56 protein-coding genes, 3 tRNA genes and 1 pseudogene (2 of these 60 only partly in view) are annotated in these 56132 nt (G+C 66.1%); 38 read left to right on the top strand and 22 right to left on the bottom strand.

The features are described 5' to 3' along the window. Window positions 1–98: the final stretch of a CoA-acylating methylmalonate-semialdehyde dehydrogenase gene (locus J7I92_RS09000; RefSeq protein WP_214839617.1), read on the top strand. The gene continues 1387 nt to the left of window position 1, outside the view; 98 of the gene's 1485 nt are visible here — the last part of the coding sequence; its start codon lies beyond the left edge, outside the window; the stop codon is at window positions 96–98. Between the two features lie 100 nt (window positions 99–198). On the opposite strand, the gene J7I92_RS08995 is transcribed toward J7I92_RS09000, so the two are convergent. The 3 genes from J7I92_RS08995 to J7I92_RS08985 form a co-directional block, all read right to left on the bottom strand. Further along, complete coding sequence (locus J7I92_RS08995; protein WP_214839615.1) at window positions 199–771, bottom strand: hypothetical protein; 573 nt, start codon at window positions 769–771, stop codon at window positions 199–201. 101 nt (window positions 772–872) lie between these two features. Next, entirely contained in the window at window positions 873–2021 is a 1149-nt protein-coding gene (locus J7I92_RS08990; RefSeq protein ID WP_214839613.1) for a winged helix DNA-binding domain-containing protein, read from the bottom strand. Window positions 2022–2026: 5 nt separating this feature from the next. Continuing rightward, window positions 2027–2818, bottom strand: coding sequence for an SGNH/GDSL hydrolase family protein (locus J7I92_RS08985; protein ID WP_251039725.1), 792 nt, complete (start codon window positions 2816–2818; stop codon window positions 2027–2029). A 148-nt stretch (window positions 2819–2966) separates the two neighbouring features. Between J7I92_RS08985 and J7I92_RS08980 the strand changes: the two genes are divergently transcribed. Further along, window positions 2967–3617, top strand: a complete 651-nt coding sequence (locus J7I92_RS08980; RefSeq protein ID WP_214839609.1) for an alpha/beta hydrolase — start codon at window positions 2967–2969, stop codon at window positions 3615–3617. Window positions 3618–3638: 21 nt separating this feature from the next. On the opposite strand, the gene J7I92_RS08975 is transcribed toward J7I92_RS08980, so the two are convergent. Further along, window positions 3639–3872, bottom strand: coding sequence for an RNA-binding S4 domain-containing protein (locus J7I92_RS08975; protein WP_214839607.1), 234 nt, complete (start codon window positions 3870–3872; stop codon window positions 3639–3641). A gap of 32 nt (window positions 3873–3904) precedes the next feature. Here J7I92_RS08975 and J7I92_RS08970 point away from each other — a divergent pair, with 32 nt between their 5' ends. The 3 genes from J7I92_RS08970 to J7I92_RS08960 all read left to right on the top strand — a co-directional run bounded on the left by J7I92_RS08970 (window position 3905) and on the right by J7I92_RS08960 (window position 7437). Continuing rightward, on the top strand, window positions 3905–4891 hold the full coding sequence (locus J7I92_RS08970; protein WP_214839605.1) for a DMT family transporter: 987 nt from the start codon (window positions 3905–3907) through the stop codon (window positions 4889–4891). A 153-nt stretch (window positions 4892–5044) separates the two neighbouring features. After that, window positions 5045–6430, top strand: coding sequence for a glycine--tRNA ligase (locus tag J7I92_RS08965; protein ID WP_214839603.1), 1386 nt, complete (start codon window positions 5045–5047; stop codon window positions 6428–6430). 2 nt (window positions 6431–6432) lie between these two features. After that, complete coding sequence (locus J7I92_RS08960) at window positions 6433–7437, top strand: GNAT family N-acetyltransferase (protein WP_214839601.1); 1005 nt, start codon at window positions 6433–6435, stop codon at window positions 7435–7437. A 65-nt stretch (window positions 7438–7502) separates the two neighbouring features. Here the strand turns inward: J7I92_RS08960 and J7I92_RS08955 are convergent, their stop codons facing one another. The 3 genes from J7I92_RS08955 to J7I92_RS08945 are packed head-to-tail and all read right to left on the bottom strand — an operon-like array spanning window position 7503 to window position 9536. Beyond that, entirely contained in the window at window positions 7503–8348 is an 846-nt protein-coding gene (locus J7I92_RS08955; protein ID WP_311380221.1) for a lysophospholipid acyltransferase family protein, read from the bottom strand. A gap of 4 nt (window positions 8349–8352) precedes the next feature. Next, window positions 8353–8802, bottom strand: coding sequence for a DUF1295 domain-containing protein (locus J7I92_RS08950; protein WP_214839599.1), 450 nt, complete (start codon window positions 8800–8802; stop codon window positions 8353–8355). 2 nt (window positions 8803–8804) lie between these two features. Continuing rightward, entirely contained in the window at window positions 8805–9536 is a 732-nt protein-coding gene (locus J7I92_RS08945; RefSeq protein ID WP_214839597.1) for an alpha/beta hydrolase, read from the bottom strand. A gap of 147 nt (window positions 9537–9683) precedes the next feature. On the opposite strand from J7I92_RS08945, the pseudogene J7I92_RS24555 reads away from it, so the two are divergent. The 8 genes and pseudogenes from J7I92_RS24555 to J7I92_RS08910 all read left to right on the top strand — a co-directional run. Then, window positions 9684–10339 (top strand): annotated as a pseudogene (locus tag J7I92_RS24555) (FAD-binding oxidoreductase); the annotation flags it as partial. A gap of 75 nt (window positions 10340–10414) precedes the next feature. Further along, window positions 10415–11203: a BBE domain-containing protein gene (locus J7I92_RS23810; RefSeq protein WP_311380220.1), complete on the top strand. Its 789-nt coding sequence runs from the start codon at window positions 10415–10417 to the stop codon at window positions 11201–11203. Between the two features lie 26 nt (window positions 11204–11229). Next, window positions 11230–12735, top strand: a complete 1506-nt coding sequence (locus J7I92_RS08935) for a YibE/F family protein (RefSeq protein WP_214839595.1) — start codon at window positions 11230–11232, stop codon at window positions 12733–12735. Window positions 12736–12819: 84 nt separating this feature from the next. Continuing rightward, complete coding sequence (gene dusB, locus J7I92_RS08930) at window positions 12820–14001, top strand: tRNA dihydrouridine synthase DusB (RefSeq protein WP_214839593.1); 1182 nt, start codon at window positions 12820–12822, stop codon at window positions 13999–14001. Continuing rightward, a complete protein-coding gene (locus tag J7I92_RS08925; protein ID WP_214839591.1) occupies window positions 13994–15283 on the top strand; it encodes a deoxyguanosinetriphosphate triphosphohydrolase in 1290 nt (429 codons plus the stop codon). Before dusB ends, J7I92_RS08925 begins: the two co-directional genes overlap by 8 nt. A 16-nt stretch (window positions 15284–15299) precedes the next feature. Continuing rightward, complete coding sequence (gene dnaG / locus J7I92_RS08920) at window positions 15300–17294, top strand: DNA primase (protein ID WP_214839589.1); 1995 nt, start codon at window positions 15300–15302, stop codon at window positions 17292–17294. A 55-nt stretch (window positions 17295–17349) separates the two neighbouring features. Continuing rightward, window positions 17350–17422 (top strand) — tRNA-Asn (locus J7I92_RS08915). A 126-nt stretch (window positions 17423–17548) separates the two neighbouring features. Next, window positions 17549–17621: transfer RNA gene (locus J7I92_RS08910), tRNA-Asn, on the top strand. 68 nt (window positions 17622–17689) lie between these two features. Here the strand turns inward: J7I92_RS08910 and J7I92_RS08905 are convergent. The 3 genes from J7I92_RS08905 to J7I92_RS08895 all read right to left on the bottom strand — a co-directional run bounded on the left by J7I92_RS08905 (window position 17690) and on the right by J7I92_RS08895 (window position 19670). After that, window positions 17690–18097 carry a hypothetical protein gene (locus J7I92_RS08905; RefSeq protein WP_214839587.1) on the bottom strand — a complete coding sequence of 136 codons (408 nt, stop codon included), beginning with the start codon at window positions 18095–18097 and terminating at the stop codon, window positions 17690–17692. 111 nt (window positions 18098–18208) lie between these two features. Further along, window positions 18209–18388: a complement resistance protein TraT gene (locus J7I92_RS08900; protein ID WP_214839585.1), complete on the bottom strand. Its 180-nt coding sequence runs from the start codon at window positions 18386–18388 to the stop codon at window positions 18209–18211. Window positions 18389–18446: 58 nt separating this feature from the next. Next, window positions 18447–19670 carry a multidrug effflux MFS transporter gene (locus tag J7I92_RS08895; protein ID WP_214839583.1) on the bottom strand — a complete coding sequence of 408 codons (1224 nt, stop codon included), beginning with the start codon at window positions 19668–19670 and terminating at the stop codon, window positions 18447–18449. Window positions 19671–19854: 184 nt separating this feature from the next. Here J7I92_RS08895 and J7I92_RS08890 point away from each other — a divergent pair, with 184 nt between their 5' ends. The 6 genes from J7I92_RS08890 (at window position 19855) to J7I92_RS08865 (ending at window position 25163) form a co-directional block, all read left to right on the top strand. After that, window positions 19855–20712 (top strand): phage holin family protein, encoded by an 858-nt coding sequence (locus J7I92_RS08890; RefSeq protein ID WP_214839581.1) that lies wholly within the window; start codon window positions 19855–19857, stop codon window positions 20710–20712. A gap of 50 nt (window positions 20713–20762) precedes the next feature. Continuing rightward, window positions 20763–21386: a CDP-alcohol phosphatidyltransferase family protein gene (locus J7I92_RS08885; RefSeq protein ID WP_214839579.1), complete on the top strand. Its 624-nt coding sequence runs from the start codon at window positions 20763–20765 to the stop codon at window positions 21384–21386. Next, entirely contained in the window at window positions 21386–22291 is a 906-nt protein-coding gene (locus tag J7I92_RS08880; protein ID WP_214839577.1) for a DMT family transporter, read from the top strand. The genes J7I92_RS08885 and J7I92_RS08880 overlap by 1 nt, the downstream gene beginning before the upstream one ends. Before the next feature lie 108 nt (window positions 22292–22399). After that, window positions 22400–23596, top strand: a complete 1197-nt coding sequence (locus tag J7I92_RS08875) for a glycosyltransferase (protein WP_214839575.1) — start codon at window positions 22400–22402, stop codon at window positions 23594–23596. Between the two features lie 99 nt (window positions 23597–23695). Then, window positions 23696–23769 (top strand) — tRNA-Ile (locus tag J7I92_RS08870). Window positions 23770–23972: 203 nt separating this feature from the next. Then, window positions 23973–25163 carry an acyl-CoA dehydrogenase family protein gene (locus tag J7I92_RS08865; RefSeq protein WP_214839573.1) on the top strand — a complete coding sequence of 397 codons (1191 nt, stop codon included), beginning with the start codon at window positions 23973–23975 and terminating at the stop codon, window positions 25161–25163. A gap of 21 nt (window positions 25164–25184) precedes the next feature. Here the strand turns inward: J7I92_RS08865 and J7I92_RS08860 are convergent, their stop codons facing one another. Next, window positions 25185–25739: a M23 family metallopeptidase gene (locus J7I92_RS08860; RefSeq protein WP_214839571.1), complete on the bottom strand. Its 555-nt coding sequence runs from the start codon at window positions 25737–25739 to the stop codon at window positions 25185–25187. Between the two features lie 465 nt (window positions 25740–26204). Here J7I92_RS08860 and rpsB point away from each other — a divergent pair, with 465 nt between their 5' ends. The 6 genes from rpsB to J7I92_RS08830 all read left to right on the top strand — a co-directional run bounded on the left by rpsB (window position 26205) and on the right by J7I92_RS08830 (window position 31262). Continuing rightward, the gene (rpsB, locus tag J7I92_RS08855; protein WP_214839569.1) at window positions 26205–27110 is read left to right on the top strand and encodes a 30S ribosomal protein S2; all 906 of its coding nucleotides are present in this window, start codon (window positions 26205–26207) and stop codon (window positions 27108–27110) included. Between the two features lie 135 nt (window positions 27111–27245). Then, the gene (gene tsf, locus J7I92_RS08850) at window positions 27246–28082 is read left to right on the top strand and encodes a translation elongation factor Ts (RefSeq protein ID WP_214839568.1); all 837 of its coding nucleotides are present in this window, start codon (window positions 27246–27248) and stop codon (window positions 28080–28082) included. Window positions 28083–28230: 148 nt separating this feature from the next. Next, window positions 28231–28968: a UMP kinase gene (gene pyrH / locus J7I92_RS08845; RefSeq protein WP_214839567.1), complete on the top strand. Its 738-nt coding sequence runs from the start codon at window positions 28231–28233 to the stop codon at window positions 28966–28968. Window positions 28969–29080: 112 nt separating this feature from the next. After that, window positions 29081–29638, top strand: coding sequence for a ribosome recycling factor (gene frr, locus J7I92_RS08840; RefSeq protein ID WP_214839566.1), 558 nt, complete (start codon window positions 29081–29083; stop codon window positions 29636–29638). Next, on the top strand, window positions 29638–30555 hold the full coding sequence (locus tag J7I92_RS08835) for a phosphatidate cytidylyltransferase (RefSeq protein ID WP_214839565.1): 918 nt from the start codon (window positions 29638–29640) through the stop codon (window positions 30553–30555). Before frr ends, J7I92_RS08835 begins: the two co-directional genes overlap by 1 nt. A gap of 122 nt (window positions 30556–30677) precedes the next feature. After that, on the top strand, window positions 30678–31262 hold the full coding sequence (locus J7I92_RS08830) for a DivIVA domain-containing protein (protein ID WP_214839564.1): 585 nt from the start codon (window positions 30678–30680) through the stop codon (window positions 31260–31262). 42 nt (window positions 31263–31304) lie between these two features. Here the strand turns inward: J7I92_RS08830 and J7I92_RS08825 are convergent, their stop codons facing one another. Genes J7I92_RS08825 through J7I92_RS08810 form a run of 4 tightly spaced genes read right to left on the bottom strand, consistent with a single transcriptional unit; the run spans window position 31305 to window position 35113 of the window. After that, entirely contained in the window at window positions 31305–32783 is a 1479-nt protein-coding gene (locus J7I92_RS08825; RefSeq protein WP_214839563.1) for a cation acetate symporter, read from the bottom strand. A 7-nt stretch (window positions 32784–32790) separates the two neighbouring features. After that, complete coding sequence (locus J7I92_RS08820) at window positions 32791–33141, bottom strand: DUF485 domain-containing protein (RefSeq protein WP_214839561.1); 351 nt, start codon at window positions 33139–33141, stop codon at window positions 32791–32793. Further along, entirely contained in the window at window positions 33138–33857 is a 720-nt protein-coding gene (locus J7I92_RS08815; RefSeq protein ID WP_214839559.1) for a LytTR family DNA-binding domain-containing protein, read from the bottom strand. The genes J7I92_RS08820 and J7I92_RS08815 overlap by 4 nt, the downstream gene beginning before the upstream one ends. 38 nt (window positions 33858–33895) lie before the next feature. Then, window positions 33896–35113, bottom strand: a complete 1218-nt coding sequence (locus tag J7I92_RS08810; RefSeq protein ID WP_214840147.1) for a sensor histidine kinase — start codon at window positions 35111–35113, stop codon at window positions 33896–33898. Window positions 35114–35296: 183 nt separating this feature from the next. Between J7I92_RS08810 and J7I92_RS08805 the strand changes: the two genes are divergently transcribed. After that, window positions 35297–35677: a DUF485 domain-containing protein gene (locus J7I92_RS08805; protein WP_214839557.1), complete on the top strand. Its 381-nt coding sequence runs from the start codon at window positions 35297–35299 to the stop codon at window positions 35675–35677. After that, a complete protein-coding gene (locus tag J7I92_RS08800; RefSeq protein WP_214839555.1) occupies window positions 35674–37290 on the top strand; it encodes a cation acetate symporter in 1617 nt (538 codons plus the stop codon). The genes J7I92_RS08805 and J7I92_RS08800 overlap by 4 nt, the downstream gene beginning before the upstream one ends. A 56-nt stretch (window positions 37291–37346) precedes the next feature. Here the strand turns inward: J7I92_RS08800 and J7I92_RS08795 are convergent, their stop codons facing one another. Then, entirely contained in the window at window positions 37347–37823 is a 477-nt protein-coding gene (locus J7I92_RS08795; protein WP_214839553.1) for a hypothetical protein, read from the bottom strand. Window positions 37824–37925: 102 nt separating this feature from the next. Further along, complete coding sequence (locus J7I92_RS08790) at window positions 37926–38399, bottom strand: Lrp/AsnC family transcriptional regulator (protein ID WP_214839551.1); 474 nt, start codon at window positions 38397–38399, stop codon at window positions 37926–37928. Window positions 38400–38595: 196 nt separating this feature from the next. On the opposite strand from J7I92_RS08790, the gene pdhA reads away from it, so the two are divergent. From pdhA to J7I92_RS08775, 3 genes are read left to right on the top strand one after another with little or no spacing between them, the layout of a single operon-like run. Beyond that, window positions 38596–39774, top strand: a complete 1179-nt coding sequence (gene pdhA / locus J7I92_RS08785; RefSeq protein ID WP_214839549.1) for a pyruvate dehydrogenase (acetyl-transferring) E1 component subunit alpha — start codon at window positions 38596–38598, stop codon at window positions 39772–39774. Further along, the gene (locus tag J7I92_RS08780) at window positions 39774–40784 is read left to right on the top strand and encodes an alpha-ketoacid dehydrogenase subunit beta (RefSeq protein ID WP_214839547.1); all 1011 of its coding nucleotides are present in this window, start codon (window positions 39774–39776) and stop codon (window positions 40782–40784) included. The genes pdhA and J7I92_RS08780 overlap by 1 nt, the downstream gene beginning before the upstream one ends. After that, window positions 40781–42154: a dihydrolipoamide acetyltransferase family protein gene (locus tag J7I92_RS08775; protein ID WP_214839539.1), complete on the top strand. Its 1374-nt coding sequence runs from the start codon at window positions 40781–40783 to the stop codon at window positions 42152–42154. Before J7I92_RS08780 ends, J7I92_RS08775 begins: the two co-directional genes overlap by 4 nt. 178 nt (window positions 42155–42332) lie before the next feature. On the opposite strand, the gene J7I92_RS08770 is transcribed toward J7I92_RS08775, so the two are convergent. Next, a complete protein-coding gene (locus tag J7I92_RS08770) occupies window positions 42333–43028 on the bottom strand; it encodes a TetR/AcrR family transcriptional regulator (protein WP_311380217.1) in 696 nt (231 codons plus the stop codon). 145 nt (window positions 43029–43173) lie between these two features. On the opposite strand from J7I92_RS08770, the gene J7I92_RS08765 reads away from it, so the two are divergent. Genes J7I92_RS08765 through J7I92_RS08735 form a run of 7 tightly spaced genes read left to right on the top strand, consistent with a single transcriptional unit; the run spans window position 43174 to window position 51202 of the window. Continuing rightward, the gene (locus tag J7I92_RS08765) at window positions 43174–44781 is read left to right on the top strand and encodes a carboxyl transferase domain-containing protein (protein ID WP_214839537.1); all 1608 of its coding nucleotides are present in this window, start codon (window positions 43174–43176) and stop codon (window positions 44779–44781) included. Between the two features lie 7 nt (window positions 44782–44788). Continuing rightward, window positions 44789–46966, top strand: coding sequence for a biotin carboxylase N-terminal domain-containing protein (locus J7I92_RS08760; RefSeq protein WP_214839535.1), 2178 nt, complete (start codon window positions 44789–44791; stop codon window positions 46964–46966). A gap of 31 nt (window positions 46967–46997) precedes the next feature. Next, complete coding sequence (locus J7I92_RS08755) at window positions 46998–48173, top strand: acyl-CoA dehydrogenase family protein (protein ID WP_214839533.1); 1176 nt, start codon at window positions 46998–47000, stop codon at window positions 48171–48173. A 32-nt stretch (window positions 48174–48205) separates the two neighbouring features. After that, complete coding sequence (locus J7I92_RS08750; protein WP_214839531.1) at window positions 48206–49030, top strand: CoA transferase subunit A; 825 nt, start codon at window positions 48206–48208, stop codon at window positions 49028–49030. 2 nt (window positions 49031–49032) lie between these two features. Next, window positions 49033–49800: a CoA transferase subunit B gene (locus J7I92_RS08745; protein WP_311380216.1), complete on the top strand. Its 768-nt coding sequence runs from the start codon at window positions 49033–49035 to the stop codon at window positions 49798–49800. Further along, a complete protein-coding gene (locus tag J7I92_RS08740) occupies window positions 49797–50327 on the top strand; it encodes a MaoC family dehydratase (protein ID WP_214839529.1) in 531 nt (176 codons plus the stop codon). Before J7I92_RS08745 ends, J7I92_RS08740 begins: the two co-directional genes overlap by 4 nt. Before the next feature lie 41 nt (window positions 50328–50368). Further along, on the top strand, window positions 50369–51202 hold the full coding sequence (locus J7I92_RS08735; protein ID WP_214839527.1) for a CoA ester lyase: 834 nt from the start codon (window positions 50369–50371) through the stop codon (window positions 51200–51202). Window positions 51203–51322: 120 nt separating this feature from the next. Here J7I92_RS08735 and J7I92_RS08730 read toward each other — a convergent pair whose 3' ends face one another. From J7I92_RS08730 to J7I92_RS08715, 4 genes are read right to left on the bottom strand one after another with little or no spacing between them, the layout of a single operon-like run. Continuing rightward, on the bottom strand, window positions 51323–51712 hold the full coding sequence (locus tag J7I92_RS08730; RefSeq protein WP_214839525.1) for a universal stress protein: 390 nt from the start codon (window positions 51710–51712) through the stop codon (window positions 51323–51325). A gap of 57 nt (window positions 51713–51769) precedes the next feature. Then, window positions 51770–53383, bottom strand: a complete 1614-nt coding sequence (locus tag J7I92_RS08725) for a tripartite tricarboxylate transporter permease (RefSeq protein WP_214839523.1) — start codon at window positions 53381–53383, stop codon at window positions 51770–51772. Continuing rightward, window positions 53383–53886 (bottom strand): tripartite tricarboxylate transporter TctB family protein, encoded by a 504-nt coding sequence (locus J7I92_RS08720; protein ID WP_214839521.1) that lies wholly within the window; start codon window positions 53884–53886, stop codon window positions 53383–53385. The genes J7I92_RS08725 and J7I92_RS08720 overlap by 1 nt, the downstream gene beginning before the upstream one ends. After that, entirely contained in the window at window positions 53883–54890 is a 1008-nt protein-coding gene (locus J7I92_RS08715; RefSeq protein ID WP_214839519.1) for a tripartite tricarboxylate transporter substrate binding protein, read from the bottom strand. Before J7I92_RS08715 ends, J7I92_RS08720 begins: the two co-directional genes overlap by 4 nt. 311 nt (window positions 54891–55201) lie before the next feature. On the opposite strand from J7I92_RS08715, the gene J7I92_RS08710 reads away from it, so the two are divergent. Next, a protein-coding gene (locus J7I92_RS08710) for a sensor histidine kinase (protein ID WP_214840141.1) crosses the window boundary here: on the top strand, window positions 55202–56132 show its 5' portion. Its footprint extends 677 nt past the window's final position; only the first 931 of its 1608 coding nucleotides appear in the window; it begins with the start codon at window positions 55202–55204; its stop codon lies off the right edge, out of view.

Below are 56132 nucleotides of genomic sequence, written 5' to 3'. Positions count from 1 at the left end.
ACAGCATCCGCTTCTATACCCGCGGCAAGGTAGTGACCACCCGCTGGCCCGATCCCTCCACGTCAGTGATCGACCTCGGCTTCCCGCAGGTCGACTGACCCTCAGGCTGACGGAACAGCCCGTGCCCCCGCGGCCGAAGCAGCGGGGGCACGGGCCAAATCAAGGCCATTATGTGACAGAGATGCCTGAGGGGAGTTGCTAGCCCTTCATGATTTCGTCACGCTTGGCCATGTATTCCTCCATGGCGATTTCGCCGTTGCTGAACTGCTGGTCAAGCTCAGCCAGTTTGCGGGCGCGGAACCCCTGGGGCGTCGACGGCGGCGGGGGAGTCGCCGGGGCAGCCGGTTGCTGCGGTTCATGCTGCGACCTGTTGGCCGGATACTCAGGGCTGTCCTCATACGGCACCTGTGCGGGACCGCCAGGAGCTGGATATCCTGTGGCCGGATATCCTGTGGCCGGGAATTCCGGACTCTGATAACCGGGATTCTGATAGCCGGAGTTCTGATAGCCCGGGTTCTGGTAGGGCTGGTCCAGCGGAGGCTGCTGCCCGCCGCCCAGCTGCCGGAAACCGCCGCTGAAGTAATCCTGCTGGGTGTAGCCGTCCCGCGGCTGGTTGTTGGGGCGGCCCGGCTGCTGCCCGGGAAACTGGCCCGGATACTGCCCGTTGAAATCCTGGTTCTGGTTCCTGCCCCGGACCGACTTCCGGTACATGCGCATGGCGAAGGGAATCAGGAACGACAGGACAATGATCCAGAAGAACACGTTGCTCACGGTGGAGGGCCTCTCAGAAGTGTCCCTTCAGTTTAACCCCCGGCAGCCAGCTCGTTCCTTCCAAGCCGCAGGCCCGACTCTTCAGTGCGCCGGCCCCTGCCCTATTTCCGCGTGGTGGGCATTCCCAGGAACCTGCCATACGCAGCCACAGCGTCGTCGATAGCGGGATCGGCGGCGGAGTCCAGGCCGGTGCGGATGTCCAGTTCGCAGCGTCCGCGAGCCAGGACATGGCGCCAGGACCCGACCATTCGGCCGCCCTGGAGCACCACGTGCGGGGGAGTGTCGCGCTGCGGAACAGCCGGCGCGATGCCGCCCAAGAAGTGCCGCGTCCGGGAATAGCCCATGACATATTCGTCGTAGCACTGGATGAGGTCGATCCGGGTCCGTCCTTGCAGTTCTGCTTCAGAAGTCCCTGCATCAGAAGTCCCGGTATCAGAAGTCTCCCCCTCAGGACCGGAAGCGTCCGGACTGAGGTAAAACTCCACACCGTCCAGCACCGCGGCCCGCAGCGCTCCGGGTTCCGCTTCGAGCATCAGGCGGAGGCCGAGCCGGACGTCCGTGACCGTGAGCCCGGACCAGTCGGCACAGTCCTTGACCGTTGCCGGTCCGCGGCTGGTGAAATAGCGGCGGACGAGTTCAGTCAGTGCCGCAGGACGGTCCACCGGAGCGTCGGGGAACTGCGGAACACGTTCATCGAAGAGTGCGTACGTCTGCCTCAGCGCTCCACCCGCGCTGCGGACGGGCGTTCCGCTAACCAGGACGCCGCTGATTTCGGCATGCATGATCAGGTACGCAAGTTCCAGGCCCTTGGCGGTGAAACCGTGGCGCTGCAGTTCGGCAGCGAGCTGGTCACGGGTTTTGTGGGCGCCGCCCGCAACTGCGCCGGCCAGCACCCGGGCGCTCCGGGAAGCCGCTGCCGCGTCGATGCCTGTCTGCCGGTAGGTGCGGGCGTTCGCCTGCTGCAGCCGTGGTGCGGACAGCATCGTCAGCCAGCGAAGGTCGTCGCGGTGCACACAATGCCACGTAGGCCGCAGGATGTGCGTCCGGAGGATCCGGCCGTCAGCCACTGCCTGTTCGACGTCCGCCGCGGAAGGATTAGTGGTCCGCTGCCCCAGCGACCAGCGGGCATACGCGAATTCCTGCGACTGGACGGCCAGCAGGTTCTGCAACGCGGATTCGGCAGAATCCGCGTTGGGAGGGCGGAGCTGTTGCCGGCGCAGCCGCAGCCGCACGACGTCGTCGGCGTCCATCGCCCTTACCCCCGTCCGCGCGCTATCCCCGCGGCCTCGCCCGAGCCCAGCGGCATGCCGGGACCGAACACCGGACCGGCCGTGGGCCGCTTGGCCGTGACGCCGTCCCCCGATGACTGGTGACGAAGCCTGCGGACAACCCATGGAACGAAATACTCGCGCGCCCACACCAGGTCGCCGGACCGCGCTTCGCGCCAGCTGCGCTGGGGCAGGGGCTTAGGGGAGAGCGGCTCCAAGGTGTGCCGGATATTGAGCGAATCCAGGACCATCGCTGCGATGGTGTGGTGGCCCAACGGCGAGAAATGCAGGCGGTCCTGGTCCCACATCTGCGGATCGCTGAGCTGGCGAAGCGACCACATGTCGGCGATGATGGCGTCGTGGCGCGCCGCCACTGTCCGCAGGTTCTCGTTGTAGATGGCGATCTTGCTGCGGATCCTTCCGAGCACCGAGGAACCAGTATCCGGTCCGTTGAACAGCACCACGGTGGCGCCGCCGAGGCTGAGGATATGGACCACCGAATCAAGCTTTTCCGCGAGGGCGTCGGGATCACCACCGGGCCGGATGAGGTCGTTGCCGCCTGCCGAAAGTGTGACCAGGTCCGGCTTGAGGGCAAGGCACGGCGCCAGCTGCTGATCCACGATCTGCTGCAGCAGCCTGCCCCTAACCGCCAGGTTCGCATACGCGAAGTCAGCGTGGCCACGGCTCAGTTCCTCGGCCACCCGGTCCGGCCAGCCGCGATGCCCGCCGGGGCTTCCGGGCTCGGGGTCCCCGATTCCTTCCGTAAAGGAATCACCCATGGCTACGTAGCGGCCCCACGGGTGCGCGTCGACGGTGTCCTGCGGGTTCGGAATGGCATCAGTTTCGCTCACTTTCCCATCCTGCCTCGTTGGTAACAAGCTACGCCACCGTAGGTTGTTACCAGCGGGTAACTGTAAGAATGGATCCATGACTGACACCGACGTTACCGCTGCCCCTGTTGTCCTCTGGTCCACTCCTGACGAAGACCGCGCGGGAAAGCCGCTGCTGGTCCTGTTGCACGGCTACGGCGCCAATGAACAGGACCTGCTCAGCCTTGCCGATCTGTTGCCTGGCGAATTTGCAGTGGCGTCCGTCCGTGCACCCATCGCGATGGGTCCCGGCTTCACCTGGTTCCCTTTGACCAATTCCGCTGACTATTCGCTGGATGCGGTCAAGACCGCCGCCGCCTTTGTGCTGGACTGGCTCGACGACGTCAAAGGTGACCACCCGTCCGTTACCCTGCTCGGGTTCTCCATGGGCATGGCCATGGCCACCACCCTGCTGAGGCAGCGGCCCTCAGACTTTGCCGCCGTCGTCGGGCTTTCCGGGTTTGTGGTGGACGCGGGAGAGGACCCGAGTTTCCACGACGACGAACTCGACGGCACCGTTCCGCTGTTCTGGGGCCGTGACCAGCAGGACCCCGTCATCAGCCAGGACAAGATCGAATACACCATGGGCTGGGTGCGCGAACATGTGAAGCTGACGAAAGTCCTCTACACCGGCATGTGGCACGGAATCAACCAGCAGGAAATCGGCCATGTGTCCGAGTTCCTCACGCACGAGGTGCTGCAAAAGTAATACTCAGTGCAGAAGTAATACTCAGGCCGCGGGGGTTGAGATCCGCACGGTCCGGCCGTTGACGGTGACGGTATCGCCGTGGCGGAGCTGGCGCCCGCGGCGGTCGTCGATTTCCCCGTTGACCTTGACCAGCCCGTTCTTGATCAGCTCCGTGGCCTCAACGCCGTCCTCCACGAGGTTGGCGAGCTTCAGGAGCTGGCCCAGGCGGATCATGTCGTCGCGGATGGGGATCTCTTCGATTTCCGGGTTGCTCATACAGCAATGATGCCTGACGTAAGGTGAATCCAGTGACCCATGCACCCCGTCTTCCACTCATTGCAGGACTGCCGATGGCTGTGACCGCCGGCCTCGCCATTCCGGTCCAGGGCAGGATCAACGGAGCGCTCGGCGCCCGGCTGAACGACGGCATCGCCGCGGCGGTGGTGAGTTTCACCACTGGACTGATCCTGATGGTCCTGGTCTCCCTGGTCCTGCCGAGGGGCAGGCGCGGGCTTGGCCAGATCCTGCCGGCCCTCCGGGAGCGGCGCTTTCCTCCTTACTACGCGGCGGCCGGTGTAATCGGGGCGGTCTTCGTCTTCGCCCAGTCCTTCACGGTGGGGCTCCTCGGTGTCGCTCTTTTTACGGTGGCCACTGTCACGGGCCAAACGCTGAGCGGGCTGCTCGTGGACCGGCTTGGAATCGGCCCGGCCGGGAAGAAGTCAGTCACCGGCATCCGTGTCCTGGGCACCGTGCTGACCATCGCCGCCGTCGCCTGGGCCGTGTCCCCGAGGTTCGGCGGGGCGGGCGGTGCAGGCGGGAGCGGTGCCGAACCGGGCCAGCTGTTGCTGCCGGTGCTCCTTCCCGTCATTGCGGGCTTCCTGATGAGTTTCCAGCAGGCCATGAACGGGATGGCCACTGTGCACTACGGCACGCCCATCGCGGCAACGCTGGTCAACTTTATCTCCGGTGCGATCGTCCTGTGGCTTGCCTGGCTGATCAAGCTGGCGGTGGCCGGCGCGGGCAATGCCCTGCCGCAGGAATGGTGGTACTACCTCGGCGGTCCCATGGGCTGTGCGTTCATCGGACTGGGTGCGCTGCTGGTCCGGAGCCTTGGCGTTCTGGTCACCGGGCTGGGCATGATCGCCGGCCAGCTGTTGGGTTCACTGGGCCTGGACCTGGTTTTGCCCACGCCCGGCACCATCGTCGCGCTGCCCACCGTCCTCGGCACCATCCTGACGCTGGGTGCGATTGTCCTGGCCACCCTGCCGTGGCCGCGCGGCGCCCTCAAGCGGTAGCGCACCCAACCGGCAGCGGGGCCGGTAGGCTAGGACACGCAGCTTCCTGCACATCTTTCCTTCGTACCGCCCCGCCCGGGTAACCAGCCGGGTGCAAGGGGCCAAGAAACCGCGCGGACCGCACCCAGCGGCCCTGTAGAAATTGGAGTTCCCATGGCAGCAAAATCCGTTCTCGACCAGGTCATCTCCCTCTCCAAGAGGAGGGGCTTCGTTTTCCAGGCCGGTGACATCTATGGTGGCTCCCGTTCTGCCTGGGACTACGGGCCCCTCGGTGCCGAGCTGAAGGAAAACATCAAGCGCCAGTGGTGGCAGTCCGTGGTCCGCGGCCGTGAGGATGTCGTCGGCCTGGATTCCTCGGTGATCCTTCCCCGCCAGGTCTGGGAAGCTTCAGGCCACGTGGAGGTTTTCTCCGATCCCCTGGTGGAGTGCCTCTCCTGCCACAAGCGCTACCGTGCCGACCACCTCGAAGAAGAGTACGAGGAAAAGAAGGGCCGCCCGGCCGAGAACGGCCTGAAGGACATTGCCTGCGCCAACTGCGGCACCCGCGGCGAATGGACCGAGCCGCAGGAATTCTCCGGCCTGCTCAAGACCTTCCTCGGCCCCGTGGCCAACGAGGAAGGCATGCACTACCTGCGCCCGGAAACCGCGCAGGGCATCTTTGTGAACTTCAACAACGTGCTGACCACCTCGCGGAAGAAGCCGCCGTTCGGCATCGGCCAGATCGGCAAGTCCTTCCGCAACGAGATCACGCCCGGAAACTTCATCTTCCGCACCCGTGAATTCGAGCAGATGGAAATGGAATTCTTCGTCGAGCCGGGCACGGACGAACAGTGGCACCAGTACTGGATGAAGGAGCGCATGGACTGGTACACGGGCCTGGGCATCCGTGAAGAAAACCTCCGCTTCTTCGAGCACCCGCTGGAGAAGTTGAGCCACTACTCCAAGGGCACCACGGACATCGAATACCGCTTCGGCTTCCAGGGCTCCGAGTGGGGCGAGCTGGAAGGCATCGCCAACCGCACGGACTTCGACCTCTCCACGCACTCCAAGTCTTCCGGCCATGACCTGAGCTACTTCAACCAGGCCACCAACGAGCGCTACACGCCGTACGTCATCGAACCGGCCGCCGGCCTGACCCGGTCCTTCATGGCCTTCCTCATCGACGCCTACACGGAGGACGAGGCCCCCAACGCGAAGGGCGGCGTGGACGTGCGCACCGTGCTGAAGCTGGACCCGCGCCTGGCCCCCGTGAAGGCAGCCGTGCTGCCGCTGAGCCGGAATGAGGACCTGTCCCCGAAGGCCAAAGCCCTGGGCACCCAGCTGCGCAAGAACTGGAACATCGACTTCGACGACGCCGGCGCGATCGGCCGCCGCTACCGCCGCCAGGACGAGATCGGCACGCCGTTCTGCATCACGGTGGACTTCGACACCCTCGAGGACCAGGCCGTCACCATCCGCGAACGCGACACCATGAGCCAGGAACGCGTCTCCCTGGACAAGGTGGAAGGCTACCTGGCCGCCCGGCTGATCGGCGCCTGAGCATGGCCATCGAATACCGCGAGTGGCGTGAGGGCGACGACCTCGCCCTGCTGGAAATCTGGGGCGGCCCGGAGACCGAACAGGCACGGCAGTTCCGTGGCACGCTGGCACGCTCCGGCAACTCGCCGTGGCGCCGCTGCATCGTTGCCGAGGACGTCGTGGACGGCGTGGCCATTCCGATCGCGGCCGGGGTGGTCCATGAGGCGTCCCTCCACCCGGAGCGGCTCTGGGCCTACATCGAGGTGGCACGGGACCACCGGCGCAGCGGCGTCGGCTCCACGCTGCTGACCATGCTCCGGCACGAAGCCGGCCAGTCGCCGTCGGGCGTTTCCAGGCTGCGGACCAAGGTGGAGCCGGGCACCCCCGGAGCCGCCTTCGCCGGAGCCGCCGGCCTGACTCCCATCCAGCGTTCACGCCTCGTCGTGGTGGAGCCGGGAGCGCTCAAGCTGCCGGTCTTCGGCGACGGTTCGGAGGCCGCGGCCTCCGAACAGATCGAGGACCTCGCCACCGGCTCGGTGGAGCTCAGCGACGTGGTCGGCCGGTACTACACGGCCGTGCACGGCTGGGACAGCCCCGGCGAGCTCAGCATCGGCACGGTGCAGCGCCTGTTTCTGGACGAACTCAGCGGAGCCCACGGCGCCATTGTGCTGCGGGCGCCTAAGGCCAGCGCCTTTGGCCAGGCTGTCCCGGCCAGCCGCAAGGGCCGGCTGGAGGCGTTCGCGATCAGCTACGCGGAACTTGCCCCCGGGGAGAACCCGGTGGCCAGTGAGGGAAGTTCGGCCGGCCAGCCGACTGACGTGTTCGTCGGCCACGACCCGAAGCTGTCCGAGGACGAAGCCCGGTCCGCCGTCCGCGACCTGCTGGCGCTCATCGCGTTCCAGCACCCCGTGGTGCTGGAACTGGACGACTCGATGGCTGCCTTGCGGGCCGTCGTCGAGCCTTTGCTGGAGAGCGGTAAGGCCAGCGTGCGCGGTTCCGAAACCCTGGTGGTTTCCGACCCCGCCTAGCGGGTGACCTGCCTGACCCGCCTGACCCCTAGTAGCTGGCCCCTTTGCTGACCCGTAGTAGTGGACTACTGCGGGTCAGCCAGTTTAGGCTTTCGTCCGCCTTTGCGCCGCGGTCCCTCGGCCTGGTCCAGCTGCTGCCGTTCCGCGTCCGTGGGGGCACCGCCGCCCAAATGCGCGGGTATCCACCATGCTCCCGGTACAGGTGCCAGGGGGAAGTCCGCGGTGGCAGTGTCGATGCCGTCCTGCAGGATCCTTCTGAGTTTTTCGGTGGCGGGCCGCGCATCCTGGTCAGGGGCCGGCAAGTCTGCGGGCGGCACCGGCTTGCCCACATGGACGCGCACGGGTGCGCGCCAGGCGCGAAGCGGAGAGAACCCGTGGCCGCGCGTCATGAGCTGGTGTGCGCCCCAGACGGAGACGGGGATGATCGGCACGTTGGCCTCGGCGGCCATCCGCACCGCTCCGGTTTTGCATTCGCGGACTGTGAAGCTGCGGCTGACCCCTGCTTCCGGCAGCACCGCGATGTACTCGCCAGCGCGCAGTTTTGCGACGGCGGCAGCGTAGGCCCCGCTGCCGGGACCGTAGGGAACCACGACTTGCCCGGCAGCACTGATGGCCGGCCCGGCAAGCCAGTGGTCCGCCGCGCCCTGGGTGATCAGGAACCGCAGCTGCGCGCGGGCCCGCTCCCAGAGCACCAGCTCGGCAAAGGCAAAATCGAGGTACCCGAAATGGGTGATGGCGACGACCGCTCCCTCACCCGGCACCACACGGCGGGACGCGCCACGGAGCGGCGCGGGCGCAGGGAGATGCTCCTGGCCGGTAATCATGACGCGGACCCGGAAGAGCGCCCGCAGCGCCAGTCCGATGCGGACCAGGAAACGGTAAAAGCGGTCATTCGGCTGCGGCCGCCACACCGCCTCAGCTCCCGCCCGCCGGCTGTCGCGGAGGCCACGGGATAAAGCCCGACGTCGACTCCACGTATTCCTTGTACCTTGGCCGGGCGGACATCGCCTTCTCCGTGAGCGGCTTCCCGGTCTTGCCTGCGAGGGCCCAGACCATCAGGGCGGGGGACAGCACTGTCAGTATTCCGGGCCACGAGTCTGCCGCAACCAGGAACAGGCCCGGCCAGGCGGCGGCGTCGCCGAAGTAGTTGGGGTGGCGGGTGTACCGCCACAGACCGGTGTTCAGCACGGTTCGCAGCCATGACACCGCCGCGACGGCAACGAAGCCCGGTCCCCAGGCAACGTCCATGACGGAGTGCCGGCGCTGCGCAACCGCTACCGCGAAAGTGACCGCCAGGACAGCCGCCACGGCCAGGGCAGTCCAGGGCAGGCTGGCCAGGAATCCATTCAGGGGAAAACCTGCCACGGTCACAGCACCACCGGAGTGCCTGCCGCCGTTGCCGGCAGCAGCGCCTCAAGCCGCGCGAGTCCGCCGCCGACGTCCACCCCCGTGCGCTCGCCGTAGGCCTTTAGCACGAATCCGGTGGTTAGGGTGTGCCACAGCCGGACCCGGCGGAACATAAAATGCCCCGCCCCGGCCAGCGACACGTAGCGCAGCTCTTCTGCGAGGGGAGCGGCGCGCTGGGCGAATTTCAGTGACTCGGCGGGACTCGTCCAGCGGTCGGTGGAACCGTGAACAATGAGCACCTTGCGTCCGGTCACCCTCTCGGCCGGGGTCGTGGGGCTCAGCCAGGGGGCCAGGGCCACCACAGCATCCACCTGGGGATCATCGGCCGCGCAAATGGCGGTGAGACCGCCCATCGAGTGCCCCACCAGGTAAACCGGTACGGCCGGGTGTTGCTCGTGAATCCGGGCAAGCGCCCACCGTGCATCCTGCAGCGGTGACATGTCCGGACCGTTCCACCCGCGCACGCTGTTCCGCAATGTCCAGACCGCAAGGCCGTGCTTGCCGCCGGCTCGGTACAGGTGCCGGGCGAACGGCACCATGCGTGCAGGGCTCAGGTGGCGCGCCTCAACACGCTCGTAGCTGTGCGAACGGCCGCCGTGCAGTACCAGTGCAACGCCCCGGGTAGTGCCGTCCGCCTTACGCACGGAAAGTACCGGCTTGGTGCTTCCCACGGCATTACTGGGATTATCCATGAGAGCCTCCCGACTCCTCGTCCTACAGTTATCAACCGAAGGGTCACGGCGTTTAGTTCCACGTCTCCTTCGGGGAATGGCCGGAAGTAAAAGGGCGCCGGACATTCCCGCGGCCACACTGGTTATTCGGAGCCGCCGGGCCGAGCGATGGCCCCCCACTGGGTGGACTGCAAAACGTTCTTGACGGCGCCTGCGCACGGGTGTAGCGGTCCCGTAAGCTCCGGTCGTCCGATTCGATGGGAGGCACGTCGACGGTCCGGATTCGAAATCGACAAGGATCGGCGGTACTGGAAAATGAACGCCACATCGTTCGATGCACTGCGGGAGCAAGTGCGCGGGCAAGTGATCACCCCGGATGACGCGGACTATGATGCCGCACGCGCCGTCCACAACGGATTGATCAACAAACGGCCCCCCGCGGTGCTGCGGGTCTCGCAGGCAGCGGACGTTATTGCCGGCGTCAACCACGCACGCGACAACGGCCTTGAACTTGCGGTCCGGGGCGGCGGCCACAGCGGTCCGGGGTTTGGCACGGCGGATGATGCGCTGGTCATCGACTTTTCCCGCACCAGGGGGTCCGGGTCGATCCGGCCGGCAAAACGGCCAGGACCGAGGCCGGCGCGACGTGGGCCGACTTCAACCACGCCACTCACGCTTTCGGGCTGGCGACCACCGGCGGCATCGTCGGTTCTACCGGTGTTTCGGGGCTGACCCTCGGCGGAGGCATTGGCTACCTGGACCGGAAATACGGCCTTAGTTGCGACAACCTCCTTTCGGCCGACGTCGTCACCGCCGACGGGAAGTTCCTCACCGCCAGCGAAAGTGAGAACGAGGATCTTTTCTGGGCGCTGCGCGGTGGTGGCGGGAATTTCGGTGTCGTGACCTCGCTGGAATTCCGCCTGCATCCCGTGGACATGGTCCACGCCGGCATCATCATCTACCCGGTTGAGCACGCCCAAACCGTGGCGAACTTCTACCGGGAGCATCTTGCGGGAGCTCCTGAAGAGTTGGGCGCTTTCCTCGCCTTCCACCAAGGGCCGCCGGTTCCGTTCCTTCCGGAGGAGTGGCACGGGAAGCCGGTCTGCATCGTGGTCGGCATGTGGACCGGCGACCCGGCCGAAGGGCCGGCGTGCTGGCAGCCGTTCCTCGACGCCGCGCCGGTGGCAGGGTCCATGGTGGGGCCGATGCCCTATCCGGCTTTGAATTCGGCCTTCGACGGGATGTATCCCAAAGGACTGTTGGCCTACTGGAAAGCGGCCTTCCTATCTGAGCTCAGCGACGGTGCCATCAACGCCCACCTCGACTTCGGGAGCCGGGTGCCCAGTGTGCAGACCGCCGTCCACATCTACCCGATCGACGGCGCTGTGCACCGTGTGGGCGTCACGGACACGGCGTTCCCCAACCGGAACGCCAGGTTCTCCCCGGTCATCGCCTGCCATTGGGAGGATCCCGGGGACACTGAGAAGAACATCGCCTGGGTGCGGGGTTACGCCGCAGCGCTGCAGCCCTACTCCGAAACCGCGGGCTACATCAACTTCATGGACGGCGACGACCTGCCCCGGGTCGCGGAAAACTACGGACCGAATTACGGCCGCCTGCGGGAGATCAAGTCCAAGTACGATCCGGACAACCTGTTCCGGGTGAACCAGAACATCAAGCCCCAGTAAAGTGCAGGTATGAGGTTTATCTGCTGATGGGTGCCGGACACTCCCACGGCCACGCTGACCATTCGGAACCGACACCCCAGGCTCTTGCTGCGCGCAAACGGGCCAACTGGCTTCTTGCGGCAGTCTTGGTTCCGTTGACGCTCCTGACCCTGGCGGCCATGGTGATGATGTGGCCGTCCGGGAACAAGGAGGACCTGAAGCTGGCCAGCCCGTATGCGGCCGCACCGGGCGTGACCTTCGACACCGGAAAGATCCAGCGTGTGGTGGTGGAAAGCTGCACGCCGGGCGCCCCGGCCGCACAGCCGGGCGGCGCGCAGGACGGTGCGCAGTCCGGCGCCGGCCAGGACGGCACGGCCCAGCAGGGGAATGGCTGCACCTTTGCCTTCACGGAGCCGGACAAGGGCGGCAACCCGGTCAAGGTGGTGATCAACCCGGACGTTGTGAAGTCCCACGGCGTCAAAGTGGGGGACGACATCCGCTACCTGAACCTTTCCAACGCCCAGGGCACATCCGCCGGGCATGGTGCGCCGGCCTACATCTTTGTGGACTTCGTCCGCACCATGCCCATCATTCTGCTGGCCGTGCTCTACGCCGTGGTGGTGATCGCCGTTGCGCGCTGGCGCGGGCTGCGGGCACTGATCGGCCTCGTGGGCGCCTACGCGGTGCTCGTTTCATTCATGCTGCCCGGGCTGGTGGAAGGAAAACCTCCGCTGCTGCTGGCGCTGGTGGGATCCACTGTGATCATGATCGGGGTCCTCTACTTCGCCCACGGCTTTTCCGCGCGGACTTCCACGGCATTGCTGGGCACCATTTTCGGCCTGGGCATCACGGCACTCCTGGCGGCCTGGGCCACGGACGCGGCCAACCTGGCGGGCGTCGGCAGCCACGACGCCGCCACGCTCGCCAATATCTCGGACAACATCTCCATTTCCGGCATCATCCTGTGCGGCCTGATCATTTCCGGACTCGGCGTGCTGAACGACGTCACCATCACGCAGTCCTCCGCGGTGTGGGAACTGTACGAACTCGCGCCGGAGACAAGCGCCCGCCAGCTCTTCTCCTCGGCCATGAGGATCGGCCGCGACCACATCGCGTCCACCGTCTACACCATCGCTTTCGCCTACGCGGGTGCGGCCCTGCCCATACTCATCATCGTCATGTTGTACAACCGTCCCCTCGGCGAGGCGCTGACCAGTGCGGAGCTTTCGGAGGAAGTCATCAGGACTCTCGTGGGCTCCGTCGGGCTGGTGCTGGCCATCCCCGTCACCACGCTCATCGCCGTTCTGGTGGTCAAAGCCACCGGAATCAGGCAGGCCGCCGCTCCGGCAACGGGCAACAAAGCGTCCGGTCCGCCGTCGGGCCGTCCGCCGGTAATGCCCGACGACGTCGCGGACACCGGTGCGCTGGCGGCGGCAGCAGCGGTTTCACGCAGTGAGCGAACGCAGCCTGCGGGTTCCCCTGCTTCCGGAGAACCCGCGCGGGCACCCTTGCCCGGCGGACGACGCGCACGTCGGGCTGCGGAAGGGGAATAGCGGCCGCCGGACCCGCTTGGGGCGCGCGGCCCGCCGTTTTGCCCGGTTTTTAGACGATTTGCCCAGCTTTGAGACAATGAACGGGTGACTGTTGTAGCAACGCCTCCTGCCCCCAAGCTGGAACTCCCGCCCCTGAAGCTCGGTCCCATCACGGTGGACACTCCCGTGGTGCTCGCACCCATGGCCGGAATCACCAACACCGCATTCCGCAGGCTGTGCCGCGAATACGGCGGCGGCATCTACGTTGCGGAGATGGTCACCTCCCGCGCCCTCGTGGAACGGACCCCGGAATCGCTGCGGATCATCTCCCACGACCCCGACGAAAAAGTCCGTTCCGTCCAGCTCTACGGCGTGGACCCGGTGACAGTCGGCCAGGCCGTCCGGATGCTCGTGGACGAAGACCGGGCAGACCACATCGACCTCAACTTCGGCTGCCCCGTGCCCAAGGTGACCCGCCGCGGCGGCGGCTCGGCGCTGCCCTGGAAGATCGACCTCTTCACGTCCATCGTGCAGACCGCCGTCCGTGAGGCCTCCAAGGGCGGCCTCCCGCTGACCATCAAGATGCGCAAGGGCATTGACGAGGACCACCTGACCTACCTCGACGCCGGCCGGATCGCCCGCGATTCCGGCGTTGCCGCCGTCGCCCTTCACGGCCGCACCGCCTCGCAGTTCTATTCCGGCCAGGCCGACTGGTCCGCCATCGCGCGGCTGCGCGAGGCGCTGCCGGACATCCCGGTGCTGGGCAACGGGGACATCTGGTCCGCAGAGGACGCCGTGCGGATGGTCCGCGAAACCGGCGTGGACGGCGTAGTGATCGGCCGCGGCTGCCAAGGCCGCCCCTGGCTCTTCGGCGACCTGCAGGCCGCCTTCGAGGGCAGCGACCACCGGTACCGGCCGGGCCTGCGCGAAGTGGCCGACGGCGTCTACCGGCACGCCCAGCTGATGATCGAAACCTTCGGCAATGACGAATACAAGGCCCTGCGGGAGATCCGCAAGCACATGGCCTGGTACTTCAAGGGGTACGTAGTGGGCGGCGAGCTCCGCGCCAAACTCGCCACGGTGCCAACCCTGGAAGTCCTGCGCGGGCTGCTGGACCAGCTCGATATGGACCTGCCGTACCCGGGCGTCGATTCTGAAGGGCCCCGCGGCAGGGCCGGTTCGCCCAAGAAGCCGGCACTGCCGAAGGACTGGCTGCTCAGCCGGCAGATGGACGCTGACCAGACCAGGGACATCGCCGCCGCGGAACTGGACGTGTCCGGTGGCTGAAACCCGGACGGCAGCACCGGTGCTGCCGGGCTACGAAGCCCACGACTCCGCCCGCTGGGTGGAGGAACCGCCCAAAAGCACTTATCGTTCGGACTTCGAACGGGACCGGGCACGGGTCCTGCACTCCTCCGCGCTGCGAAGGCTTGGCGCCAAGACCCAGGTGGTTGCACCGGACACCGATGACTTCGTCCGGACCCGTCTGACGCACAGCCTTGAAGTGGCCCAGGTGGGCCGCGAACTCGGGCGCACGCTCGGCTGCGATCCCGACGTCGTGGACACCGCCTGCCTCAGCCATGACCTGGGCCACCCGCCGTTCGGACACAACGGCGAGTCCGCGTTGAACGAGATGGCCCACGGCATCGGCGGGTTCGAAGGCAACGCCCAGACGCTCCGGCTGCTGACCCGGCTGGAGCCCAAGGTCCTCGCCGGGAACGGAACGCCGGCCGGGCTGAACCTCACGCGTGCCAGCCTCGATGCCGCCGCCAAATACCCGTGGTCCGCTCTGAACGCCCCGGTGATCCACGGCCAGCGCACCAGCAAGTTCGGCGCCTACGAGGATGACCTCCCCATCTTCGACTGGATCCGCCAGGGTGCGCCCGAGCGCCGGTCCTGCCTGGAGGCGCAGGTCATGGACCTCGCGGACGACATTTCCTACTCGGTCCACGACGTCGAAGACGCCATCGTGGCGGGCCACTTCCAGCTGCGCTGGATGGACAACCCCGACCACCGCGCCCGCGTGGTGGGCTACGCCAAGCAGTGGTACCTGCCCCACAACGACCCCGTGGCCATCGATGCCGCCCTGGCCCGGCTTGAGGCCACGGACGTTTGGGTGCGCGAAGCGGACGGCAGCAGAAAGTCCATGGCGGCACTGAAGAACATGACCAGCCAGCTGATCGGCCGGTTCTGCCAGAGCGCACTGGAGACCACCCGTACCGTCTACGGCCCCGAAAACCTGACCCGGTACAACGCCGAGCTGATGGTGCCGGACGAAACTGTTATGGAAATCGCGGTGATGAAGGGCCTGGCCACCACGTTCGTGATGACCACCGAGCACCGCCAGCCCATCTACGAGCGCCAGCGCGAGGTCCTGCACGCCCTGGTGACGGCGCTGAACGCCACCGGCGACCGCCACCTGGAGCCGATGTTCGCCGCTGACTGGCGGGCCGCGGACGACGACGGCGCCAGGCTTCGCGTCGTCATCGACCAGGTCGCGTCGCTCACGGACGGCTCGGCGCTGGCGATGTACGAGCGGTTGGTGGGCAGCCTGCCCTCGCTGTGGTGAGGACTAGGATGGCTCTGTGGCCGGCCTGATCAAACGCGAAGATATTGACGAAGTACGCCAGCGCACGGACATCAAGGAAGTCGTGGACGGCTACGTCACGCTCAAAGGCGCGGGACTGGGATCATTCAAGGGCCTGTGCCCCTTCCACGACGAGCGCTCGCCCTCGTTCACCGTCCGCCCGCAGGTGGGCAGGTACCACTGCTTCGGCTGCGGCGAGGACGGCGACGTCATCTCCTTCGTCCAGAAGCTGGACCACTCATCGTTCCACGAGGCCGTGGAAAAGCTGGCCGCCAGGATCGGCTTCGAACTGCATTATGAGGACGGCGGCACGGGTCCCAACCGTGAGGAAGTGGGCAAGCGCCAGCGACTCCTGGATGCCCACAAGGTGGCTGACGAGTTCTTCCGCGCCCAGCTGCTGACCCCCGGAGCCGCCGAGGGACGAAACTTCCTACACGGCCGCGGCTTTGACCGTGCCGCCGCTGAGCAGTTCGGCGTCGGCTACGCGCCGCAGGGCTGGGACGCCCTGCTCAAGCATCTCCGCGGGCGCGGATTCACCGATGCCGAGCTCAAATTGACAGGCATGTTTTCTGAAGGCAACCGGGGGATTTACGACCGCTTCCGCGGACGCCTCATCTGGCCCATCCGCGACATCGCCGGAGACACCATCGGCTTCGGCGCCCGGAAGCTCTATGAGGACGATCAGGGGCCCAAATACCTCAATACGCCCGAAACCACGCTCTACAAGAAGTCCCAGGTCCTGTACGGAATTGACCTGGCCAAACGCAGCATCGCCAAGGACCGCCAGCTGGTGGTGGTGGAGGGCTACACCGATGTCATGGCCTGCCACCTGTCCGGGATCGGCACCGCGGTGGCCACGTGCGGTACGGCGTTCGGCACCGATCACATCAAGATCGCCCGCCGCCTCCTGTCCGACGACGGCAGCGGGGGAGAGGTGATCTTCACGTTCGACGGCGACGCCGCAGGCCAGAAAGCCGCGCTCCGCGCCTTCGAGGAGGATCAGCGTTTTGTGGCCCAGACCTACGTGGCGGTGGAACCGACCGGCGCCGATCCCTGCGACCTGCGGCAGAGCAAAGGCGACTCCGCCGTGCGGGACCTGATCAGCAGCCGCCGCCCGCTGTTCGAATTCGCCATCAGGGCCACGCTGAAACGGCACAACCTGGACACCGTCGAAGGCCGGATTGCCGCCTTGCGGGAGTCCGCCCCGGTGGTGGCCCAGATCCGGGACGCCGGGATCCGCCCCGGCTACGCCCGCGAGCTCGCCGGATGGCTCGGCATGCCCGTCGAAGAAGTCAGCCGTGCAGTGGCCGTCGCCGCCAAACGGGCTGCCCAGGGCGAGACTCCGCCCGGCCCCGCCGGCGGCCAGCAGCGGGCAGGGGCGGGCGCCGGCCCCGGCGCCGCGCAGGGCAACACAGCTCAGGGCCGCACAGCGCAGGGCCGCACGGCCGGACCGGCGGCCCATGGTTCCGGTCCCGGGGTGGGTGCGCTGCCGGCGTCGGGCGTTGTGCCTTCCTTCAACCGGCCGGACCCGCGGGACCCGGTGGCGTCCATGGAGCGGCAGGCGCTGGAGGTGGCCCTCCAGGAGCCCGCCATGCTTGCGGGAGAGACCTGGGAGCGGTTCAGTGCGGCCGGATTCAAGACGCCTGCCTACCAGGCCGTCCACGATGCCATGCGCGCCTCCGGGCCGGCGCTGACCGGCGATCCTGTGCGCTGGGTGGAGCAGGTGATGCACGAGGTGCCCGAGCCGCTCCGGCCGCTGGTCTCCGAGCTCGCGGTGGTGCCGCTGCCGGCGAGCAATGCCGAGGGGGTGCTCAAGTACTGCCGGGACATTCTGGCGCGGCTGTTCGAACTGCAGATCACCAGGGTCAAGGCGGACAAGATGGGGCAGCTGCAGCGGCTGGACCCGTCTGCGCACCCCGAGGAGTTCCAGCGGCTGAACCGTGAGCTGATGATGCTGGAGATGGAGCGCCGTTCTCTGCGTTCCGATGCCTGAGTCCGCCCGATTTCGCTTCCGGGGCGGGTGTTTGCTAGGCTAGTACCCGCTTCATTCCTCCTTAGCTCAATTGGCAGAGCATTCGACTGTTAATCGAAGGGTTGCTGGTTCAAGTCCAGCAGGAGGAGCGCACAGTCCCCGTCCCGGGTCACCGGGACGGGGACTTTTTTTATACCCGGACGGGGTATTCAGAGGTAACCGGCGGCCGATTTCGCATTGGGGCAAAACCTTTGCTATTGTCATACCTGCTTCATTCCTCCTTAGCTCAATTGGCAGAGCATTCGACTGTTAATCGAAGGGTTGCTGGTTCAAGTCCAGCAGGAGGAGCAGACAGGCCCCGCGGCCGGCGAACAGCCGGCCGCGGGGCCTTTTTTATGTGCGTCAACAGCAATTGCCTAGACGAAGTCCATCTCCACTTGCAGGAAGCGCTCTGCCTCGGAAATGGCCGCTCGGAACGCCTCCTCTTCGGTGGGAGACTTCCGTGGTTCGCGGGGGTGCCACTCGTGCGGTGCTGAGTGCACCCTGGTGAAGCCGCCGTTCGGCGGGGCGTAGAAGATGCCGAAGCGCTGCACGGGCCATTCAGGGGACGTTTCCGGGGCAACCAGGAGTGCGGCGTTGACCGCGGGGTTGAACCACTGGGCGATTGGCCGGCGGCGGTCCTCAGTGAAAAGACCGGCGGCGTACAGGGCTGCCGACTGGGCGCTTGTCTGGCTGCACAGCCGTTCCCACCACAGCGGAAGGATGCCTGCGTCGCATCGCTGCCACGTGGCCGGAAGGGGCGGATGGTGCTGCCAGTCGGGCACAGAACAACTTTATCGCGCAGGCAATTGCCGGACCAGAGGCGCCGGCGCTTCACGCCTGAACCCGCCGGCCAAGGCGGTGCCGCGGGGCCGTGTCAGGCGGCGAAGCCGGCGTCAGGGCCTGTTCCACGGGCCGGGATTGACCCGATAGAGCAGGGCGGAACCGGCGATCGCCCCAAGAATGATGCCCATGGCCGGGTTCCCCAGCGCGCGCCCGGCAAAGTAACCGGCGACGGCGCCAAGCACCGCACCGAGAAACAGCCCCCTGCCGTTGCGGTGCGGTCTCCTGGTCATGGGTTCAGCGTAGCGGGACGGCCGGGCGCCGGCGGATCCAGTGCTGCTGGACCGGGCGCTAGTGGATTGAGGGAACGGTGCGCGGGCGGACCACCAGCCACAGCGCAGCCGCGGCCAGCAGGATGCTCGTGGCCTGGACGCCGCCCATGACAGTGGCCGAGATCTCGCCGAACCAGCCCACCACCGGGGAGACGATGCCAGCCATCATGAAGGTTGCTGCTCCCAGCAGCGACGCCGCAGTTCCGGCCTGGGCCCCGTGTTTGGAGAGGGCGAGGACCTGGACGCAGGGGAACGTGAAACCCGTGCCCAGGATGTAGAACCACAGCGGCACCATCACGCCCCAAAGGCCGAAGCCGAGCTGGTTGAAGACGACGATCAGGACCGCCATCAGGAACATCCAGGCAGTGGAACAGGCGAGGATCCACTGCGGTGGGACGCGCCTGACCACGCGGGAGCTCGTCTGCACGCCGGCCACGATGCCCAGCGAATTGATGCCGAAAAGCAGCCCGTACTGCTGGGGCGTGAACCCGTAGACGTCCTGGAACAGGAAGGGCGAAGCGGAGAGGTAGGCAAAAAGCCCGGCGAAATTCATGCCGCCGAGAAGGAGCAGGCCCACGAAAATCCGGTCCGAGAACAGCAGCTTATAGCGCTGCCCGGCTGTGAGGCCCGACTTGCCGCGGAGCTCCCGGGGGAGCGTTTCGCGCACCAGCAGGATGGCGGCGATGATCACCAGGGTGCCGTAGCTGGCGAGGAAGTAGAAGATGCCGGGCCAGGGCATGATGAGCAGCAGCTGGGAACCAATGACCGGTGCCAGGATCGGGGCCAGGCCGTTGACCAGTGCCATCCGCGAGAACATCCGCACCATGGCGTACCCCGTGAAGAGGTCGCGCACCATCGCCATCGCCACCACGCCTCCGCCCGCGGCGCCGATGCCCATCAGGACCCGGAACAGCCCCAGCGTTGCGAGGTCCGTGGACAGCGCAGCCCCGAGCGAGGCACTGATGTGCAGCGCCGTGGCAAGGATCAGCGGCAGCCGCCGGCCGAACTTATCACTCAGGGGCCCCACCACCAGCTGGCCCAGGGCAAAGCCCACGGTTGTGCCGGTCAGCGTGAGCTGGACTTCCGACTCGGACACACCCAGGCTCGCCTCCAGCGCCGGAAACGCGGGCAGGTAGAGGTCGATCGTAAAGGGACCCAGGGCAGTCAGGGCGCCGAGAAGGAGGATGTACAGGATTTTCCGTTTGCGGCTCAGGGAGTCGCCCGGATTGGCGGGGATGCTCACAGGGACCCATCCTATGGGCCGCAGATCATACTTTTACAGCGTTGGAGGGCGCGCCGCACGGTATTACCAGAAGAAGGCGCTGAACCTGAATGATAGTTTTGTCAGCGGGGCGTGTGTGAAGCCGTGCAGGCCCCCGGAATCCAGCGGAATCCGAATCAAAGATGGAACCAGTAAGGCGGGATCGATGAGCGGACGACACAGTGGCCGGACCACGGGCGGGCTGAGGATCGCGGCGCTGCCCAAAACACTGAGGCTTGTTGCCAAACTGGCACCACGGCAGCTCAACGACGAAATAGCCCTCGCCAAAGTCGAGGTCAAACGCAAGGGCATCCAGGTCGGGGTCGCCGCAGCGTTTTTCGCCGTGGCACTGGTGTTCCTGGCCTTCCTCCTCACCGGCCTAATCGTCGCCGCCATCATGGGGCTTGCCACCATCATGCCCGCCTGGCTGGCAGCACTCATTGTCTGTGCGGTCTTCCTTGTCATCGCACTCATCGGCGCCCTGATCGGCCTGCGGAAATTCAAGAAGGCCATGCCACTGGTTCCCGAGGACACGATCCGCGGACTCAAGCATGACCTGGGCATCGCGAAGGAAGGCTCGGAGTTCAACCCTGCCGTCCTCGACCCGTCCTCCCCGCAGGCCAAAGCGGAGAAAGAGGCGAAGGCAGCCAAGGCCAAAGCGGAGAAAGAGGCCAAGGAAGAGGCAAAGCCGGACCTTCCTGCGCCCACCGAAGCGGAACTGCGCCGCCGCCTGGACAAGCGCCGCCGCCACCTGACGGGCGTCCGTGATGAGCTGGGGGAAGAGCTTGACGTCAAGACCCAGTCCCAGATCCTGCTCGGCGCCGCCCAGGCCCAGCTGAGGTCAAGCACGGAGCGTGCCGGCAACCAGTTCGAATCCCTCAGCCTCGCCGCCTCCAACTTCCTGAACCGGGTGAATTCAGGACAGAATTCAGGACAGGCCGCTCTGCGCTGGAAGCCGCTGGCAGCCCTGGCCGCATCGGCGGCCGTCTTCATTGTCCTCCTCCGCAGGCTCCTCAAGGGTTAGGACCGGCCGCGCCACCCGGCAGCCGAAGCGGTAAGGGAAGGAGGTTAGGGATGAAGTTCATGAACGCCGGCGCCCGTCCGGGCCAGCGCCACGTCGACAGCGACGCCGTCTTCACCATCCCCAACATCCTGACGGTCCTCCGGTTCCTGGGCGTGCCCCTGTTTATCTGGCTGGTCCTGGCGCGGAGAGAGTACGGCGCCGCCGCGGTCGTGCTGGTCATCATGGGCAGTACGGACTGGGTGGACGGGTATATCGCCCGCCGCTTCGGCCAGACATCCCGGCTGGGACGGATCATGGATCCCATAGCGGACAGGCTGGCGCTCATTTCCGTCGCCGTCACCCTGGTGATCGCCGGGGTCGTGGAGTGGTGGTATCTGACGGCCCTGGTGGTCCCTGACGCCATCCTGCTGGCCGCCTCGCTGTTTTACTTCCACAGCCACCCCGACCTCCCTGTCAGCCGCATCGGAAAGATCCGCACCGCGCTCCTCCTCATGGGCACTCCGCTGCTGGTGCTCGCCAAACTGCCCATCCCGCTGACCGAGGCCTATTTCGTCGCGGCCTGGATCTTCCTCGGCTTCGGCCTGGTCGGCCACTGGGTGGCCGGCTACAACTATTTCCGGGCCATCGTCCGTAAAGGCCGGCTTAAGGCCGCGGACGACGGCGGACGCGGCTGATGGTCTGGCTTGCCGTCTTCCTGGCGGTGCTGGGTGCCTTTTGCCTGGCCATCGGAGCGCAGCGCCAGGGCAGTGCGGTCAAAGCGGACACCGGCGGCCTGGCCCTCAGCTCGCATGGCTTACTCAGGCTGATCCGGAACCCGCGCTGGGTGTTCGGCCTGCTACTGCTCGTTGCCGGGATGGCGATGAACGCCGTCGCCCTGGTGTCCGCGCCGCTCACCGTGGTGCAGCCGATCGGGGCGATTGCGCTCGTGATCACCACGATCGTCAACGCCAAGGACCAGGGCCTGAGCATCAACCGGGCCACCGTGGTGGCCATCTCCGCCTGCGTCACCGGCTCGGCCATGTTCGTCCTGTTGGCAGTGAACGTCACCCAGGAAAACCACCATGTGAGTTTCGACGACGAACTCACCATCGTGCTGCTGCTCAGCCTGGCGGTTGGCCTCTTCGGGACGCTCGCCCTGGTGTTCAAGCACCGGATGAGCGCCTTCATCTACATCCTGGGCGCGGGCGTGCTGTTCGGCTTCGTCGCCGTACTCACCCGCATCATCGGCAAGCACTTGCTGGACCCGAACGGGCTGGCCCTGCTCAACGTGCAGTGGTATTCGGTGGTGGCCATCGCCGCCGCGGGCGGCCTGGGTTCGTGGTTTGTCCAGTCGGCGTACTCCGGCGGTCCGCCGGACCTCGTCATCGCCGGGCTGACGGTCATTGACCCCATCGTTGGAATCGCCATCGGCATCACCATCCTCGGCGAACTCCGGCCGGATGTCCACGCCGTATTGGCGATTGCGATGGGGGCGGCCGCTTCCCTTGCTATCGTGGGGGTTATCGCTCTTTCGCGGCACCACCCCGAGGTGACCAAGCGCAAGAAGGACGCGCGTACCGCCACTGGACAGGTGCCGTAGGGCGATCGATACCCAGACTTCACCAGAAGTCCCGGCGCAATTGCGTCGAGGGACAGCCGGCTGCAGCAGCCACCGCTGACCGCACCGTGACCACCAGGAGCTCTCCACGTGACCATGCCCGACAGCCAGAAGCCGCTCACCATCCTGATTGCTGCGGACACCTACCCGCCCCACGTCAATGGAGCCGCACAGTTCGGATACCGGCTGGCCAAGGGCATGACCGCCCGCGGGCACAACGTCCACGTGCTTGCCTGCCGGCCGGAGAAGGGCAAGAGTTTCACGGAGTTCCGCCCGGAGGGCACTGTGCACCGGATCCGATCCCACTCCGTGCCTACGCACGAATACTTCCGCATCACCTTCCCCTGGGAGATCAAGAAGGAGATCAGCCTCCTCTTCGACCGTGTCCAGCCCGATGTGGTGCACATCCAGAGCCACTACATGATCGGCGAGCACGTCCTTTACGAGGCTGACCGCCGCGGGGTCAGGATCGTGGCCACGAACCACTTCATGCCGGAGAACCTGAACCCGTTCCTGCCGTTTCCGCAGTGGTTCAAGAACGTCATCGGCCGCATCTCCTGGAAGGACATGGGCAAGGTGATGGGCCGGGCTCACGTGGTCACCACGCCCACCCCCCTCGCCGCCAAGGCCATGCACCAGCATGCCTTCCTGCGCAAGGTCCTGCCGCTCTCCAACGGCATCGACTCGGCCGCCTATGAACTCCGTGAGGGCGAAGTCATCGAACGCCACCCGCACCCCACGGTGCTGTTCGCGGGCCGCCTGGCTGAGGAGAAGCACGTCAACGTGCTCATTGATGCGGTCGCGAAGACCCCGGCGGAGCTGAACGTCCACCTCGAGATCGTCGGCGGCGGCGAGGTTCGCGCAGCCCTTGCAGCCCAGGTGGCCCGGCTGGGGCTGCAGTCACGCGTGAACTTTCGCGGCCTGGCAAGCGATGAAGAACTGCGCGAGGCGTACATCAAGGCGGACCTGTTCTGCATGCCGGGAACCGCTGAGCTCCAGTCCCTGGTCACGCTGGAAGCCATGTCCGCATCCACCCCGGTCCTGCTGGCGGATGCAATGGCGCTGCCGCACTTGGTGCGCGACGGCGAGAACGGCTACCTCTTTACCCCGAACGACAGCGATGACCTCGCGGCCAAGATCACGCGGGTGCTGCAGCTTCCGGCCGAGGACCTGGCATCAATGGGGAAGGCGAGCCGCTGCATGGTGGAGCCGCACAGCATCCAGGGGACCCTGCAGACGTTCGAGGACCTCTACTACGGCGCCACTTACGACGACAAAGTGGTGTAACCCCGCGCGGGTGCGCATGTAGGCGATTACTATTGCTAGAGTGTTTTTGCCCCGGAACTGCCGCGGCTCCCCGCGGAGCCGGCAGTCCGCGGGGCGCACGGGGCTATAGCTCAGCTGGTTAGAGCGCGGGACTCATAATCCTAAGGTCCTCGGTTCAAGTCCGAGTAGCCCTACGAATCTTTTCGCTTCCGGCCCTGGGTGGCCGACGTTTGCGCCACGGGAGCCGTGGCCGATGTTCAAGCATCGGCCACGGCTCCTTTTGTTTCCGTGTTTTGTGCTTGCCGCTTTGCCGCGGGTCCGGTATGTTACTCGTGAGTAACTTATCTGCCCGCGATGCCATGCCGGGGTCGCTGCTGATCACCTGTGAGGGAACGCCATGCCCAAAGCTGCAATCGACATCCACAACCTGCCGTATGCCGACGGGGACTTCTTCGCGTTTGAGCAGCTGCTCAGCGGCAAGGAGCAGGACCGGCTGGCCGAAGTGCGCGACTTCCTGGCCCGCGAGGTCAGGCCCATCGCGGTCGATTGCTGGAACCGGGCCGAGTTTCCCATGGACCTGATCCCGAAGCTGGCCGAAATCGACCTTGTCAGCCCGGTCCGGCGCCAGGGCCACTCGAACGTCTTCGCCGGCATCCTGCATGCCGAAGCCACGCGTGCGGATACGTCGATTGCCACCTTCCTGGGCGTTCACGACGGCCTTTTCACCGGCTCCCTCGAGGCCCTCGCCTCTCAGGAGCAGCAGGAAGCCTGGCTGCCGGACATCTACTCGCTGAAGAAGATCGGCGCTTTCGGCCTCACCGAGCCGCTAGGCGGCTCCGATGTTGCCGGCGGAACCCGCACTACCGCCCGGCGGGAGGGTGACAGCTGGATCCTGAACGGCGCCAAGCGCTGGATCGGCAACGCCACATTCTCGGACTGGGTGGTCATCTACGCCCGCGACGTCGCCGACAACCAGGTCAAGGGTTTCCTCGTCGACACCGGGAGCGAGGGCTACAGGGCAACGCGGATTGAAAACAAAATCTCGCTGCGCACCGTGCAGAATGCCGACATCACCCTCGATAACGTCGTGGTGCCGGACTTTTTCAAGCTCGCCCATGCCAACAGCTTCCGGGACATCAACAAGGTCCTGAAGGTCACCCGCCTCGCCGTTGCGTGGCAGGCCGTCGGCCAACAGCTCGCGGCCTTCGACGTAGCCCGCCGCTATGCCGTCGAGCGCAGCCAGTTCGGCCGGCCAATTGCTTCCTTCCAGCTGGTTCAGAATCAGCTTGTGCAGATCCTTGGCAACGCCGTCAGCTCCATGGGGATGATGGTCCGCGTGTCCCAGCTCGAGGACGCAGGCAAGGCCAAGGACGAGCAGTCCGCGCTAGCCAAGGCCTTTACGACGGCCCGGATGCGCGAAAGTGTGGCCATCGGCCGCAGCCTCCTCGGGGGCAACGGCATTGTCAGCGACTACGAGATGGCCAAGATCTTCTCCGACGCCGAAGCCATCTACTCCTATGAAGGCACCCACGAGATCAACACCCTGGTGGCAGGGCGCGCGATCACCGGCATTTCGGCGATCGTCTAGCCTGGCGCCCCGGACTTGTCCTCACCCCGGCGCAGCCAAGGGAAGCAGGACGGAGGGCCGGAGGTCTGTCACCAGGGACAGCGGGTTGATGTATTCGTCCCCCCGCCGCACGCCCCAATGAACGCACGGCAGGGTGGTGCAGTGGCCGGGCAGGACAGTCCCGATGACATCGCCCCGGACCACCACGGCGCCCCTGGCGAGGCTGCTTTCCACCGGTTCGAAACTGCTGCGCAGGCCGTTGGGGTGATCGATGGTGATCACTGGACGGTCCACCACCACGCCCACGAAGCTGACGGTTCCGGACTCGGGCGCCGTAACCGCTGCGCCATGGCCCGGCATTTGGAGGTCCACCCCGCGGTGCCCGCTCATCCATGGCTTGTCCGGGGGATCGAACGCGCGGAGCACGGCCGGCTTGGGCGCCACGGGCCAGCTCCAAGTCCCCGCAGCGGCGGCGCCGGAGACGGTTGCCCCGGCCCCGGAGGCCCCTGCCCCGGTGCCTGGGGCAGGGGCGGCGGAGGCGGGGGCAATGGCTGTGATGGACAGCAGGATGGCGGCCGGGATGGCGCGGGCTTTCATGTATCCAGCCTGCGGTCCCTGATGAGCAGGCTGGAAGGGGTGCCCATCGCTATGTGGACAAGGCCGTTTCCCTCATCGCAGCAGGGGCGGTATGGTCCATTCCACCGGGGCCGCTGTAGTACACTTGACGGAGCAGTTCGCTGTGCCCTCAACGATGCCCGGTTGGCGGTTCAAGTCACTTTTCTGGTCGCTTGGCCCTCTCAGCCGTTCTAGTCAGCACGTCTCATTCAGAGGTGTGGGGGAGCAGTGGCTGACTACGCGTATCCAGCCCTCCCGTTCCGAAGCTGCGGCTTCAGCCTGCGGAGGATTGCGCCTCCTGCGGTCCGTGCCAGATGGCACGGATGGGAAGCGCAATGGATGCCAGGAGCAACGCCCGCCTGGGCGGAGCTATTCAACCGTCAACTATTGGCAGGGTAAGAGGGCCATGGGCTCTCTCATGAATGACCTGCCGGAAGGAGCGTCGGCATGCCCGTCGTAACTATGCGCCAGCTGCTTGACAGCGGCGTCCACTTTGGACACCAGACCCGTCGTTGGAACCCGAAGATGAAGCGGTTCATCTTCACGGAGCGCAACGGCATCTACATCATTGACCTGCAGCAGTCGCTGTCCTACATCGACCGCGCCTACGAGTTCGTAAAGGCCACTGTTGCACACGGCGGCACCGTTCTCTTCGTCGGCACCAAGAAGCAGGCGCAGGAAGCCATCGCCGAGCAGGCCACCCGCGTTGGCCAGCCGTACGTCAACCAGCGTTGGCTCGGCGGTATGCTGACCAACTTCCAGACGGTCTCCAAGCGCATCCAGCGCATGAAGGAACTCGAAGAGATCGACTTCGACGACGTCGCCGGTTCCGCTTACACCAAGAAGGAACTGCTGCTCCTTCGCCGTGAACTCACCAAGCTCGAGACCAACCTCGGCGGTATCCGCAACCTGACCAAGGCGCCGTCCGTGCTCTGGATCGTGGACACCAAGAAGGAACACCTCGCAGTTGACGAGGCCAAGAAGCTGAACATCCCGGTTGTCGCCATCCTGGACACCAACTGCGACCCGGACGAAGTCGACTTCCCGATCCCGGGTAACGACGACGCCATCCGCTCCGTCAACCTGCTGACCCGCGTTGTTGCTGACGCTGTTGCTGAAGGCCTCATCGCCCGTAACCAGCGCGCAACCGGCACCACGGAAGCTCCGGAAGAGCCGCTGGCTGAGTGGGAGCGCGAGCTCCTCGAAGGCAGCAAGGCTGAAGAAGCTGCTGCTCCCGCTGCTCCGGCAGAAGAAGCTGAAGCTGAAGCTCCGGCAGAAGAAGCTGAAGCTGAAGCTCCGGCCGCTGCCGAAGCAACCGAGCCCGCCGCCGGCGAAGCCGACGCTGCCAAGTAGGCAGACAAATAAATCTGGACCATCCCCGGCACTGTCCGCAGTGCCGGGGGTTTCTGACAGGATGGCCGCTCACTCGGTGAGCTGCCGTCCTGTCAGTCCGTACACCACACAACATTTCTAGACAGAGGGGTTCACATGGCGAACTACACTGCCGCTGATATCAAGGCTCTGCGTGAGCGCACTGGCGCCGGCATGATGGATGTCAAGAAGGCTCTTGACGAAGCCCACGGTGACGCCGAAAAGGCCATCGAGATCATTCGCATCAAGGGCCTGAAGGGCGCTACCAAGCGTGAAGGCCGCTCCACCGCAGAAGGCCTGGTTGCTGCCAAGGTCGCCGGCGGCGTCGGCGTCATGATCGAAGTTAACTGCGAGACGGACTTCGTGGCCAAGGCCGACAAGTTCATCCAGCTTGCCGACAAGGTCCTGGCCATCGCCGTCGAGTCCGGCGCAGCCGACATCGAGAGCCTGCTCGCCACCGAGGTTGACGGCAAGCCGCTGTCCGAGGTCGTCGTCGAAGAGGGTGCAATCCTCGGCGAAAAGGTTGTTGTCCGCCGGATTTCCCGCATTGAGGGCGGCACGGTTGACGCTTACCTGCACAAGACCTCCAAGGACCTCCCGGCCCAGGTCGGCGTCCTGTTCGCCGTCGACGGTGAAGGCGAAGCTGCCGCAACCGCGGCGCATGACGTTGCCGTCCACGTTGCCGCCATGGCTCCGAACTACCTGACCCGCGAGGACGTTCCGGCTGAGCTGGTTGAGTCCGAGCGCCGCATCGCCGAAGAAACGGCCAAGGCCGAAGGCAAGCCTGAAGCAGCCATGACCAAGATTGTGGAAGGCCGTGTCACGGGCTTCTACAAGGGTGAGGTGCTGGTTGACCAGGCATTCGCGAAGGATGCCAAGAAGTCCGTGGCGCAGGTCCTCGAAGAGGCCGGCGTCAAGGGCACCGCATTCGCGCGTTTCCGCGTCGGTTCCTAGTTAGACACGCAAAGGGGTGGTCACTTCGGTGGCCGCCCCTTTTGCATGCAACCGCAGCCCTACAGGCTGCTTGCACGGGCCGGGGAAATGACACCTTTGGCCATCCGGCACGATAACCTAGCTCAGAGCTCATTTACGGGAAGGCACCATGGAAACCGTCAACAATTCTGTCCAGTCAGAGAAGAGCCGGCGTCGCGTCCTCCTGAAACTGTCCGGCGAGGTCTTCGGCGGCGGAAAGCTGGGCGTGGACCCGGACACCGTCCGCGGAGTCGCCAAGCAGATCGCTGCAGCAGTTCCCGAAGTCGAGGTTGCGATCGTAGTGGGTGGCGGTAACTTCTTCCGCGGCGCCGAACTGTCCCAGAGCGGAATGGACCGTTCCCGTGCCGACTACATGGGCATGCTCGGCACCGTGATGAACTGCCTCGCCCTCCAGGACTTCCTGGAACAGGCCGGCGTCGAGACCCGTGTGCAAAGCGCCATCACCATGGGCCAGGTGGCTGAGGCGTACATCCCCCGCCGTGCCATCCGCCACATGGAAAAGGGCCGGGTCGTGATCTTCGGTGCAGGCGCAGGCCTGCCGTACTTCTCCACTGACACCGTCGCTGCCCAGCGTGCAATGGAAGTCCATGCCGACGTCGTGCTGATGGCAAAGAGCGGAGTGGACGGCGTCTACACCGCCGACCCCAAGAAGGATCCCGGCGCCGAGAAGCTCGACCGGCTCAGCTACGACGACGCTCTGCGTCGCGACATCCGCGTTATGGACCAGACCGCCATGACCATGTGCAAGGACAACAACCTCACCATGGTGGTGTTCGGCATGGAAGGCGAAGGCAACGTGACCCGGGCGATCCGCGGCGAGGAGCTGGGCACCGTAGTCACCCCCTAGCAACAGCTAGGATGATTTGAGGAAAAGGCCGGCCCCAGGGCCGGCCGCAAAGACGGAACGAACTGTGCATTGTTCCGGGAGACCGGAATGCACCAATTTCTGAGGAGAGACCGTGATCGAAGAGACCTTGCTCGAAGCCGGGGACAAGATGGACAAGGCAGTCGAGGTAGCCAAGGAAGACTTCGCGTCGATCCGGACCGGCCGCGCCACTCCGGGACTCTACAACCGGGTACTCGTGGACTACTACGGCTCACCCACTCCGCTGCAGCAGCTGGCATCGTTCGCCGTTCCCGATGCTCGCACCATCCTGATCACGCCGTTCGACAAGTCGGCCCTCCGCGAAATCGAGCGGGCCCTCAGCGACTCCGAGGTGGGCGCCAACCCGTCCAACGACGGCAACGTCATCCGGATCACCATTCCGGAGCTCACCAAGGAACGCCGCAAGGAATACGTCAAGATCGTTAAGGCCAAGGGCGAGGACGCCAAGGTGTCCATCCGGAACATCCGCCGCAAGGCCAAGGAAACCCTGGACAAGTTGGTCAAGGACGGCGAAGCCGGCGAGGACGAAGGGGCGCGCGGCGAGAAGGAACTCGACGCCCTCACCAAGGCACACGTTGACGGCATCGACGACCTGCTCAAGCGCAAGGAAGCCGAGCTGCTCGAGGTCTGATGGGTCAGGCACAGCAGGCGCCCGGACCGAGGGTCCGGGCCCGGGGGAAGCAGCGCTCCAACCCAACGCCCAAGGCCGGAAGGAACCTTCCAGCTGCCACCGCGGTTGGCCTGGCAATGCTTTTCGCCGTATTGGGGGGTCTCCTGTTCCTGCCGCTCGGATTTGTCCTGGTCACCACCACTTTCGCGGTATTCGGTGTCTGGGAAATCTTCCGTGCGCTGGAGGTAAGCGGCACCCGGCTGCCCGTCGTTCCGGTCATGGTGGGAACTGTGGGAATGCCGTTGGCTGCCTACTTCGGCGGACTGGAGAGCCTGCTGTTTGCGCTGCTGGCCAGCAGCGTCGCCGTGCTCTTGTGGCGGACCATCGAAAGTGCAGCCGGGTCCGCCCGGAGCATCTTTGCCGGCGTCTTCACGCTGGCCTGGGTCCCCTTCTTCATCAGCTTCGCCATCCTGCCGCTGCATGCGATGGGAAATGCGCCGGTGGGCCTGTGGCCCGGTGGCGTTATCCCGCACGGTGCCTGGCAGATCGCCACGATGCTCCTGCTGGTGGTTTCCAACGACACCTTCGGCTACCTGGTGGGTGCATCCTTCGGAAAGCATCCGATGGCGCCCAAGATCAGCCCCAAGAAATCGTGGGAAGGGTTCGCGGGATCCATCGGCGGAGCCATCGCCGTGGGTGTCCTGGCGTGCCTCTTCCTGCTGGACAAGCCCTGGTGGGTCGGCGTGGTGCTCGCCGTCGGCATGGTGGCAGCGGCTACCACCGGAGACTTTGCCGAATCCATGGTCAAACGGGAACTCGGCATCAAGGACATGAGCAGCATCCTGCCCGGCCACGGCGGGGTCATGGACCGGCTGGATTCGATCGTATTCGCCTCGCCCGCGGCGTTTATCCTGTTCACGGCGGTCTCGGGAGCCTGAGGCGCCCTGCCCGGCACCCGGCGCGGCAACCGGCCGGCGCAACAGCCGGCCGCAATGGGTGCAGCCCGGCGCCTTAGACTGGTGCGGAGCAAAAACAGCTGAACAGCACTGAAGGAAGCAAAGTGACAGTGGACATTCAACGGCAGATCCCTGCGTCTTTTGACCGCGTACAGCGGAACGAATACGGCTACAACGCCAAGCAGGTGGACCAGTTCCTCCAGCGCGCACGGGTGTCGTTCGAGAATCCCGGTGCTGCCGGCCAGGTCATTAAGAGCGCCGACGTCCGGGCCGTCTGCTTTGATCCCGTCAAGGGCGGCTACGCCGCAGCCGGGGTCGACGCGGCCCTGGACCGCCTGGAGGACGCCTTCGCCCGGCGGGAGCGGGACGAGCTTATTGAGGCACGCGGCGAGGACGCCTGGCTCCGCGAGATCGGCAAGCTGTCCGGCCTCCTGCGCGGGCGGCTGCACCGTCCCGACGGCGAACGGTTCCGCCGGCCCGCCGGCGGCCGCGGCCGGAGCTACAACATCGTGGACGTGGACAACCTGTGCCGCGACCTCATCGGCTACCTCGAGGAGGACCAGCCGCTCAGCGTGGACAATGTCCGCCGCGCCGTCTTCCGCCCGGCCAAGGGCAAGGACGGCTATGAAGAGACCCAGGTGGACGCGTTCCTTGACCGCGTGGTCGAGCTGATGGCCGCCATCGACTGACTCCGTTCCCTCAGGCCCCCGCGGGCCAAGCCACCCGCTGTCTTAGCGTTCCGTGGCCAGCGGACGTTCCGGAGTGTGCAGCCTGGTCATAACCTTCGTGAGCGTCCTCGGGACACGGTCCTTGGTGGCGCGGGAGACCAAAACCATCACGGCAAACGCGGCCGGCACGGTCCAGGCGGCCGGCTGCGCCAGCCACTGGGGCATCGCGGTGCCGGAGGCGGCCGGACCGGTAAGGGCACCCGCGACCAGCGCGCCGCCGCACAGCAGGCCGCCGGTCAGCATGCCGGCAATGGCGCCGGCGTCCGTCAACCCGCGCCACCAGATCCCCAGCAGCAGGGCAGGACAGATCGTGGACGCAGTGAAAGCGAACACGAGCCCCACGCTGCCCGCCAAGGCCAGCGAATCGGTCATGAAGGCAAAGCCCAGCGGAACGGTCGCCGAAATGAGTGCCGCCAGCCGGAAGCCGCGGACGCTGCCGCCGAGCACGTCCTGGCTGATGACGCCCGCGAGCGACACCACCAGCCCCGACGTGGTGGACAGGAAGGCCGCGAATGCCCCCGCCACCACCAGCGCTGACAGCATCTCGCCGGCAGGCCCGCCGACCAGCCGGCCCGGCAGCAACAGGACGAGGGCATCCGGCCTGGCGCTCTGTGCCAGGCCCGGGGCGAACATCCGCCCGGCCAGTCCGTAGGCCGTGGGGAAGAGGTAGAAAACGGACAGCAGACCGAGCACGATCAGCGTGGTGCGGCGCGCTGACTGTCCGTCCGGGTTCGTATAGAACCGCACCAGGACATGCGGCAGGCCCAGGGTGCCGAAGAGCAGGGCCACCAGCAGCGAGATGTTCTGGTAGGGGCCTGTGGGCGCCAGCCCGGTGGGGTTGGTCCCGGCTTCGGCAACGGCCTGCGCCCCGTTGCCGGCCAGCATGAGGACGATGAAAATAATGGGCACCGCCAGGGCCGTCAGCTTAAGCCAGTACTGGAAGGCCTGCACGAAGGTGATGGACCGCATTCCTCCGGCCACGACCGTCAGGCAAACGACGATGACCACCGCCACGGAACCCACCCACGACGGAAGCCCGGTGGTGATGCGGATTGTCAAGGCCGCGCCGTGCAGCTGCGGCACAATGTACAGCCAGCCCACCACCACAACCACCAGGCTGGTGACCCGGCGCACCGCCCGTGAATCCAGCCGCACCTCGGTGAAATCCGGGATGGTGTAGGCACCTGATCGGCGCAGCGGGGCCGCAACGAAGAGCAGCAGCATCAGGTACCCGGCGGTGTACCCGATGGGAAACCAGAGCGCGTCAGTGCCGGAGAGCAGGATCAGTCCGGCCACGCCCAGGAAGCTGGCGGCGGAGAGGTACTCCCCGCCGATCGCGGACGCGTTCCACCAGGGACGGACCGTCCGGGAGGCCACGTAGAAGTCCCCGGTGGTCCGGGAAATCCGCAGCCCGTAGAACCCGACAACGGCGGTAGCGACGGACACGGCAACGAACGCCGCGATGCCCACCACCGGGTTCAAGGCCGCCTCACCTGTCCTCCGCCAGGTCCCGGTACCGGGCCTCGTTGCGGTTTGCGGCCCGGATGTAGAGCCAGGCGCTGAGGCCGATCACCGGGTAGATTCCGGCGCCGAGCAGGAGCCAGCCGAAGGGGATGCCCGCGATCCTCACGTCCGCCAGGCCGGGGGCCAGTCCCAGCATGAGCGGAAAGGCCAGCAGGATCAGCAGGAAACCGGCGGCCACAACGAGTGCCAGGCGCAGCTGGGAGCGGATCAGGGACCGGACGAACACCTGGCCCACGTCCGACTCCTCGGCGGATCCGCGCGATTCCAGCACCGGCCTTGCGGCGGACTGCGGCGCCGTCACCCTGACGCGCGTCATGCCTGCGGCCGGATCCGGGTGGCTTCGAGTTTCTCTCGGACCGACGGCAGGTGGCGGCGGCTGATGGGCAGCTCGGCCCCGGCCACGGTGACGGCCGGCCGGGCGGCGGCAAGCTTCAGGTGGCTGACGTGGTTGAGGGCGATCAGGTAGGAACGGTGCGTGCGGAGGAAACCCGCCCCCGCCCACTGCTGCTCAAGGTCGGCCAGGGGGACGCGGATCAGGTAGCTGGCATCGGCCGTGTGCAGCCGCGCATAGTCGCCCTGGGCCTGGACATACGTGACATCGTCGCGCCGGATCATCCGGGTGGTGCCGCCAAGGTCCACCGTGATCATTTCCGGCGCGGGGGCGCCATCCTTGATGAGCTCGCTGATGCGCCCCACGGACCGGGCCAGGCGTTCAGCCCGCACGGGTTTCAGCAAGTAGTCGACGGCGGCCAGTTCGAACGCTTCCAGCGCGCAGTCTTCGTCCGCCGTGACAAAGACGACCACCGGCGGATTGCTGCTGCGCGAAATCGCCCGGGCGATGTCCAAACCGGACAGGGCCGGCATATGGATGTCCAAAAAGACGGCGTCCACCGTTCCGGCCTCGAGCACGCGGAGAGCCTCGGCGCCGGAGGACGCCCGGTGGATGGCCCCGATCCGGTCGTCCCGGCCGAGCAGGAACGCCAGTTCCTCGACGGCGGGCAGCTCGTCGTCAGCGACGAGGACGTTAATCATGGTCCTAGATTATCCCGGCGGCGGGCCGGAAGAGCTGCTCAGGCGTCGTGGCCGGGCTGCGACTTGGGGACACGCATGGTGATCAGCGTCCCTTCGCCCGGGGCCGTTTCGATGACCAGGCCGTTGTCCTCCCCATAGACCTGGCGGAGCCGGGCGTCCACGTTGCGCAGCCCCACGTGGTCGCCGTCGCTGTGCCCCGCCAGCATGGAGCGCAGCTGTTCGGGATCCATCCCCACGCCGTCGTCCTCGATGGTTACTTCCGCGAAGGCGCCGGAATCATTCGCCGCAATGGTGATATGTCCGGGACCTTCCTTGGCTTCCAGGCCGTGCCGGACGGCATTTTCCACCAGGGGCTGCAGGCTGAGGAACGGAATCACGGTGCTCAGCACCTCCGGGGCGATCCGCAGGCTCACCTGCAAGCGGTCCCCGAACCGCGCCCGCTCCAGCAGCAGGTACCGGTCGATGCAGCGGAGCTCTTCGGCGAGGGTGGTGAAGTCCCCGTGGCGGCGGAAGGAGTACCTGGTGAAGTCGGCAAATTCCACCACCAGTTCCCGGGCCCGGACGGGATCTGTGTTAATGAAGGAGGCGATGGCGTTGAGGGAGTTGTAGATGAAGTGCGGGCTAATCTGGGCGCGGAGGGCGCGGACTTCGGCCTCCATCAGCAGCGTGCGGGAGGCATCGAGTTCGGCGAGTTCAACCTGGGCCGCCACCCAGTCGGCCACTTCGCCGGTGGCGCGGACCAGTCCGGCTCCCGCCGCCGGAGCGAATGCGGCCACCGCGCCCACCACACGCGAGCCGGCCTTGATGGGGGCGATCACGGCGGCGCGTTCGAGGTCGGGAGTGATTGCTCTGGAAGCCGCGTCGCCGGCGAGCATGTACAGCTCACCGGGCGGGATGACGGCGGTGTGTCCGCCCTCCAGCACGTTCGCCGCCAAACCCATGAGCGCGGGCCTCAGTTCCTCCGCGGCGCCGTCCCAGGCGAGCACCCCCGAGGTGTCGGTGATGGCGAGCGCATCGCAGCCCAAGATGGTGCGGAGCTGCCTGCTGGCTTTGGCTGCGCCGGCCGGGTTCAGCCCGGTGCGGAGGTGTTGTCCCGCACGCGAAGCAGCATGCAGGGTCTTGTAGGTGGCCCGCTCAGCATCGGTGCCAAGCTCCCGGAAGGACCGCAGGACTTTGAGGCCCACACCGACGACGACGGCGACGGCCATCGCGATGACGGCGATGGCAGCGGCGGTAATCACAGGGGAGTCCGGCATGGTGCCAGCGTAGCCGCGCGTGCCGTTGGGCGCAGCATCGGGACCGCTGAGCGACGGTACCTCGCGCTTCTCTGGAATGTAGGCCAGCTCACGCGCCACAGTGATTGCAGTCACATTGGCTGGGACTGTCTGCGGAGGGGCAGGGCATCCGGTGTGGACGGCACGTCTCAATGAGGAGGAATGATGGGTAACGATGCCCCAACTCCGGACGCAGCGGCGTCCGTGGACTTCAAGCAAGTCCAATCGACGACGCAGTTCCAGGAACTGCGCAAGCGTCACCGCAGCTTTGTCTTTCCGATGGCCGTTGCGTTCCTGCTCTGGTATTTCGCATACGTCCTCCTGGCCGACTATGCCGTGGGCTTCATGTCCACCAAGGTCTGGGGCAACATCAACATCGGGCTGATTCTGGGCCTGCTGCAGTTCGTTTCCACGTTCGCCATCACCGGATGGTACGTGAGCTACTCCAACCGGCGGCTCGATCCCATCGCCTCCGAGATCCGGCACGAAATTGAAGGCCACGAGTTCGACAAAGACGGCAACCGAGTGAGCGGAACGGCACAATGATTGGAATGGTCCCCGCGGTCAACGTCGCCGCCCTCAAGGACACCACCTTGCTGAACATGGCTATTTTCGGCCTGTTCGTCGCGGTCACCATGATTATCGTGATCCGCGCCAGCCGCAACAACAAGACCGCGGCAGACTACTACGCGGCCGGCCGTTCCTTCACCGGCCCGCAGAACGGAACGGCCATTGCGGGGGACTACCTCTCCGCGGCGTCCTTCCTCGGCATTACCGGCGCTATCGCCGTCAACGGCTACGACGGCTTCATGTACTCCATCGGCTTCCTGGTGGCCTGGCTTGTCGCCCTGCTGCTGGTGGCGGAGCTGCTCCGCAACACGGGCAAGTTCACCATGGCGGATGTGCTCTCCTTCCGGCTCAAGCAGCGTCCCGTCCGGATCGCCGCCGCCATCTCCACCCTCGCCGTCTGCTTCTTCTACCTGCTGGCCCAGATGGCGGGAGCCGGCAGCCTGATCTCCCTGCTCCTGGGCATCAGCGACTGGGGCGGACAGGCATTGGTGATCATCGTCGTCGGCGCACTCATGATCATGTACGTCCTGATCGGCGGCATGAAGGGCACCACCTGGGTGCAGATCATCAAAGCCATGCTGCTCATCGCCGGCGCCGCCGTCATGACGTTCTGGGTCCTGGCCATTTACGGCTTCAACCTGTCCGACCTCCTCGGAGGCGCGGTGGAAACGGCCAACAATCCAGCAGTCCTCAACCCGGGCCTGCAGTACGGCAAGTCCGATACCAGCAAGTTGGACTTCATGTCCCTGGGCCTGGCGCTGGTCCTCGGTACCGCGGCCCTCCCGCACGTGCTGATGCGCTTCTACACCGTCCCCACGGCCAAGGAAGCACGCAAATCAGTGGTGTGGTCCATCTGGCTGATCGGCCTCTTCTACCTGTTCACCCTGGTCCTGGGCTACGGCGCAGCTGCACTGGTGGGTGCCGAAACGATCCGGACCGCTCCGGGCGGGGTCAACTCCGCCGCGCCGCTGCTCGCGTTCCACCTCGGCGGCCCGCTGCTGCTCGGATTCATCTCAGCGGTCGCCTTTGCCACCATCCTCGCCGTGGTGGCCGGACTCACCATCACCGCGGCGGCCTCCTTTGCCCATGACATCTACGCCAATGTGATCGCCAAGGGGAAGGCCGACGCCGACACCGAGGTCAAGGTGGCACGGCGCACCGTGGTTGTCATCGGCGTCCTGGCCATCGTCGGCGGCATCTTCGCCAACGGCCAGAACGTCGCCTTCCTGGTGGCGCTCGCCTTTGCGGTTGCCGCATCGGCCAACCTGCCGACGATCATCTACTCCCTGTTCTGGCGCAGGTTCACCACCCAGGGCGCGGTGTGGAGCATGTACGGCGGGCTCGCCTCCGCGATCATCCTGATCGCCCTCTCGCCCGTGGTATCCGGGACGAAGACGTCAATGATCCAGACGGCGAACTTCGCAGTGTTCCCGCTGAACAACCCGGGCATCGTCTCCATTCCGCTCGCGTTCTTCCTGGGCTGGCTGGGCACCGTGCTGGACAGGAAGCTCGAAGACACCACCAAGCAGGCCGAGATGGAAGTCCGTTCGCTGACCGGTGTGGGAGCCGAGAAGGCGGTGGACCACTAACCGCACCGGCTGACATACAACAGGAGCTCCCGTGAATCACGGGAGCTCCTGTCAGTTCAGGCCTTCGGCCGGAGTTTGATGTTGATCATCTTCATGTCGTTGTTGCCATCGAAGCGGTAGGCCAGATCCACTTCCTTGCCGTCGCAGCTGATGACCCCCTCGACGTCGGCGGCGTTGGTGCCGTTCTCGTCGCTCACCTTGTTGATGGCCGGCTTGCAGGAGTCGTTCAGTTCGAGGCTTTGGACGCCGGCGGCGAACTCCTCCTTGGAGAGCTTGTCCTGGAGCGCCGGGTCGAGGTAATCGTCGTACGCCGTGTCGGTGTCCCCTGTGATGACAAGCTGGGTGAAATCGTCCGCGAGGCCCTGCGCCTTGCCGGCTGCGCCGCCCAGGAGGTTGAAGAGCGGGACAGCGCCCGCGGCGGCAAGGAGGACCGCTCCGCCTGCAATGCCCAGGACAGTCCACAGTTTCCTGCGGTTGTTGGCCGGCGGGTGGCCCTGTTCCGGAGGCCGGTACGGTTCCTGCGGATTGCTCAAGATCAAGCCTTTCCGGCAGCCGGCCTCGCCCGCTGCCTGATTGCGCGGCCGTTCATGGCCAGGAGTCGTTCAACGGGAACCAGCCTATAGTCCCGGCCGGCCTTACCCTGCGGCTGATCCCCGCTCGAGCAGCGGCTGGATCCGGAAAGGGATCAGTTCTCCCATGGCCAGGGCCGTGTCCGTCCGGTCCACTCCGTCGCAGGCGAGGATCTTGCCGTTGATGCGGAAAAGGTCCTCCGCATCCAGGGCCACGACGCGCAGCAGGAGGTCGGCCGAGCCGGTCAGTCCGTAGCCTTCCAGGATTTCCGGGATCCCGGCCAGGTCCACGGCCAGCTGGCCCAGTTTCTGCTGCTGCACGTGGACGGAGATGAACGCCATGAGCGGGTATCCCAGGGCCGCCGGATTGATCCGCCGCTCGAAGGTCAGGAACACGTGCTTCTTCTCCAGCTGGGCCATCCTCGCCTGCACGGTGTTGCGTGACAGTCCAAGCTTCTGGGCCAGGGCCACCACGGTCCGCTTCGGGTCCTTGGCGAGGGCGGAAAGGAGCCGGGTGTCTGTGCCATCCAAAGCTTGCATAATGCGCAAGGCTAGCACGGTGATTGGCCGGTAGACAGTGCATTCTGCTCAGTTTTTTCGGCAGTGGTTGTACCCATTGAGCATTGTGAGTATCGTCACAATTATCCGGGGCAACGGCGCCCGGGCGGCTGGCGTGTACGGGGATCACGAGTCCCTGAAGCGCCGGTGACACGACGTATGAAGGTTGCGTGCAACTGTGTTTACAGACGAGTTGGGTCAGGGCGGCAAGGCCCCCGATGGCCCGGACAACAGTGCAAATCATCACCGCGGGACGGGCGAAAGCCTGATCCAACTCATCACTCCCGGGGGTGAGCGCGTCAGCCATCCGCAGTACGACGCCTGGGTCAGGGATGTTAGTGACGAGCAACTGGCCTCCCTCTATGAAGACCTGGTGGTCATCCGGCGGATCGATACTGAAGCCACCGCCCTCCAGCGCCAGGGGGAACTTGGCCTCTGGCCGCCGCTGCTGGGACAGGAAGCGTCCCAGATCGGTTCCGCAAGGGCGCTCCGGGACGACGACTTCGTGTTCTCCAGCTACCGCGAGAGCGGCGTCGCGTACTGCCGCGGCGTGGACCTGCCGAACATCATCAAGGTCTGGCGGGGGAACGCCTCCGCCGGGTGGGATCCGTACACCGTCAACCTGGCCACGCCGCAGATCATCATCGGCGCCCACACCCTGCATGCCACCGGCTACGCCATGGGCATCCAAAACGACGGCGCGGACTCCGTGGCCATCACTTATTTCGGCGACGGCGCCACGAGCGAAGGCGACGTCAACGAAGCCATGGTTTTCGCTGCCAGCTTCCAGTCCCCGGTGGTCTTCTTCTGCCAGAACAACCACTGGGCCATTTCGGAACCGGTCCGCCTGCAGTCCCACATCAGGATCGCCGACCGCGCGGCCGGGTTCGGCATACCCAGCATCCGCGTGGACGGCAATGACGTCCTGGCCGTAATGGCGGCGACGCGCGAGGCGCTGGAACGGGCCCGCCACGGCGGCGGACCCACGTTCATTGAGGCCGTCACCTACCGGATGGGCCCGCACACCACTGCAGACGACCCCACCCGGTACCGCGATGCCAACGAACTGGAAGACTGGGCAGCCAAGGACCCGATAGCCCGGGTCAAGGGCCTGCTGGACCGCAAGGGCCTGCTGACCGACGAACTGGAGGCGCGGGTTGCCGCCAAGGCAGACGCCGTAGCCCGCGAGCTGCGGGCCGGCTGCGTCAACATGCCGGATCCGAAGCCGCTGGACATCTTCAAGCACGTCTACAGCACCCCCAACTCCTGGCTGGACCGCCAGGAAGACCACTATTCCCGCTACCTGGCTTCCTTCGGCGATCCCGCAGGGGCCCCCTCCGAAGAAGGTGCTCGCTAATGACGCAGATGACCTTTGCCCGGGCAATAAACTCCGGCCTCCGCAAGTCCCTCGAAAACGACCCCAAGGTGATCCTGATGGGAGAGGACATCGGCACCCTTGGCGGCGTCTTCCGGGTGACGGACGGCTTGCAGAAGGACTTCGGCAAGCACCGCGTGGTGGACACTCCGCTGGCCGAGTCGGCCATCATCGGCACCGCCGTCGGCCTCGCCTACCGCGGCTACCGGCCCGTCGTCGAAATCCAGTTCGACGGGTTCATCTACCCGGCTTTCGACCAGATTGTCTCCCAGGTGGCCAAGATCCACTACCGGACGCAGGGTGCAGTGAAGATGCCCATCACCGTGCGTGTTCCGTTCGGCGGCGGCATCGGATCGCCGGAACACCACTCGGAGTCCCCGGAGGCGTACTTCACGCACACGTCCGGGCTGCGCGTTGTCAGTGCTTCCAATCCCCAGGATGCCCACACGATGATCCAGCAGGCTATCGCCCTGGACGATCCCGTGCTGTTCTTCGAACCGAAGCGCCGCTACCACGACAAGGGCGAAGTGGATGAGTCGATCGACCCGGCCACTGCCTTCTCGATGGAGAAGGCCCGCGTGGTGACCGAGGGCAAGGACGTCACGCTGGTCGCTTACGGCCCGCTGGTCAAGACTGCCAAGGACGCTGCGCTGGCCGCGGCAGACGAAGGCGTGTCGGTGGAAGTCATCGACCTGCGCTCGCTGGCACCGGTGGACTTCGCAACCCTCGAAGCCTCCGTGCGCAAGACGGGAAGGCTCGTCATTACGCACGAAGCCGGCCAGTCCGGCGGACTCGGCGCCGAAGTGGCGGCCAGCATCACCGAGCGCTGCTTCTACCACCTGGAATCGGCCCCCGTCCGGATCACTGGTTTCGACATTCCGTATCCCTATTCGAAGCTTGAAATGCACCACCTTCCGGGCCTGGACCGGATCCTGGACGGCGTGGACCGGGCCCTGGGCCGCCCGAACTCCCTGAGCGGCCTGGAAGGATGAGCGCGGTCATGATCAAGGAATTCAGGCTCCCGGACCTTGGCGAAGGGCTGACGGAATCGGAAATCCTCAGCTGGAAGGTCGCGGTAGGCGACACCGTTGCCCTGAACCAGGTCATCGCTGAAGTGGAAACGGCCAAAGCCGTCGTCGAACTGCCGTCACCGTTCGCCGGCGTGATTACCGCCCTCCACGAACAGCCGGGAACCGTCGTCGAGGTGGGTAAGCCGATCGTATCCTTCGAGGTGGAGGGCGACGACGGCGAACCGGCCGGCGGGGGACCGGCACCGGCGGAGGCCGCAAAACGCGAGCCGAACCTGGTGGGGTACGGCGCCGTCCTCGAGGCGACCGGCCGGCCGGTGCGGCGCGCACGCACATTTGCGTCCCCGGCAGCTTCGCCTGCCGACGAGGCCCGACCTGCCCCGGCGGCCGTGCCGTCCGAGAGCCGTCCCGGGCCCGTGGTCCCCGCTGAGCGGCCGCGGTCCACGCCTCCCGTGCGGAAACTCGCCAAGGATCTTGGTGTCGAGCTCACCGCGGTGCCGGGGTCCGGCGCCGGCGGGCTGATCACCCGCGAGGATGTTCAGAACTTCGCCGGCGGGGGAGAACATCCTGCCGCGACTCCGGCCATGGCGGGAGCAGAAGCATCAGGCAGTGCAGGAACCGGCACACCGGGTCAACGCGAAACGAGGACACCCATCAAGGGCGTCCGCAAGCTGACCGCTGCGGCCATGGTGTCCAGTGCCTTCACCGCACCGCACGCGACGGAATTCCTGACGGTTGACGTCACTCCCACCATGGAGCTGCTGGCCCGGCTCAAGGCCAGCCGGGCGTTTGAGGGATTGAAGCTGACCCCGCTGACGCTCGTGGCCAAGGCCTTGCTCATTGCCCTCCGACGTCAGCCGTCGCTGAACTCGCGGTGGGACGAGGGTAACCAGGAAATCGTGCAGTTCAACTACGTGAACCTGGGCATTGCCGCCGCGACGCCACGCGGGCTGACCGTACCGAACATCAAGGACGCAGACCGGATGTCCCTGACCGAGCTGTCCACGGCGCTCACCGCCCTGACCGAGACTGCCCGGGCCGGCAAGACCAGTCCGGCCGAACTGTCCGGCGGCACGATCTCGATCACGAACATCGGAGTCTTCGGCATCGACGCCGGCACTCCGATCCTGAACCCCGGCGAAGCAGCCATCCTCGCCATGGGGGCCATGCGGAAGATGCCATGGGAGTACCAGGATGAGGTGGTCCTGCGCCAAGTGATGACCCTCAGCCTGTCCTTCGACCACCGGCTGGTGGACGGTGAGCAGGGGTCCCGGTTCCTCGCGGACATCGGCGCCATTCTGGCTGACCCGGGGATGGTCCTGGCCATGGTCTAGGTTCCGGCCAAAAAAACTCCCGCCACAAAAACTGCCGGCGGCCCGTTCCGGAAGGAAGGGGCCGCCGGCAGTTTTCTGTGCCAGGCGGTGACCATCGTGGGGCACATTGGGACCGCTGGCCGACGCCGGCGGAAGAATCCCCGGCGTGTCCGTGTCGAACTGCCCCGTGTTGGGAGCGCTATTCGCCGGGAACGGGGCTGGCGGCCACCAGTAGGGCGGCGAGGGCCATGCTTTCCAGCAGCGGCCGGGCTGACTTGACGGCCACCCGCCGTCCGTGGCTGCGTACGGAATGCGGCGTGGAGTTGATCAGGCCAAAGGCTGCGTGGGCCCGCATCCGGAGTTCGGCTGTGTCCGTTTCCGCGTGCAGTTCCTGCAGCACGTCAACCCAGAGCTCCACATAGTTGCGCTGCAGGGTGCGGACTTCGGCCTGGTCGTCGTCCGAAAGGTTGCTGAAATCGCGGTCCTGGACCCGGATGACGTCGGGATTGGTCAGGGCGAAGTCAACGTGGAACTGGACGAGGCGGGAGAGCGCTGCTGCGGGATCCTTGGCGTCCGCCACCACGCGGCGGCCGCCATCCAGCAATTCCTGGCTCACGCTGAGCAACAGTGCACCCAGCACCGCCTGCTTGCCCGCGAAATGGCGGTACACGGCCGGGCCGCTGACGCCTGCCGCGGCCCCCAGGTCCTCCAGCGAAACACGGTTGAAGCCGTTGAGGGCAAAAAGAGTGGCCGCCGAGGACAGCAAGGCCCGGCGCCGGCTTTCTTTGGCCTGGCTGCGTTGGGTCGACTGGCTGCGCTGGGTCGCCTGGCTCCGTGGCGCCGCTGGGCTGTTGAGGCCGGGCTGCGCCGCCGGGCCGCGCTCGATGATCGGCACATTTCCTCCTTGGAACTGCAAATCTAGCAATGCAAGCGCGTGTTGGACATCACAGTTAATAGAGACTAACCTAAATCTCAGTTACGCGGGACTAACCGAATCGCTCAGGACGGCCCTCCCGGGCGTCAGGGAACGGAAGCAGTCAATGGAGAAAATCGCCAGCCTGGTGGACGCCCAAAGCGCCGCTTACACTGCGAACCGCGAGGCCCAGCTGGGACTGGCCCGCGAGCTGAAGGAACGCCTGGCCGCCGCGGCGCTGGGCGGCCCGGAGGCGTCCCGGGAACGGCATGTGTCACGGGGCAAGCTACTGCCCCGCGAGCGTATTGACCACCTGCTCGACGACGGCAGCCCGTTCCTTGAGATCGCGCCGCTGGCCGCCAATGGCATGTACAACGACGATTCACCGGGTGCGGGCGTGATTGCCGGGATCGGCCTGGTCCACGGCCGCCAGGTGCTGGTCATCTCCAACGACGCCACCGTCAAGGGCGGCACGTACTATCCGATGACAGTCAAGAAGCACCTCCGGGCGCAGAAAATCGCGCTTGAGAACCGGCTGCCCTGCATCTACCTTGTGGATTCCGGGGGCGCCTTCCTGCCGAAACAAGACGAAGTCTTTCCGGACAAGGAGCACTTCGGCCGGATCTTCTTCAACCAGGCCAGGATGTCTGCCGCGAAGGTTCCGCAGATCGCCTCGGTGATGGGGTCGTGCACGGCAGGCGGCGCGTATGTGCCGGCCATGAGCGACGAAACCGTCATCGTGCGCAACCAGGGAACCATCTTCCTGGGCGGCCCGCCGCTGGTGAAAGCCGCCATCGGCGAGATCGTCACTGCGGAGGAGCTCGGCGGCGGGGACGTTCATTCGAGGATCTCGGGCGTCACGGACCATCTGGCCGAGAACGACGAGCACGCCCTCCAGATCGTCCGCGACATCGTCGCCACCCTGCCGAAGCCGGCCGCCCCCGCCTGGGAGGTGGACGCCCCCGTCGAGCCCCTTGCGGACCCGGAGGAGCTCTACGGTGCCGTTCCCACGGACGTCAACGCGCAGTACGACGTCCGCGAGGTCATTGCCCGGCTGGTGGACGGCAGCCGGTTCCACGAGTTCAAGAAGAACTACGGCACCACCCTGGTGACGGGCTTCGCGAAGCTGCACGGCCACCCGGTGGGCATTGTGGCCAACAACGGCGTGCTCTTCAGCGAATCCTCGCTCAAGGGAGCCCACTTCATCGAGCTCTGCGACCAGCGCGGCATTCCGCTGATCTTTTTGCAGAACCTCTCGGGCTTTATGGTCGGCAAGGACTACGAGCAGGGCGGCATCGCCAAGAACGGCGCCAAGATGGTCACCGCGGTGGCCACCGCTCGCGTCCCGAAGCTGACCGTGGTGATCGGCGGTTCCTTCGGGGCGGGCAACTACTCCATGTGCGGGCGGGCCTACTCGCCGCGTTTTTTGTGGATGTGGCCGGCCAGCCGGATCTCGGTGATGGGCGGCAACCAGGCGTCCAGCGTGCTCGCCACCGTCAAACGGGACCAGTACGAGGCCCGCGGCGAGGAATGGTCCGCCGAAGACGAAGAAGCCTTCAAGGCCCCCATCAAGCAGCAGTATGAGGACCAGGGCAGCCCCTATTACTCCACCGCCCGCCTCTGGGATGACGGCGTGATTGACCCCGCGGACACCCGCACCGTCCTGGGACTGGCGCTCGACGTCGTCTCCCGCACCCCGCTGCCGGAGACCTCCTTCGGCCTGTTCCGGATGTGAGCCACTCATGACAACGCCTACCCAGCAGCCCCTCTCTCACGCAAAGCCCTTGTTCAACACCGTCCTGGTAGCCAACCGCGGCGAGATTGCCTGCCGCGTGATCGGCACCCTGCGCGCCCTGGGCATCCGTTCGGTCGCCGTGTACAGCGACGCCGACGCCGGTGCCCGCCATGTGCGCGAAGCGGACCTCGCCGTGCGCATCGGCCCGGCGGCCGCCGCTGAAAGCTACCTCAGGATCGAGGCCATCATCCAGGCCTGCCGCGACACCGGCGCCGAGGCCGTGCACCCCGGCTACGGTTTCCTGAGCGAGAACGTCGACTTCGCGCGGGCCCTCGAGAAGGCCGGCATTACGTTCATCGGCCCCGGCGTGGAGTCCCTGAACGTCATGGGCGACAAGATCCGCGCCAAGAACCACGTGGCCGGCTACGGCGTCCCGGTGGTGCCAGGCGTCGCGGAGCCCGGGATGACGGATGCACAGCTGATCGAGGCTGCCGCCGTTGTCGGCTTCCCGCTGCTGATCAAACCCTCTGCCGGCGGCGGCGGGAAGGGCATGCACATCGTGGAACGCCCGGAAGAGCTGGCCGCCACCCTGCTAACCGCCCGCCGGGTCGCAGCCAGCGCCTTCGGGGACGACACCCTCTTCCTGGAACGACTCGTCACGACACCGCGCCACATCGAGGTCCAGGTCCTGGCCGACAACCACGGCAACGTCATCCACCTGGGGGAGCGCGAGTGCTCGCTGCAGCGCCGTCACCAGAAAGTCATCGAGGAAGCACCCTCGCCGCTGCTCGAATCCCTGCACGACGGCGGTGCCACCCGCGCGCGGATCGGTGAGGCCGCCTGCAACGCCGCCCGCAGCGTTCACTACAGCGGCGCCGGGACCGTGGAGTTCCTTGTCTCAGACGATGCTCCGGATGAGTTCTTCTTTATGGAGATGAACACCCGCCTGCAGGTGGAACACCCGGTGACCGAGATGGTGACAGGCGTGGACCTGGTCGAGTGGCAGGTGCGGATCGCCGCCGGTGAGGAACTCACCGTCCGCCAGGACGACGTCGTCCTCAATGGCCACGCCGTGGAAGCGCGCGTCTACGCCGAAATCCCGGAACGCGGCTTCCTGCCGTCCACAGGAACGGTAGTCCTGCTGGACGAACTACCCGGCGACGAACTGCCGGGCGACACCCTGCCCGGCGGCGCGGGGCGGAAGGTCCGGGTGGATTCTGCCCTGCTGGAGGGACTGGAGATCTCCTCCAGCTACGACCCGATGATTTCCAAGGTCATCGCGTGGGGGGAGGACCGCACCCGGGCCCTGGACACCCTGGACGGGGCGCTCGCCGGATACACCGCGCTCGGCATCGACACGAACGTTGAGTACCTGCGGCTCCTGATCAACGACGCCGACGTCCGCGCCGGCCGGCTGGACACCGGACTGATCGAACGCAAGATGCCGGACTTCAGCTTCCGGCAGGTTGGCGAGTTCGAGCTGGTGGCTGCCGCCCTGTCTTCCGTGGTGGCGGAAGAGGAAGGTCCGCAGGCACCCGCGGCAGGGCAGGCACACCTGGCAGGTCCCTGGAACCGACGTGACGGATGGCGGCTCGGCGTCCGCCCTCCGCGGCGGATCAGCCTCGGACTGCGGGAGGGCGGAGTAGCCACGGTGGCAGTATCAGGCGAGGTAGCACGCGGCGCCGTAACGGTGACGGTGGACGGCGGGCCGCAGCGCAAGGCCTGCCTTGGCTTTTCCCGGCGCCACCGGGTGGAGCTAACGCTCGACGGCGAAACCCGGGAGTATGCACTGGCGCCGGTGTACCCGGAACCGGGCGCCTCCGCAGTGCTGTTCCTTGGCAGCGACGGCTGGTCCTGCCGGTTGGAGGTGCTGACCCGGGAGGCTCGGCTCGCCCGGGTGCTTGCTGCCGTCCAGCGCGAGGAAGGCGCGGCCGACCCGGCGGTGCGCTCGCCGATGCCAGGCACCGTGGTGTCGGTCTCCGTCAGCGACGGCGACCACGTGGGCGGCGGCCAGCTGCTGCTGTCCGTGGAGGCCATGAAGATGGAACACCAGCTGCTGGCTCCGCTGGACGGGACGGTGCACATCAGCGTCAAGGCCGGCGACCTGGTCAAAGCGGACCAGGTGCTGGCCACCGTCCATCTCGACGCCCCATCGCCCCCTCCCACAGACCCTTCATCGAATTAAGACACCCGAGTTAAGACAAGGAAGTCCCACCATGGCTGATTTTGAGCTCAGCGAGGAATACCAGGACCTCAGCAACACTGTCCGCGAATTTGCCGACGAAGTGGTGGCCCCGGTCTCCACGCGGCACGACGAGGAACACAGCTTCCCGTATGAAGTGGTGAAGCAGATGGCGGACATGGGCCTCTTCGGCCTTCCCTTTCCGGAAGAGTTCGGCGGCATGGGCGGGGACTACTTCGCGCTTGCCCTGGCCCTGGAGCAGCTGGGCCGGGTGGACCAGTCAGTGGCCATCACGCTGGAAGCCGGTGTCTCCCTCGGCGCAATGCCCGTGTACCGTTTCGGCACCGATGCGCAGAAGCAAGAATGGCTCCCGTCGCTCGCGTCCGGCAAGGCGCTCGCCGGTTTCGGCCTGACCGAGCCCGAAGCCGGATCCGACGCGGGCGGGACCAAGACCACCGCGCGGCTCGAGGTCGTCGGAGGCGAAAAGACCTGGATCGTCAACGGCAACAAGGAATTCATCACGAACTCCGGTACCGACATCACCAGCCTGGTCACCGTGACAGCCGTTACCGACAAGCAGGAGCGGGCAGACGGCAGCATCAAGAAGGAAATTTCCACCATCCTGGTGCCAACCGGCACACCCGGTTTCAAGGCGGAGAAGGCCTACAACAAGGTGGGCTGGAACGCATCCGACACCCACCCCCTCACGCTCAAGGACGTCCACGTTCCAGAGGCGAACCTCCTCGGCGAACGGGGGCGGGGCTACGCGAACTTCCTCTCCATCCTGGACGAGGGCCGCATCGCCATCGCCGCGCTGGCCACGGGTGCTGCCCAGGGCTGTGTGGACCTGTCCGTGAAATATGCCAAGGAACGCAGCGCCTTCGGCAACAACATCGGCAAGTACCAGGCCATCGCGTTCAAGATCGCACGCATGGAGGCACGGGCGCACACGGCGCGGCTGGCGTACTACGACGCCGCGGCCAGGATGCTTGCCGGGAAGCCGTTCAAGACCCAGGCGGCCATCGCTAAGATGGTCGCAGGTGAGGCAGCCATGGACAACGCGCGGGACGCCACCCAGGTGTTCGGCGGCTATGGCTTCATCAACGAATTCACCGTGGCACGCCACTACCGCGACTCCAAGATCCTTGAAGTGGGGGAGGGCACCACGGAGGTCCAGCTGATGCTGATCGCCCGCGAACTCGGCCTTTAGTCCCAACGGAGACACCGGAGGAAGGATCGACGATGATTGACAAGGTTGTTGCCAGTGCCGAGGCCGCGGTTGCCGACATTCCCGACGGCGCCTCGCTCGCCGTCGGGGGTTTTGGTTTGTGCGGCATCCCGGTTGCCCTGATCGATGCCCTGCACCGGAACGGAACCTCGCAGCTGGAAACGGTCAGCAACAACTGCGGCGTCGATGACTGGGGACTGGGGATCCTGCTGAAGGACGGCCGGATCCGCCGCACCATCAGCTCCTACGTCGGCGAGAACAAGGAGTTCGCCCGGCAGTACCTCGCCGGCGAACTGGAAGTGGTGCTCACCCCGCAGGGAACGCTCGCCGAGAAGCTGCGCGCCGGCGGTGCCGGCATCCCGGCGTTCTACACTCCGGCCGGCGTGGGCACCCAGGTGTCCGACGGCGGCCTGCCGCAGAAGTACGACGCCGACGGAAACATCGCCATCGCTTCCGCGCCCAAGGAAGTCCGCACCTTCAACGGCGCCGACTACGTGCTGGAGGAATCCCTCAGCCCGGATTTCGGCCTGGTCCACGCCTGGAAGGGAGACCGGCACGGAAACCTCGTGTTCCACGCCACGGCAATGAACTTCAACCCGCTGTGCGCGATGGCAGGGAGAATCACCATCGCCGAGGTGGAGGAACTGGTGGAGCCCGGGGAACTGGATCCGGAACACGTCCATGTTCCCGGCATCTTCGTGCAGCGGGTTGTCCTCGCACCCCGGGGCGAAAAACGCATCGAAAAGCGGACGGTGGCAGTGGCCGCTGCCGGCAACCCCTCGCGAAGGACCGAGCAGCAAGCAACTGACCCGCAGGCACCCGACCAGGCAGGAGCGTAACAGTGGAATCACTCAGCACCCCCGGAGCCCCGCCCCGGCCCGAAGCGGTCCGGCACGAATACCGCCGGTCCGCCGTCGGGCATCCTGAGGAGGCCGGCCCGGAGGCGAAGGGCTGGACCCGCAATGAACTGGCTGCCCGGGTAGCCCGGGAACTCGAGAACGGCCAGTACGTCAACCTTGGCATCGGGATGCCCACGCTGATCCCCAACTACATCCCGGCAGGAGTTGAAGTAGTCCTGCACTCCGAAAACGGCATCCTGGGCGTCGGGCCTTACCCCGGGGAGGACCAGGTGGATCCGGACCTGATCAATGCCGGCAAGGAAACCGTCACCGTGAACAAGGGCGCGGCCTTCTTCGACTCCGCCGCGTCGTTCGGCATGATCCGGGGCGGCCATGTGGATGTGGCCGTGCTCGGCGCGATGGAAGTGGCGCGGAACGGCGATCTGGCCAACTGGATGATTCCGGGAAAGATGGTCAAGGGGATGGGCGGTGCCATGGACCTGGTGTTCGGGGCAAAGAAGGTGATCGTCATGATGGAACACGTGGACCGCAACGGCAGGCCCAAGATCGTTGAGCAGTGCACGCTGCCGCTCACCGGCAAGGGATGCGTGGACCGGATCATCACCGACCTCGCCGTGATCGACGTCGTTACCGAAGGCGGTTCCTCCCGGCTGGTCCTCCGGGAACTTGCGCCCAACATGACGGCCGAGGAAGTGGCCGCTGCCACGGGCGCGGAGCTCTTCGAAGAAGACCAGGAACTGACCGTATGACATCAGCCGACGGGGTTTCAGCCGGTTCAACGGCCGGCAGGCCCCGCGTCATCGAGCAGCGGGGCCTCTACTTCGATGAGCTCGAGGAGGGCGTGGTCTACGCCCACCGTCCGGGCCGGACAGTGACCGAGACGGACAACGTCATGTTCACCACGATGACCATGAACACCCAGGCATTGCACCTTGACGCGGCCTGGAGCGCCGGGCAGCCGTTCGGCCAGCGGCTGATGAACTCGATGTTCACCCTGGCCACCGTCGTCGGGCAGTCCGTCCCGCAGCTGACGCAGGGAACCATCATCGCCCAGCTGGGACTGACCGATGTGTCCTTTCCGCATCCGATGTACCACGGGGACACCCTGTACACCGAGACAGTCATCACCGGAAAGCGGCTCTCCTCGTCGCGGCCGGGCCAGGGGATCGTGACCATGCAGCACACGGGCCGGAACCAGGACGGCGTGGTGGTGGCATTGGCCGCACGCAGCTGTCTGATGTGGACGCGCGAGGCGCACGCCGCCGCGGAGAAATAAGCCCGCAGCAAGAACCAGCCGAAAAGGGGGAGAATCAAAGCATGACTTTCCTGATGGGTCCCGCCCTCCTGTTCTGTCCTGCCGACCGTCCCGAGCGTTACCAAAAGGCAGCGGAGCGTTCCGACGCCGTGATCGTGGACCTGGAAGACGCCGTCGCCCCCGCCGACAAGCAGCGTGCCCGCGGTGCCATCCTGGCCCAGCTCGGCGCCACCGGGGATGTTCCGGAGCTGGATCCCAGCCGCACGATCATCAGGATCAACGCGGCCGGAACCGACGAGTTCGAGAAGGACCTGCACTGCCTCAAGCACACGCCCTACCGCCACGTGATGCTCGCCAAGGCCGAACACGCCGGCCAGCTGAAGGCGCTTGAGGACTACAGTGTGATCGCGCTCTGCGAGACGGCCGCCGGCATCCTCAACGCCGCATCCATCGCTGCCGAACCCAACGTGGTGGGCCTGATGTGGGGTGCCGAGGACCTGCTCGCCTCCCTGGGCGGCACCTCCAGCAGGAACGACGACGGCGGCTACCGGGCAGTGGCGCTGCACGCCAGGTCCGCGGTGCTGCTGGCGGCGGGGGCCTTCGGCAAGGAGGCCATCGATGCGGTGTACGTCAACATTCCCGACCTTGACGGCCTGGCGGCCGAGTCACGCGACGCCGTCGCTTCGGGATTCGGTTCGAAGGCCTGCATCCACCCCGGCCAGGTGGCCGTTGTCCGGGACGCGTATGCGCCCTCCGAGTCTGACGTGGCCGCGGCAGCCGCGCTGCTGGCCGCTGCCGCGGATGCCGGAAGCGGCGTCTTCCAGTTCAACGGAAAGATGATCGACGGACCCATCCTCAGACATGCCGAATCCACCCTGCGGCGGGCACCCCGCTAGGAACGGGTCAGGGGCCGAGGAAATCCGCCCGGAACACACACCGCAGGCCGGGAGTCGAGGGACTCCCGGCCTGCGGCTTTTCGCCCGGTATCCGGCCTTGGCTGTCTAAGCCTTGACCCGTCAAGCCTTGACGGCGAGCACCGGGCAGTCCGCCTCGAGCAGGATGCGCTGGGAAACGCTGCCCAGGATGAGCTTGCCCACCGGCGTCCGGCGGCGCAGGCCGATCACGATCATTTCCGCATTGTGCTCTTCGGCGGCATCCAGGACCTCGGCCGCCGCGTCATGGCCACGGACCGGCTGCTTGATCACGTGGTCTATGCCCTCGGTTGCCAGGCGGTCCTCGACGGTCTGGATCTCGGGTTCCTGTGCGTACCTGTTGTCCACCAGCGCATCGCCCTTGGAGGAGTTGATTACGAGCAGCTTGGTGTTGCTCTTCCGGGCCTCCGCGATGGCCTGGGTCAGCGCCGCTTCGCCCTCTGGGGTCGGGACGTATCCCACCACGATCGTCATTGTTGTTCCTTAGGGTCTGTAGGGTGTGTGCTTCCGGTTTGGGTGATGCCGCCGGGACTAGCCGTCCCCGTCCCCGTCTCCGCCGTCCCCGCCGGAGGCCCGGTGGCTGGCGTGGCTGACGCTGCCTCCCGCCTCGTTCGGGGCGGAAGAGCCGGACTTCAGCTGCGGTCCTGCCGGTGCTGCTGCAGCACGGTTGCGGCGGAACAGCTTGAAGAGCAGCGGCCAGAGCAGGATGATTCCGATGATGATGTAGATGACGACGGCGATCGGCTCGCTCCAGAGGCCGGCGGGGTCGCCGGCGCTGAGCTGCAGCGTCTTACGCAGCTGGCCTTCGAGGCGAGGGCCCAGGATCACGCCCAGGATCAGGGGAAGGACGGGAAGCCCGAAGCGGCGCATCATGAAGCCCAAGGCGCCCAGCACCAGCAGGATCACCAGGTCGAACGCCTGCAGGTTCACCGAGTACGCGCCGAGCGTGGCGAAGAACAGGATGCCGGCGTACAGGTACGGCCGGGGGAGCTGCAGAAGTTTGGCCCACACCGGCGCCAGCGGCAGGTTGATGATCAGCAGCAGCAGGTTGCCGATGAAGAGGCTGGCAATCAGTGCCCAGACCAGCGGGCCCTCGCTTGTGAAGAGCTGCGGCCCTGGCTGGATGCCGTATGAAGTGAAGGCTGCCAGCATCACGGCGGCCGTGGCATTGGTCGGCAGGCCGAGTGCCAGCATCGGGGTCAGTGTGCCGGCCGCTGCCGCGTTGTTGGCGGCCTCGGGGCCGGCCACGCCCTCGATGGCACCCTTGCCGAACTCCTCGGGGTGTTTGGAGAGGCGCTTCTCCGTGACATAGGACAGGAACGTGGGGATCTCCGCGCCGCCGGCCGGCAAAGCACCGAAGGGGAATCCGAACGCCGTGCCGCGGAGCCAGGGCTTCCAGGACCGCTTCCAGTCCTGCTTGCCCATCCACGGACGCCCGACGGGAATGATGTGCAGGGGAGTGCGGCGCAGGTGTGCGGCGACCCACAGTGCCTCACCTACAGCGAAGATCGCCACGGCGACCACCACAATGTCCAGGCCGTCGGACAGCAGCGGCTGGCCGAACGTCAGGCGGCGCTGTCCGGTGACCGAGTCCAGCCCCACCAGGCCGATCGCGAGGCCCAGGCCCAGCGACGCGAAACCGCGGAGCCGGGATGAGCCGAGGACGGCGGTGACGGCGAGGAGTGCCAGCATCATGATGGCGAAGTAGCTGGGCGAGCCCAGGCTGACGGCGAACTTCACCACGATCGGTGCGCAGACGGCCAGCAGGGTGGTGCCGATGGTTCCGGCAACGAAGGAGCCGATGGCCGCCGTCGCCAGGGCCTGGGCGGCCCTGCCGGCTTTGGCCATCTTGTTGCCTTCGATGGCCGTCACCACCGACGACGACTCACCGGGCGTGTTGAGCAGGATGGACGTGGTGGAGCCGCCGTACATGCCGCCGTAGTAGATGCCTGCGAACATGATGAAGGCGCTGGTGGGTTCAAGTGCATAGGTGACCGGGAGCAGCAGTGCCACGGTCATGGCGGGGCCGAGGCCCGGGAGGACACCGACGGCGGTGCCGAGGATGACGCCGATCACGGCGTACAGGAAATTCATGGGTGTCAGGGCGGTGGCGAAACCGTCCATCAGGGAGGACCAGACGTCCATCAGAGGACTCCTTCCAGGAGTCCGGCCGGCAGTGCGATGCCGAGGCCGAGGTAGAAACCGTAGAAGGTCAGGAGGGACAGTGCCACGGAGATGATTCCGTCGCGGACGTAGTGGCGGCTGCCCAGCGCCAGGACGCTTCCCCAGAACAGGACGGTTCCGGAGATGACCCACCCGGCCCAGTCGATGAGCAGGATGTTGAGGACGAACGCGCCGGCCAGCGGCAGGACGGTCTTCCAGTCGGCGGGGTGGCCGAGTTCGACGTCCTCGCCGCCTTCAGCTTCGCCCTTGCCGCCGCGGAGGACGTTGATGGCCAGCAGGACTGCGCAGATGATCAGCAGGGCGCCGACGATGTACGGGACCGTCTTGGGTCCCACGGGATCGGACTTGGAATACGGGGTCACCAGGCCGATGGCGTCCCAGAGAACCAGGGCGCCGGCCGCGCCGAGCAGGAGTGCAACTCCGAGCTCGGCGCGGCCTTTCAGGCCTGTGGTCAGGGAGCTCACGCCAACCCGAGCTTGGTGAGGACGTCAGCCACCCGCTTGTCCTGCTCGGTGAGGAAGCTTGCGAACTCGTCGCCGGTGATAAAGGCGTCAGTCCAGCTGTGGGTCTTCAGCGCTTCCTTCCAGGCTTCGGTGCCGTGCATCTTCTCGAGGGCTGCAATGAGGGAAGCCTTGTCCTCGTCGCTGATGCCCGGAGGGGCTACAACGCCGCGCCAGTTGGTGAAGACCAGGTCGATGTTGGATTCCTTCAGCGTGGGCGCGTCCACGCCCTCCAGCCGCTTTTCGCCGCTGGTGGCAAGAACGCGGACCTCGCCGGATTCGATCTGCTTCAGGTACTCACCGGCGCCGGAAGCTGCAAAGCCGAGCTTGTTGCCGAGAATGGCCGGAAGCAGGTCGCCGCCGCCGTCATAGGAAACGAAGTTGACCTTGGTTGCATCGATGCCAACGGCGCCGGCAAGCTGCATCGGCAGCAGGTGGTCCGGGCCTCCGGGCGAGGAACCGCCGCCCACGCTGATGGACGCGGGATCGGCCTTCCAGGCCTTGACCAGGTCATCGATGGTCTTGTACGGGGAGTCTTTGCTGACCATGATGGCGCCGGGCTCTTCAATAAGGCGGGCCAGCGGCGTGGCGTCGGTGAGCTTGGACTCGGACTTGTTGGTGTAGCTGGCTCCGACCACACCGAGACCCATGAGCATCGTGAGGTCGCCGTTGCCCTTTTCGTTGACTACGCGGGCGAGTCCGACGGTACCGCCGGCGCCTGCCAGGTTGAACACTTCGGTGTTGGTGGCGATCTTCTCGTCATCGAGGACCTTGGCGGCAGCGCGCGCGGTGGTGTCATAACCGCCGCCTGCGGTGTTCGGGACCATGATCTGGAGCCCGGTGACCGGCCCGGCGGCTGCGCCGGACGTGGTGCTGGTGGAGCTCTTGCCGGTAGCACCGCAGCCGGTGGCCATCAGGGCGATGCCGGCGGCGACGGCGGCAATTCGCAATGCGCGGATCTGGCGCATGGTGTTCCTCTTCTCGCTAAAAACCTTCATGGGCGGCCGGCAGAACCGGCTTGTGATCTGATGCTAGGCCCGGAAGTGACGGGCATCACTCTTGTGTACGCAGAGAAAGTTAAGTTCATTTCGTTCACGTTTCCGGCACGCCACCATCGCCCCGTGCATCGCCCCGCTCCGCCCGGAATTCCGCCTTCGCGGTGGGGTATAGTTCACCCCACCGCGGCGGAAAGGTAGCCCCCGCGCGCCCCCGGATCGCGGTCCCGCAAGGCCGGCTGAACCACCACAACGAAAGACGGCACGTGACTCGACGCAGAGGAATGTCCCTCGCCGGGCAATACCTTGTCCTGCAACTGCTGATTGTCCTGGCTGTCCTGGTGGCCGTCGTCGCCATCTCCCTGGCACAGTCCGCTGCGGCCTTCGAACGGATTGAAGGCCGCCGGGCACTGTCCGCCGCCGAAGCACTCGGAAACAACCCTGCCGTGCGGGCCCTGTTGCCCACGGCCGAACCCCGCGGCGGCGCCGCCCTTCCGGCCGTGGCGGAGTCGGTCCGGACCGTCTCCGGTTCTGCGCAGGTGGCACTCGCCAAGGCGGACCGGACGGTGGTTGTCTCTTCGGATCCCTCGCAGCTTGGCCGCCCTCTGGAACTCGGACCCAGCCGGGTGATGGAGGGGCGGGCCTGGACGGGGGTGGTGGGCGGGTCCGCCACGCCTGTGCTTTCCGCCCACGTCCCCGTCCTGGACGACTCCGGGAAAATGATCGGCATCGCCTCCATCAGCAGGAACTACCCCTCCACCTGGGAGCGGCTGGGCGACGCCGTGCCCAACCTGCTGACTTACCTGGGGGTGGCCAGCGTGCTGGGCGTGGCCGGCTCCCTGCTGCTGGCCCGGAGGGTGAAACGCCAGACGCTGGGCATGGAGCCCAGTGAGATCACGGGCCTGGTGGAGAACCGCGAAGCCATGCTGCACGGCCTCAAGGAAGGAGTGGTGGGGCTGGACCCGCACGGGCGGATCACGGTGGCCAACGGCAGCGCCCGCGCGCTGCTGGGACTGCCGGCTGACTGCGTGGGAAAATCCGTGGCCAGCCTGCCTGTTGAACCGGCACTGAAAGAGGTCCTGACGGGTGAGCAGCCCGGGCAGGACCAGTTGGTGCTGGTGGGGGAGCGCCTGGTGGTCCTCAACAGGCTGCCCATCCGCTCCCGGGGCCGGGAGATCGGCTCGGTCGCAACGCTGCGCGACCGGACAGAGCTTT

It is taken from the genome of Arthrobacter sp. ISL-72, from assembly GCF_018613755.1.
GTDB lineage: Bacteria > Actinomycetota > Actinomycetes > Actinomycetales > Micrococcaceae > Arthrobacter.
Note: the sequence above shows the minus strand (reverse complement) of the source record. Positions and strands in the feature narration are given on the sequence as shown.

Bases quoted from the DNA above. Each gene is read 5' to 3' on its own strand.
- J7I92_RS08815 (WP_214839559.1), bottom strand. From the start codon at position 33,857: ATGATTAACGTCCTCGTCGCTGACGACGAGCTGCCCGCCGTCGAGGAA.
- J7I92_RS08810 (WP_214840147.1), bottom strand. From the start codon at position 35,113: ATGCCGGACTCCCCTGTGATTACCGCCGCTGCCATCGCCGTCATCGCG.
- J7I92_RS08960 (WP_214839601.1), top strand. From the start codon at position 6,433: ATGGCCATCGAATACCGCGAGTGGCGTGAGGGCGACGACCTCGCCCTG.
- J7I92_RS08715 (WP_214839519.1), bottom strand. From the start codon at position 54,890: ATGCGCCAGATCCGCGCATTGCGAATTGCCGCCGTCGCCGCCGGCATC.
- J7I92_RS08790 (WP_214839551.1), bottom strand. From the start codon at position 38,399: ATGCAAGCTTTGGATGGCACAGACACCCGGCTCCTTTCCGCCCTCGCC.
- J7I92_RS08760 (WP_214839535.1), top strand. From the start codon at position 44,789: ATGACAACGCCTACCCAGCAGCCCCTCTCTCACGCAAAGCCCTTGTTC.
- J7I92_RS08835 (WP_214839565.1), top strand. From the start codon at position 29,638: ATGGGTCAGGCACAGCAGGCGCCCGGACCGAGGGTCCGGGCCCGGGGG.
- pyrH (WP_214839567.1), top strand. From the start codon at position 28,231: ATGGAAACCGTCAACAATTCTGTCCAGTCAGAGAAGAGCCGGCGTCGC.
- J7I92_RS08725 (WP_214839523.1), bottom strand. From the start codon at position 53,383: ATGGACGTCTGGTCCTCCCTGATGGACGGTTTCGCCACCGCCCTGACA.
- J7I92_RS08890 (WP_214839581.1), top strand. From the start codon at position 19,855: ATGAGCGGACGACACAGTGGCCGGACCACGGGCGGGCTGAGGATCGCG.
- rpsB (WP_214839569.1), top strand. From the start codon at position 26,205: ATGCCCGTCGTAACTATGCGCCAGCTGCTTGACAGCGGCGTCCACTTT.
- J7I92_RS08935 (WP_214839595.1), top strand. From the start codon at position 11,230: ATGGGTGCCGGACACTCCCACGGCCACGCTGACCATTCGGAACCGACA.
- J7I92_RS08820 (WP_214839561.1), bottom strand. From the start codon at position 33,141: ATGACGCGCGTCAGGGTGACGGCGCCGCAGTCCGCCGCAAGGCCGGTG.
- tsf (WP_214839568.1), top strand. From the start codon at position 27,246: ATGGCGAACTACACTGCCGCTGATATCAAGGCTCTGCGTGAGCGCACT.
- J7I92_RS08865 (WP_214839573.1), top strand. From the start codon at position 23,973: ATGCCCAAAGCTGCAATCGACATCCACAACCTGCCGTATGCCGACGGG.
- J7I92_RS08980 (WP_214839609.1), top strand. From the start codon at position 2,967: ATGACTGACACCGACGTTACCGCTGCCCCTGTTGTCCTCTGGTCCACT.
- J7I92_RS08900 (WP_214839585.1), bottom strand. From the start codon at position 18,388: ATGACCAGGAGACCGCACCGCAACGGCAGGGGGCTGTTTCTCGGTGCG.
- J7I92_RS08990 (WP_214839613.1), bottom strand. From the start codon at position 2,021: ATGGACGCCGACGACGTCGTGCGGCTGCGGCTGCGCCGGCAACAGCTC.
- J7I92_RS08965 (WP_214839603.1), top strand. From the start codon at position 5,045: ATGGCAGCAAAATCCGTTCTCGACCAGGTCATCTCCCTCTCCAAGAGG.
- J7I92_RS08765 (WP_214839537.1), top strand. From the start codon at position 43,174: ATGGAGAAAATCGCCAGCCTGGTGGACGCCCAAAGCGCCGCTTACACT.
- J7I92_RS08750 (WP_214839531.1), top strand. From the start codon at position 48,206: ATGATTGACAAGGTTGTTGCCAGTGCCGAGGCCGCGGTTGCCGACATT.
- J7I92_RS08735 (WP_214839527.1), top strand. From the start codon at position 50,369: ATGACTTTCCTGATGGGTCCCGCCCTCCTGTTCTGTCCTGCCGACCGT.
- J7I92_RS08775 (WP_214839539.1), top strand. From the start codon at position 40,781: ATGAGCGCGGTCATGATCAAGGAATTCAGGCTCCCGGACCTTGGCGAA.
- J7I92_RS08755 (WP_214839533.1), top strand. From the start codon at position 46,998: ATGGCTGATTTTGAGCTCAGCGAGGAATACCAGGACCTCAGCAACACT.
- J7I92_RS08945 (WP_214839597.1), bottom strand. From the start codon at position 9,536: ATGGATAATCCCAGTAATGCCGTGGGAAGCACCAAGCCGGTACTTTCC.
- J7I92_RS08860 (WP_214839571.1), bottom strand. From the start codon at position 25,739: ATGAAAGCCCGCGCCATCCCGGCCGCCATCCTGCTGTCCATCACAGCC.
- J7I92_RS08880 (WP_214839577.1), top strand. From the start codon at position 21,386: ATGGTCTGGCTTGCCGTCTTCCTGGCGGTGCTGGGTGCCTTTTGCCTG.
- J7I92_RS08805 (WP_214839557.1), top strand. From the start codon at position 35,297: ATGGGTAACGATGCCCCAACTCCGGACGCAGCGGCGTCCGTGGACTTC.
- J7I92_RS08975 (WP_214839607.1), bottom strand. From the start codon at position 3,872: ATGAGCAACCCGGAAATCGAAGAGATCCCCATCCGCGACGACATGATC.
- J7I92_RS08885 (WP_214839579.1), top strand. From the start codon at position 20,763: ATGAAGTTCATGAACGCCGGCGCCCGTCCGGGCCAGCGCCACGTCGAC.
- J7I92_RS08730 (WP_214839525.1), bottom strand. From the start codon at position 51,712: ATGACGATCGTGGTGGGATACGTCCCGACCCCAGAGGGCGAAGCGGCG.
- J7I92_RS08780 (WP_214839547.1), top strand. From the start codon at position 39,774: ATGACGCAGATGACCTTTGCCCGGGCAATAAACTCCGGCCTCCGCAAG.
- J7I92_RS08985 (WP_251039725.1), bottom strand. From the start codon at position 2,818: ATGGGTGATTCCTTTACGGAAGGAATCGGGGACCCCGAGCCCGGAAGC.
- J7I92_RS08740 (WP_214839529.1), top strand. From the start codon at position 49,797: ATGACATCAGCCGACGGGGTTTCAGCCGGTTCAACGGCCGGCAGGCCC.
- J7I92_RS08800 (WP_214839555.1), top strand. From the start codon at position 35,674: ATGATTGGAATGGTCCCCGCGGTCAACGTCGCCGCCCTCAAGGACACC.